Origin of the sequence: Pseudoalteromonas porphyrae (assembly GCF_001298125.1) — a bacterium.
Lineage (GTDB): Bacteria > Pseudomonadota > Gammaproteobacteria > Enterobacterales > Alteromonadaceae > Pseudoalteromonas > Pseudoalteromonas neustonica.
The window spans coordinates 115,343-173,013 of the sequence record NZ_LHPH01000008.1 but is presented as its reverse complement, the minus strand read 5'-3'; the positions used below and the strand labels follow the sequence as shown (position 1 = coordinate 173,013).

The following is a 57,671-nucleotide window of genomic DNA, read 5'->3' as shown; positions in this document are numbered from 1 at the left end:
TTAAATGTAAGAGAGGGTGTATCGCTTTTATCACGAATGAACGATTGCTTTTTTTTATCAGTCGTAACTACGTTAATATCATTAAGCTGCGTTTTTTGTTGCTGTTGTTCTGCTAACTGAGCAGTTAATCGTGTAATCGCTTTTTGTTGCAGAGCTAATTGCTGCTGCAATTGTGCTAACTGTGTTTCAACATCAACATCTGTTGCAAAAACTGATGTTGGTAAAAGTGCGAGGTAAATCGCAGTAGAAATGATTTTTCGTGTCATTACAGCCCCCATAAGTAAAGCGCAATGATAATGGTTGTTATTTTTGATGTAAATAGCATTATTAAATAAATTAACATTAATACACTATTAATTTATTTAATTAGTATTCTTAACAGTTAAGCGTTAACCGTTTAGGGACAAATATCTGTCAGATTCAGCTTTGTGATAAATGGGATTAAGGCATTGTGATTTGGAGAGTTTAAATTACTTATTTTATTGAACTGCTATTGGTTGCTGTGCTTCACTGCCTACACACTATCCTTCAAAGATAATTATATCAATGGCATGATTGTTTGCAGACCATAATGATTTTTGAATAGGGTTATCACTTTGCTTATCAAACTTAGGGGTTGGCACAGCCACCTTACCCGCGAGTAATGCGCTAAATGTCTGTTTCATGAGCATTATGTCATGTGTACCTGGTACGCCACGCGTTGCAAATAATGGGTGTATGTCTTTAGCTAGCTGTTGGCGGCTTGCCTGATTGTGGTAAAAATCATCAATCGATAGGGAAATACTATTAAATGCAGTATTGAAGTTGATCCACGTAACTAAAAAGTCAGCGAGGGTCGTTTTTCCTGAACCTTGGCAACCATTAATTGCCACGACCATTGGTTGCCCTCGTTTTTTAGCCGCAATAATATCCTGCGCTAACGGGGTAAAGAACTGCTCACTCAAATATTGATATTTATGCGGCAGCTGATGCTTTGCTAAAAAAAGAGGCTATATCCACACTATTGACCTCTTGTATATAATGCTCACAATAATACCTATTTTATTTTTAGTAAGTAAAAAATAGCGCATATAAATGCGCCATTTTGAGACAAAATAAACATTCGTTGTTAGCAATTACGTTGCTTCATCGGCCTTTGGTAATACTAAATTCAACACAATACCTAAAATTGCGCATAAACTAACGCCTTGTAAACTAAACTCACTGCCGCCAATGTGCATGCCACCAATTCCGCACACTAAAATTAACGCCACAATACTCAAATTACGCGGCGCAGTGAGGTCTTCACCACATTTTACTAATGAATTTAAACCAACCACGGCAATTGAGCCAAACAATAAAATCATGATCCCACCCATAACAGGCACAGGAATGGTTTGTAACCCAGCGCCCATTTTTGCCACAAAAGCTAAAATAATGGCAATGATTGCAGTCCACATCATAACTTTAGGGTTAAAGTTTCGCGTAAGCATCACTGCACCTGTTACTTCTGAATAGGTGGTATTGGGCGGGCCTCCGAATAAAGATGCCGCAGTTGTAGCCAACCCATCGCCAAACAAAGTTCGATGTAATCCCGGTTTTTTCAAATAATCTTTATTGGTTACTTGGCTAATGGCCATCATATCGCCAATATGTTCAATGGCAGGTGCTATTGCCACTGGTACCATAAATAACACAGCTTGCCATTTAAACTCTGGCCACGTAAAAGCAGGCATGGCTATCCACTGTGCATTCGTCACAGCATCAAACTGCACTATGCCTAAATAAAGCGATAAACTATAGCCTGCAATGACACCCGCTAAAATAGGAATAAGCTTAAATACACCCTTACCCCAAACAGCAAAAACTAACGTCACTAACAACGAGAAAGCGGCAATCCAAATGGCTTGATCATAAGCAATTAACTGCACTGACCCATCACCACTTTTACCCATCGCCATATTTACTGCCACGGGTGCAAGCGCTAAGCCAATCACCATGATCACAGGGCCCACAACAACAGGTGGCAATATTTTATGCAATGTCGCAACACCTTTGAGCTTAACAAGTAAGCTCAGCGCCATATAAGCAAAGCCCGCCGCCATTAAGCCCCCCATAGTTGCAGGCACCCCCCACAGCTGTACACATGCGATTATAGGGGCGATAAAAGCAAAAGATGAGGCTAAAAATATTGGCACTTGGCCTTTAGTCACAACATGAAATAGCAGTGTGCCAATGCCCGCGGTAAATAGTGCGACGTTAGGGTCAAGCCCCGTAAGCAATGGCACTAATACCAAGGCACCAAAGGCTACAAATAGCATTTGCGCCCCGGTTAAAATAGTTTTGATTGAAAAAGTAGCGTTATTCACCATCACACCTACACGGTGCCAAATATTTTATCACCTGCATCACCAAGACCTGGAATGATATAGCCTTTTTCGTTCAGGTGACTATCTAGCGCTGCGGTAAATATTTCTACATCAGGGTGTACTGCAAGTGTTTTTTCTACGCCTTCTGGCGCTGCAACTAGCACAATAACTTTAATTTCTTTACAACCTGCTTTTTTAAGCATATCGATAGTAGCAATCATGGAACCACCCGTTGCTAACATAGGGTCAATCACAAGGCTTAAACGCTCATCAATTTTACCTACGAGCTTTTCAAAATACGGGATTGGCTCAAGGGTTTCTTCATTACGCTGTAAGCCAACAACACTCACTTTAGCGGCTGGCAATAACTGCATTACACCATCCATCATGCCAAGGCCGGCACGTAAAATTGGTACAACCGTTATTTTTTTACCTTTGATATGCTCTACATCGAGTTGATTGCCATCCCAGCTGGTGATTTCTACTTTTTCAAGGGGGAGATTTTTAGTCGCTTCGTAAGTTAATAACGTACCAACTTCAGATGAAAGCTCACGAAAACTCTTGGTACTGATGCCATGCTCTCGCATAAGGCCAAGTTTGTGTTGAACAAGTGGGTGATTAATTACATGGATTGTCATAATAGCGCCTAAAAGGAAAATAAACTGCGATTATTTTAGCTTAAAAAATCTTGAGAGACTTTTAAAAAAGCAAAATCATGCGAAAAAACATACCCAGTATCGAAAAAGCACACTTTATTGCTCTTTATTCATCCAAATTATTGAGTCATTAGAATGTGCTAAATGATTAAACATGCTCAGATTAAATCACAGCAGTTATTCGGGTTATACTTAACTTACAATCTATACCATATAAACTAAGTAAATAGCCTCAACCCATGATATCAACGCACTCAATTAGTACCATTTAACACAATAATAGAGCTTTATGATATTTCATACCCTATACTTACGTAATAATTAAGCGTATCGATATGTTTGCCCAATGCCTAAAGTAATACTGAGCTTACTCACGTTCATCATGATGTTTACGGCCCACGCCAATGCTGCTAAAAATACAACTTTACACATTAAAATTATGACTGATTTTGCACCTCAGCTTGATAATTCTCCCCAAAACATTGCTACGGGTATGATGCTAAAATTAGAACAACAACTAAATGGTGCTGTATCGCTAACATTTATTCCTGCAAGTAGATTACGTGAATGGCAACAGCTGCATAAATTTACTGATGTATGCTTATACAACAAAGTAAAAAACCCAGAACGAGAAAAGAATGCGCTTTTTAACCGTTATCCAATAATGGCATTTCCATCAAACCGCTTAGTTGTACTTAATCACCCTGAGCTACCTAAAGATATCACCCTAAGCGACGCTATCAATAAGCATAAACTTACTATTGGAATAACCAAAGGCCGTTCATACGGGGAAAAGATTGATGCATTTATAGCTGCAAATAGTGATGCGTTTATGCCTTTACCCGGCACTACCAGTGCACTTCGGTTAAGCCATATGCTATTTCAAAACAAAATTGATGCAATCATCGAGTACAGTGCTGTTTTCATTTCGCGGCACAGCAAAGATCCACGAATGAGTAATATTCGTTATTTAACTATAAATAAAGTTGAACAAGCTATTTTTGGTTACATTGCATGCTCACCATCAAAAGAAGGTAAAAAAGCAATCAACTTATTTGATACAGCCTTACAAGAACCGTCAATTTTTAAGGATATTATCGATGTACATAAAGCAGCGTTCCCACATACAGAACAAGCCGTGTTGATCCGTGCACTTGAGAAAGCCTATAAACAGTAAGCTGTACCCTCACTCTTTTATTCGAGTTTTTTTAAGCTAGGGCGTGTTGGCCTTTGTGGATTGAAATTTGTTCAATGTTGGGGCTATTTAATCGCCCCTAGACCAATCACTTCGGGTAGCGTGTGTTTTACTCTGACACGATTGTCTACGTTGGCATTATTATTTGTTCCATAACCCAGCTCGTATGCATAGCGGTTGTACCTGTCGATGGGTGACCTGATTGGGAAAGAAGATCCAGCGCTATGTTCTGTACGTGATATTGATGAATATGTGCCGGATTAGCAATTGTGTATTCCTCTATACCGTTAAGCGTTGTAACTTTGATTACTTGCTCATCAAATACACTGAAAGTTATTTCACCTCTTTGGCCATATAACGTAACGGTGTCGTAACGCGAAAAGCCACCAAAGTTCCAACTACCCGATCCCGTAACGCCACTTTTATGCTGCCAACATGCTGTAATGGCATCAAATGCACCATATAGTTTTTGCTGATTGCTGGCCAATCCTTTAACTTGCTCAAACTCTCCAAATAAATAGCTAAATAGATCTAAACCATGGCTCGCTAAATCATCAAAATAGCCACCAAGAGCAATACTTTTATCTGTACGCCAGTTATATTTCCCAGATAAATCAAGTTGATTTGGTGCTTTATTTAAATGCCAATTAACATGTCGGATGTCACCAATTACATTGCTTTCAATCAAAGCCTTCACTTTATTAAATCGAGGTAATGAACGACGATAATAGGCAACATATAAAGGCAGACCTTGCTGCGCAAATGCATCATGAATAATTTCACATTCGTGATAAGTTGGTGCCAATGGCTTTTCAATGCAACAAGGCTTACCTGCTGCTGCAACTTGCAAAGCAAGTTCCATGTGACTATCTGGTGGTGTCGCTATGTATATCGCATCTATTTCAGGACATGCTATTAATTCACTCGCGCTTGAATAAACATTAGGCACGCCATGACGTGCAGCATAATCTTTGGCTAAAACCAGATCCCTTCGTGTTACACCATGCAATTCAAACTGAGCCGTATTCTGATAAGCAGGTCCACTTTTCACCTCGGTCACTGCACCACAGCCAACCATTCCCCAACGTATAACTTTATTCATCTTTAATCTATTCCTACTGTATTACTTTAGCTATTATATTTTCAATATGTATCTAGCGCTTGATATTGCTCTTGCATATAATTGTTTATTTTTACATGGTTTGGGCTCCATCCTAACAAAAAGCGATAAAAGTCAGCCCATACCACAGGCCATAATGCACGCCACTTATCAACGATTATAGAAGCATCAACTCCACGATGATATTCATGCATTGCCTGCGTAAAATAATCAAAGTACTTTGCTAAATAATCATCACTAGCCTGTTCTAATTCTGTGTTAGTAAGACAACTACCTAAAAAATACATTAAGTCGGTAACGCCAATTCCACCACCTACATATTGGAAATCATACCCAAGCGCCTGCTCTGTAGTTATTCCAACAGCAAAGTTTGCTAATTTAGCATCGCCATGAATGAGTGTTTGATACTCGCAATTGCGTATTTCTCTGTCAAAGCACTGTGCTTTTTGTTTTATTACAGCATCTGAAATTTTTGTATATTCATCTGGCCGAGTATCTAAATGCCAATAATTTCCTTGAGGCCACAATCCCAGTGGACGTTGCTGAAAATTAACAGCATGAAAGTAAGCCAACCATTTAATAATCGCGTTTATATGCGATGGTATTTTTTCAGCTGCAGCAAAGCCATCACACTCAAAATCAGAAAATACAAGTACACGTTGATGCTCATTTTTTAGTGTGTTAAAACAACTAAGCGCGGGTGATTGGGCAGGTAACGATTGCGCATAATGTTGATACCAATAGTATTCAACATCATAAGAGCGGCGCTTGCGATTAATAGCAAACTGCGTTTGTGAGATCCGTGGATGATTTATATGATCGGGCACTGCAATCGCTTTAATTACACAATCAATGCCATCTAAATTGCAGCGTACTATTTCCCCACACCCACTCCATAAGGATGTAATCGTGCTATTAATGTGTATTTCTTTATAATGATTTGCTAATAGCTGTTTATACATCAACAACCTACCTCTTATAAATAATAGGCAGGTAGTATGTCATTAAATACCTTCACGCTTAAACCTAATTTAACTGGTTTTTAATCTATTTCAAAACATTGTTTAGCACGTTCTAAAAAGTCACCGCGGCTTTCTAAACCATGATAACCGCCATTTATTTTGCAAGTAATACTATTTAAATCATCTTTATCCGCCAATTCATTCAGCTTTAGCACTTGCCATAAATAACATGCGCTGCCCACCATAATTTGCGGGTCACGTTGGAGTAGTTCAGGTTCAGATACAATATCTATATCAAGATAGTCTGCACATCCAGCATAGCTATCTTTGCCTGTTAGATGAATAAGCCCACGTCCTCTATAATGCCAACCATCTCCTGAGCGCTCATCCCCGTTCCCCATTTTGTTAGCATAAACAATATTTGCTATGGCTTCTTGTTTTCGTGCATATTGCAGTGCCATTTCATCCGATGTAAAATACTTACCAAACACAGCACGTAGCGCTCTTGCGCTATAGTTCAGATTTTCGACTCTGTATCTAAAGCATCCACTTTCATGCGCGACTTGTGCAATAAAGTGCGCTAACCTCAATGCTGAATTAATATCAAATTTAGTCACTTGAGACTGTAAGGCCGGTATAAATAGTGCTATGTGCTCCGCTTTTGCATCAGGCATAATTTGAATTAAATTTTTTTCGATAAGCAAGCTCTGCATTTTTATTCCTTTGAACAATAAAAAGTCTAAGCAGTGAAAAGTAAATTAAAAACCTCTTCACAGCTTAACTTTAAATCATGTGATTAAGATTTTTTATTTAATTGAGTGGTTATATCTATCGACTTAATATTCGTGTCTAGCTTATGGATATATTTTTGCAAATGCTTGAAATCTAATTCCATCAAATTAATGCTAAATACCTGAGGAGATTGGTACATTCTTACGGAGAAAGTTTTATTTTTCAAATCAGACACCGTTACCCATTGTGTAAAATCGTGAACATTTTCGCCTTCAGAATCCCGACTAGTCCCCAATGGAATGTCAACCGTATTTAATATATGAAAAGCCAACGTAGTTGCATCTACTCGTCCTACTTTAATATCGTTCTGTATCGCTGACCCCCCTGTTGTGAAGCTATGCTCCACACTATTTGCTTTATCTACTTCATACTGACTGGTAAATTGTGAAACTGGGAATGAAAAGTTCGTCATCATTGCAGCTCTCACAAAGCGATCAACGGGTGTTGAACTTCCTGGAACACCAGAAAAACCAGTTCCTTGCGCATAAGAGTTACATTGAAAGTTAGATGCAGCACTTTTATATGCTTCCACACTCGGCATCGTTGGCTCACCACTTTCGTTCTGAAAATTAAATGGCATTACATTTACGTAGTTATAACGAACATTCTCTTGCTGCCAAGCAATCAAAGGATCATTAGTAAGCACACCAATAGGGTTCAGATCTGTAATCGTTAATTTTCCCTGCGTATATTCTAAAACAATGCTATTCCCTTTGGCATCATGCACAGGAAAGTGAAATTTCATTGCATTTGGAACTTTAGAGAAAGGACTAACAACCAAAATCTTTCTTCTGTTATCCGATACAGCCTCTTTTAAATTAGACCCACCTTTATTCAACACGAGATAATCATATTGCAATCCATCAATAACGTCTTGGCAGGTCGCACAGTTTGATAATATCCACGTTGTAATATTAGGGTAATAGACAATGTTATTATGGATAATTTCTTTATTTTCATCAAAAGGAGACTGATACTCACTTTGCGCCAGTACCATAGCCCCCGTAGTTAAGCCTTCAGTATTTAACCCATTGGTCATTATATTTGCAAATGTTTCTGACACACCTAAGGACTTGGCAATATCAAGGTTAAAGCCATTCATTGCAACAAAACTATAGCTCCCAGTCCAAGTCAAGAGGCGTTGATTAATCAATTCAATATCATCACGAAGAACAAATAGTCCTGAATCATCCTGAAAATCTGACTGGGTCAGCTTTTTCAAAGCACTTTGCTTATATTCATGCCCATCAGCCCTGAAAAACAGCTCTGATTTCAAATCTGGGCCCAACTCCATTGAACGGCCTATCACAGGGATACTATTCGAAACACCTGAATTTATAGCTTTAATTGAAAAGTCTGTACACATTATATTTCTCCTTATGCTTATTAACTTAAACGTTTTTTACATTGATAGTTTTAACTAGATTTAAGTTAACAGCTACCGAAGAAAAGGCTCATTACAACTTATTACACCAGTACAAAACATCGCCTTGCTTTAAAATTACAAGCATGCATATTCTCGTTTTGAGCCAATATTTAACGTTTGATTAGAGTGTTAGAACTACGCCAATAGTTTTTTGTATTTGCTAAGGTTGCTGCTTCGATTTCTGTTTAAATCTTCGCAGTAACCAATATAAGGTGAGTATTAACCAATTTTCAGGGGAGATATTTATTCTTTCTAGTGAGATAAATTAGAATTTTCCATATTGTTGTGACTAAAACAAGCTTCAGTCATTGTGGGTGGTAAACTAATTTTTACGCTGCCTATAACAAGAGTGATAGAAAACTTTAGAATGGGTGTCATCTTTGTTCGTGTTCGCGCGCACTAAAGTACGCTGTTTAATGATGTTAGGGGTTAGTATACGACTGGCCATAGCATACGGTATCACCAGTACCAAAAGTAGGCGCTTGGAAGCGAAGGCCCTTGTAGAAGCTCAAAAACAAAAGGAATTAACATTGCGCTAGGCAATGACTACTTAGCGTCACAAGGTTTAGTGTCATTGAGAGATATTTGGATCAATATTCATTACGGGAGATGAACCGCCCATTGCACTTCCTGTTAATAAAAAGCGCATGATGGGTGATGTGGGGGCTCGAGGTTAGAGACCTCCGGCTACCCGATTAGGTGCAGATTACTCCTTTGTTTCGAATTCTATGCCACCAAACCTTTTAGCGACAAGATTATAAGCAAAACAAAAGAAGCGCTGCATAAAATAAAACATTACACCGTAAATCACTGGTGCAAAAACAAATAATAAATAAGGGAAACCTTGACCATTATGACTCTCAAAATCAGGTCCGAAAAAGGATAGCGCTAGCCCTATAAAGCCAAATGGTAAAGTAAGAACAAAAAATGTTAATGCGATAGCTTTACTTGTTTGATGTGACGATATCTTACTTATCTGAATATTCAATTATGCCTCCGATGCACCTAACGTCTTAGTATTTATACGTTACATTGTTTGTATCGTATACATATCTTGTTGAACGAAGCATACACCCCATTCAACATTTTATTGGTATGCTTAATGCTATAGGAATTCTCTTTTTTAGGGAAGTTGTTGATTGCAGTTTATTGGACATCTTTTTACTACTAAACGTGTTAATTACTGTTTATTTATTTCATTTTTACGCTTTTTTATATCGTTTCTTGCCTGCTGTTATCTTTTTTGCTTATTTTAGTCAGCACCACATCTAAGCTGATTCACTGTTACACCAACTTAGTTAACGAGTTATTTTTAACGGTTCGACTTACTATTAACCACTATTCATTGTTATGCCTTGCGTTGTTAAACCGTCGGTTTTTATATCTTTTGCACAGAGGCTTTTCATTATCAACAGCCCTTGCTTACATGATGGGCAAGGCCAATCAACGCTAACCGGCACTGTTGTATCTGACTTTCCTTGATTTACAAACAAACTAGACAGCCACTTTAATTGAGCAAATAAAACTGCGCGACTAAGCTTACTCTTTTGGCTAAAACTTATCTCTTTTTATATCACCATCCGCGCATCGTTCATTAAGTGGGCATCTATCGCGTTAAACCCAAATTACGCGCATGAAAATAACGGCATGATTACAGCTTTCATTTTTAAGAAGTCGTTCAAGCTCTATGCTAGTAGCTTTTGCAGTTACTGATATTCGCTCGTCATTTTCTGTTTTGATTTTCACATTAACTCTCTTGTGAGGTCGCTTGCCTACTACGCCTACGGATTATTATTGGCATAATCATAACAGCATTTCTACACGCACAAAAAAAGCGCCCGAACTGCTGGGCGCTTACATTGTTGAATTAAGTTAACTCAAAATGTTACTGATTTACTACACTTTTTAGTGGATTTATTGGCTTGGCGTTTTCGTCCAATAAGTTCATATCAAAATCAAACTCATCAACGCGGATAGCGCGTTCACGTTTTTTATTGTAATCAATCAGTTTAGCGTACTCTTCTTCAGTGATTACATTTGCAACAAGTGCATTATCAAGTGTTAGCTTTTTAAAAGCGGTATCTAATTGCGCTTGCTTAGATAATTCACGAATTAAATCGTCACTGATTTTTGGCATTTTAGTTGAGTAGTTCATAGTGATAAAACGCATAAACTTACGTGTGCCACTTGCTGGGAAGTTATCTAAAAATTTATGCAGTGCTTCTTCAGCACTTTGTAGTGCAAAACGCGTTGCGTAGTGGAAGTACGGCGCTGCTTGCTCGCGCTCACTGCTCGCTACTTTTTGCTCGTAATACTTAATTGATGCCATTGCTCCATACAAAAAGCTCATTACGTCACCTAAGCGTGCTGAAAGCATTTCAGCTTGTTTAAGTTTACCGCCTAATACTAATAACGAGAAATCAGCGTATACCGCAAGTTTTGCTGATAATTTTTGCGCTGCTTTTTCATATTCGCGTACTTCAGGTAATGGTGAATTGGCACCCGCTGTGAACGGTAAAACACCTAAACGAAACGCACGTAAGCTGTTTGCTACGCTGTAACCCACTGTTTTACGTAAAATGCGGTTAAACTCTTTATCAGCGCCTTTATCTTCACTGTGAATTGATTCAACCATAGACTGTAAATATGGGTGACAACGCATAACACCTTGACCAAATATCATTAGGTTACGCGTAAGAATGTTTGCGCCTTCTACCGTTATTGCAATTGGTTGTGCAACATAACCACTTGCTAAAGTATTTTGCGGGCCATTTTGAATCGCTTTACCAGCTTGAATATCCATTGCTGAATCAAGCACATCACGGCCAATTTCAGTCATGTGGTATTTAGCTATCGCCGTCACGACAGATGGCTTTAAGCCCATGCCTAAGCCTTCGGTGGTTAAAACACGCATTGCTTCTTGTAGGTATGTTTTACCAGCAATATCAGCCAGCTTTTCTTGAATACCTTCAAATTGACCAATTGCTAAGCCAAATTGCTCACGTACTGCAGCGTATTCAGAGGCACCTTTAAATGCTACTTGCGCAGTACTCACGCCTAGTGCTGGTAATGAAATACCACGGCCAGCGCCTAAGCAGCTAACCAGCATTTGCCAACCACGACCGATGTTCTTTTGACCACCGATAATAAAGTCCATTGGTACAAATACTTTGTTACCACGCGTAGTACCGTTGTAAAAACGAATGCCCATTGGATCGTGGCGATTGCCAAGCTCTACACCTGGGTGCTCTTTTGGAATAAGTGCACAGGTAATGCCGAGGTTTTCTTTGCCACCTAGCAAACCATTAGGATCAACCACTTTAAATGCTAAACCAAGTACAGTCGCAATCGGTGCGAGTGTGATATAACGTTTGTCCCACGTGATCTCAAGGCCAAGTACTTCTTCGCCGTTATACATACCTTTAGTGACAGTACCTAAATCTGGAATACCACCTGCATCAGAGCCAGCTTCTGGGCTAGTTAGTGCAAAGCAAGGGATGTCACGGCCATTTGCAAGACGCGGTAAATAATGCGCTTGTTGCTCTTTAGTACCAAAATGCAGTAATAATTCGCCCGGACCTAATGAGTTCGGAACCATTACTGTTACAGCGACTGCGGAGCTTTTAGTTGCAATTGTGCCTACAATGGTAGAGTTTGCATAAGGACTAAATTCTAAACCACCAAATGACTTAGGAATGATCAATGAAAAGAAACGTTCCTTTTTTAGAAAGTCTAAAATGTACTCAGGTAAATGAATACCATTTTGAATTTGTGTGTCGTCGATCATGCCCAGTAACTCTTGTAATGGGCCGTCTATAAATGCTTGTTCGTCAGCGCTTAGCACTGCTGCTGGCACTGCGCGTAATGCGTCGAAATCTGGCTTACCTTGGTAGATAGAGCCTTCTAACCAAACATCACCCGCATCAAGGGCTTCTTGTTCAGTTATTGAAATACTTGGTAATACTTTTTTTAATTTTGTGCGTAAACTCATGATTAACTCATCCGACCAGATAATTTATATCTCTATTACGTCATAAAAATTGCTTTAGATCAATTGCTCTAACCAACTTTTTAACAGTTTTTTCAATTTATTTATCTTTAGATGTGTAAGCTATTGAATAAAAAGGGCTTACACGTGTACGCTGAAATGTATTTATTTTGCGCCGATTTAATCAAAAACAACACTAAATAGAGTTTTTAATTAACCAAGCACAGAGAATAAGGACAAATAAGGTGATCAAAATCATAATCAAGGTATCCCAAGATAAAAAGTTGTGCGTTTCACAGGAGGTAATATTAGGGGTTACTTTGCACAAGTAGCAGCTCTTTTTTGTATAGAGCAACCTAAGGAGAAAGACCGGTGAAGCCTTTAGTCGTTATCACGTAACCCTCAACAATCAGCCTAATTTCATTGTTTTTAACGCCAACTGACATCGAATGGAGGTCGTATCCTCATACTTTTTTATTTGGTTAATTTACGCTAAAAATTGGCATATTGGCCGTTACATAAGTTAAGTAAACAATTAGGAGGCACTGCTATTTCAAGCCCTCGCTTGCCTGCACTCACATAGATTGTCTCGAACTTTTCAGCACTGGCGTGTAAATAGGTTGCTAAACGTTTCTTTTGCCCTAAAGGGCTCACACCACCGAGTATATAACCCGTGCTGTTTTCTACTTTTTGCGGTGCAGCCATATATACTTTTTTAGCATTACAGGCTTTTGCCAGCTGCTTTAAATTAATTTGTTGGCTAACAGGTGTAATCGCGACGATTAACGTTTGCTCAGAAGTTTCAAGCACAAGCGTTTTAAACACCTTCTCAGCAGGCAAATTTAGCTTTTCAACGGCTTCTAAACCAAAGTTTTGGTCTTTGGGATTATGCTCATAACTAAGCAGATCAAAATTTATGCGGTGTTTTTTTAGTAATTTAGTCGCTGGTGTCATTATTTTTTACCAGTTCAGTTATTTTAAAACTAGGCCTACGATTATACGCAACGTTTGCTATAAGTATCCCAATTTGTGACTCTTTAATTAACAACTTTATACTCATTTTCTGTTTATAAACCCAAACTAACTTTGCAGGTTAATTGCCCTTCAAATTGATAATTTGAGAGACTACTGCGCTCAATACAAACTTGTAGCAAGCTTGTAATAAAAATATAAAAATGCACCAAACTATTCCATTAAAGTAAATTCTCTTTTATTTTAAATTAACAAAACAAAATAAAAACATTAATTATTATAGGTTTACAAAAAACAAAATAACGCCCACTAATCATTATAGTTAATCACAAATTAGTATTTTTTAGTAATAATTTATTGAAAAATAAGTTATTACGTATTACATTACGATCAAATACAAATAATTATCATTTAAAAGGATTTGTTACTTTGAAACTCTCTCATCTGTTTGTATGTATTAGTACGGCCACTTGTTCAATGGGCGTATATAGCCAAAATACACACTCTGACTCCCCTGCAAATATTGAAAAAATTGAAGTTTTTGGCCATAAATTAACACTCGATAATCAAGATGTTGCCGCATCAGTTTCTTCACTAAACGCAAAAGAAATTGAACGCCAGCAAGTTGCAGATCTCACACAATTACTTAGAACATTACCGGGGGTTGACGTATCTGGAAGTGTTAATCCTTTATCAGGTCAACCTTCAATTCGTGGTTTATATGGTGAGCGAATTCATGTATCTGTCGATAATGTGAAACGAAAAAGCGAATCTGATGGCAGCCAGAACATCGCTGTAATAAACAGTTTAGGAGTTGATCCTAACCAGTTAAAACAAGTCCAAGTATTAAGAGGTGCTGATTCTTTAACCGTAGGTTCGGGCGCACTTGGTGGAAGTATTCGTTTAGTCACCAAGAATGCAGCTGATTATTTAGCCGCTGAAAAGGGTGTTGGTGTTAATGTTGCTGCAAACTATCAATCTGTTTCTGATGCTGTTTTTTATTCAGCATCGGCTTTTCATCTAACGGATACGCTCGATACCGTAGCGTACATTAGCCAAGTAAATTACAGTGATATAGACATAGTTAAAAAAGATCACGCACAAGAAGATGAAGCTATTGCACAACTCGATAAAATAAAAAATGAGTCTCAAAGAACAAATTTAACTCTAAAAAACACATGGTATTTTATGCCTGAGCATAGCCTCCAAAGTAAACTAGACTTTAGTGAAACAGAGTCACTCGATCAGCCTTACGGGCAAAGACTCGATTTGGGGATCACCTACCCGACACTCAGTGAAGATTACAAAAATGACTACATTGAAGGTATGCTTAATTACACATACCAACCTCAAAATATGTTTATCGACCTTGACGTACAGGCTTTTTATAGCAAAAAAACCTACGATGAGACTACGAATGGCTACATTATGCGAGGTGAAAATAAAATAGACTTTGATAAAGTCAGTAATGGTGAAAACAAACGCTATGGATTGAGAGTTGCCAACCTCGCAACATTCACGGGCTTAATTGACCATAAATTGGCTATCGAGTTTAGTTTTGATCGCGAACTATTTGACCAGCAACAATATGAAAAAAAGACCCTCTCAAGTTACTACGGACAAAGCCAAGGCGATAATGTATCGCTGTCAGTAATCGACCAAAGTGAATTCTTTAATAAACGTATTCTTTTAACTGCGGGGCTTCGTTACGACAATTATGACCGTAGCAGCGACACCTTTATTAGTTTTGCTGATAATAAAAATAATGCATTATCAAAAGAATTAGGAGTAACATTTAAGGCCACTGAGAATATAAATTTTTATATGAAAGCGGCTGAGGCATTCAGAGCCCCTTCGTTACAAGAGCTGTATAAAAAAGATGAATGGCGCTGTCATATCGGCGGTAAGTTATGCTATTCAGAACCCCAGCCTAATTTAAAAGCTGAGAGTGCTTTAAATTATGAAGGAGGTGTCGGCTTCGCATGGCAAGATACTGCATACATTGATCAGCTCAGCATTAAAGCCATATATTTTAAAAGTAACATTGATGATTACATAGATAACGTACCGTATATGTACTACATCGACGCCGACGGTAATAAGCAGCTCGGTTCACCTGGTCCTGATCCTGCCAATGGAATCCCTGTTGCAACACATCGAGATTATAGTGCTAAAAACATTGGTCAGCTAAAAAGTGAAGGCTTTGAAATAGAGGCAAAGTATCAATACAAAAATCTCGATATGTACCTAGGATATGCAAAACTAAACATGGACATTATAGGCCTGCCTAACTTCTTTTTAGGAACAATTGATTACAATAAACAGCCTTATGCTGAAGCCCCAGCAAATAAGTTAACGTGGAATACCAATTATCAATTAAATGATAACTTTAATGTGGGTATACAATTACTCCATTACAGGGCGCAGCAACGCCTTAGTGACACATACAAAAAATATGGCTATGGCACAAGTACATACAGTATTTACAACTTAAATGCACAGTATCAAGGTAGTGATAGCCTCAGTAATCTCAGTGTTCGCTTTGGCGTAAACAACCTAACCAATAAGCGTTATTTACGCGCACCTGCCAGCGAAGCAAACGATCCAAGTGAGTTAGGGAGAAACTACAAGGTGACGCTTAGTTACCAATTTTAATTGTTCAAGCTCAGATTAAGGTATTTATAATTTAGAATTAGTTATACCAAACAACTTTAAATACGTGTTTCAGCTGTAATAAAAAGCGAATGTCATTGCTGCAAATTAACACATTAATTTTAAAGTTGTTTGAGTACATAAGCGTAGATACGCGACACAGTATTGTATCTACGCTGCTCATAAACAACTACATGCGAATAGTTGATAAATATGGCTCCTAGATTAAATAATATTCACCACCGGGATCAAGCGGCTTTTAGCTGCCATGCGTTTTCCATAAATACGCATTGAGCTTACCGCTAACGCAACCACCACAGCACAACCCAACAACCAAAAAGCTGAGAACATAGGTGAGTGTTTAAAATTACCCACTTGATAAACTACTGAGGCGGTAATGTAGGCGAGACCTGTTGACCAAGTCGCTACAAATAGCATCCACTTCATTCCAGCTTCTCTATACATGGCGCCCATAACAGCAACACATGGGGTATATAACAGTACAAACACCAAGTAACTAAATGCGGCTAATTGACTACTAAATAAATTTTCCATAGTCGCGTACGTTGACACATTAACATCTTGATCTACCGCAGCACTCGTTTGGTCACTCACATTCGCGACATTTAGTCCTAACGGATCGAGTAAATTACCAAAAACATCCAGTAAATTGGCAGGCACGCTGGAAAAAGCTTCACCTACTTTATCAAGAACTTTAACCGGTTCATCGCTTGTCGTATTTGCACCTTCTAAGTTTGAATATAAGCTATCTAGCGTACCAACCACCGCTTCTTTAGCAAACACGCCTGTAAATATACCCACTGTAGCAGGCCAATTATCTTGCTCAACACCAATTGGGGAAAATATTGGCGTTGCGAATTTTGATATTTCACTCAGCATTGATTTATCAGTGTTGTCGTTACCAAAGGTGTAATCGGTACCAAATGAACTTAGTATTTTAAGAATAACAAAAACGACGATAATCGTTTTACCAGCGCGCATACAAAAGCTTTTTAAACGCTCCCATGCTTTATAAAGTACCCCTTTTGCCGTAGGCATATGATACGCAGGCAACTCTAAAATAAACGGTGTAAGGGTTGGACTAAATAAGGTATTTTTAAGTACTAACCCTGTCAATACCGCCATTACTATGCCCAGTATATACAGTGCAAACACAAGGTTTTGACCATTGGTTGTAAAAAATGCGGCAACAAATAATGCATAAACACTTAACCGAGCACCACATGACATAAACGGCGACATGGCAATCGTCAATAAACGATCTTTATGAGTTTCTAATGTCCGTGTGGCCATAACCGATGGCACGTTACAGCCAAAACCAACAATTAAGGGTACAAACGCTTTACCAGGTAAACCTATGGCCCGCATTAATCTATCCATAATAAATGCAGCGCGAGCCATGTAGCCTGAATCCTCAATAAAAGCTAAGCAGAAATATAAAAAGCCAATAACAGGAATAAAGGTCGCAACTAACTGAATACCGCCACCGATACCATCGGCTAATAATGCACGTAACCAATCAGGCGCACCGACTGAAGTAAGTATTTGCCCAAAGCCATCAACCAAAATAGCGCCAACGGCAATATCAAAAAAATCTATAAATGCACCGCCAACATTCACCGCAACTGTAAACATTACGTACATAATAGCTAGGAAGATTGGGATCCCTAAAAATCGGTTGATCACTATTGCATCAATTTTATCACTAATCGTATCTGATGCTACACCCTTGGTATTTTGAACTTGATCAGCAAGCTGATGTGCAAATTCATATCGCCCGTTAGCAAATAGCACATCAAGTTCATGATGATCAGCAAATTGTGCAAACTGTGTTTTAGCCAATGCCTGTGTATCTTGATCAGCGTAACTAAAACAGCTTTCATCTTGCTCTAATAAACGCAGTGCAAGCCATTGAGTATCTACATTGTCTATTTTTTTATCACTTGCTTGTAGGCTTTTAACAATTTTGTTTGTCGCATGCATTACTTTTTGATCATAATGCGGCACATGCGACGACACCTGCTTAAGCTCTAAGCCTTTAGCAATGCATAACTTTAATCCTGTAATCCCTTTTTTATTATTGGCACTTAACGCAATTACAGGGCAACCTAACTTTTCTTCTAGGGCTTTAGTATCTATCACTAAGCCATTTCGCTTAGCAACATCAACCATATTTAACACGATAACCAAAGGTACTTTCATTTCAAGTAGCTGTGCGGTCAGGTATAAATTTCGTTCCAGGTTTGATGCATCTAATATATTAATGATCAGCTCAGCCTCGCCACTTAGCGCATAATCTCGTGCTATTTTTTCGTCAAGTGGTGTTTGCGAGTTTACATCAAGTGAGTATGTGCCCGGTAAATCAACCAAATCAACGCGCTGATCAGCAACCTTAAACTGACCAATTTTTTTATCGATCGTCACGCCTGACCAATTTCCAACTTTTTGCTTACTGCCTGTTAGTGCATTAAAAAGCGTGGTTTTACCACAGTTCGGGTTACCAATAACAGCTATGTTTGGATTCATACAGCAAGTTCCAAATTAATCGATTGAGCCTCAGCTTTACGAAGACTTAAAACAGTACCACGCACTTTGATAATCATAGGATCACCAAACGGAGAAAAACGTAGCACATGGACAGGCGCACCAGGGGTAAGCCCCATCGCGAGTAATTTTTGACGCAGCAAACTTGCATTGGGATCAATGCTTACCACAGAGCCATGTTGGCCGATAGTTAATTTATCTAATGTTAACATGCCGTCTTATTCTATTAATTACATCAATGGGCTGATTTTACGCCGATTATCCAATCATGCAAGTGAGACTGATTATCATATCGATAAGTATACAAAATAAAGCAAAAACGAGATGTAATTACCTGTTATAGGTATGTTTTTTAGTAGCTAGAGTTAATGAGTTAACCGTTATTGACTGCTTAGATGAGGTATTCGTTCTTTGCATATTTCATAGATGTTAATTAACTGTTTTTTTTTAAATTTAACTTTTTATCAAGCAAGTTACTTTTAGGTGGGGTAATTTGTAAATTAATAATAAAGTTTTCAAACAAAAAATGGCGCTAATTAGCGCCATTTTATGAGTAATGAGTTATTACTTCGTCAGGTCATCAAAGAACTTTTTTACACCATCAAAAAAGCCTTTTTCTTTTGGACGATTTTTTGAACCATCCTTACCCATACTTTGCTCAAGCTCTTGGAGTAATTCACGTTGGCGCTCATTTAAGTTCACTGGCGTTTCAATTACTACCTTACAAATTAAATCGCCTATAGCGCCGCTGCGTACAGACTTAACACCTTTACCGCGCATGCGGAACATTTTGCCTGTTTGACTTTCTGTTGGGATTTTTAATTTAGCACGACCATCTAAGGTAGGTACTTCAATTTCACCGCCCAATGCCGCTGTTGTAAAGCCAATGGGTACTTCGCAATAAAGGTTATTGCCATCACGTTCAAATATGCGGTGTTCACGCACTGATACTTGAACATATAAGTCCCCAGCTGGTGCACCGTGCACGCCTGCTTCACCTTCACCCGATAAACGGATACGGTCGCCAGTATCAACGCCCGCAGGAATTTTAACTGATAATGTTTTAGTTTTTTCTACACGACCTTGGCCATGGCAGCTGTTACATGGATCAGAAATAATCTGACCAGTCCCCTGACATGTCGGGCATGTTTGCTGTACAGCAAAGAAACCTTGGCGCATTTGCACTTGGCCTGCACCATGACACGTTGTACATGTTTTAGGTTTAGATCCCGCTTTTGCACCACTGCCGTCACATGGCGAGCAGCTTACCCAAGTGGGTACTTTAATTTCAACTTCTTTACCACGAACCGCTTCTTCTAAGCTTAAGTCCATGTTGTAACGTAAATCGGAACCGCGTTGTTGACGTGATTGACGTCGACCACCGCCGCCACCAAAAATATCACCAAATACATCACCGAAGATGTCACCAAAATCACCTTGACCGTGGCCACCATGACCACCGCCGCCGCCACCTTGTTCAAATGCAGCATGACCGTATTGATCATACATTTGACGTTTTTGAGCATCGGTTAAAATCTCGTAGGCTTCTTTAACTTCCTTGAACTTAGTTTCAAGTTCTTTATCGCCTGCGGTACGGTCTGGATGATATTTCATCGCTAAGCGTTTATACGCTTTTTTAACGTCTCTTTCGCTGGCATCTTTTGCCACTCCAAGGACTTCATAATAATCGCGTTTTGACATATCTATCACACTACTCTTTTCTTACTGCAGCTTGGCTGCGGATAAACCGATAAATCACATCGATTTACCATCTAATTTACATGCAAAAGGCGCGTCAAGCTTTTGCCTGCGCGCCTAAGGTGTTCATCCTAACTTAAATCATGACACTATTCATCGTGTTTTTAGTTAGGCGAAGCGCTAACAACAATTACTTGTCGTCTTTTACTTCTTCGAACTCAGCATCAACTACGTCGTCATCTTGTTTAGCTGACTGTTGTTGCTGTTGCTCGCCTGCATCAGCGTTGCCTTGTTGGGCTTTAGCTTGTGCAATTTCCATTAATTTTTGTGACTTTTCAGCTAGAGCTTGAGTTTTTGCTTCAATCTCGTCTTTTTTGTCACTCTTAATAGCGGCTTCTAAATCTACTACAGCGGCTTCGATAGCGTCTTTATCTTCGGCTGGAAGTGCATCGCCCGCTTCTTCAATTTGCTTACGTGTACCGTGAACCATTGCATCAGCTTGGTTACGTGCTGCTACAAGCTCTTCGAATTTTTTATCTTCTTCGGCATTAACTTCAGCATCACGAACCATTTTTTCAACTTCTTCATCACTTAAACCTGAAGACGCTTGAATCGTAATTTTTTGCTCTTTACCTGTATCTTTATCTTTTGCAGATACATGTAAGATACCATCAGCATCTACATCGAATGTTACTTCGATTTGTGGTGTACCACGTTGTGCTGGACGAATACCTTCTAGGTTAAATTGACCTAAAGACTTATTGTCACTTGAACGTTTACGCTCACCTTGTAGTACGTGAATCGTTACCGCTGCTTGGTTATCTTCAGCTGTTGAGAAAGTTTGCGATTTCTTAGTAGGAATCGTCGTGTTTTTCTCAATTAACGCAGTCATTACTGAACCCATTGTCTCGATACCTAGAGACAGTGGAGAAACGTCTAGTAATAGTACATCTTTAACGTCACCAGCTAGCACGCCACCTTGAATCGCTGCGCCTACTGCAACTGCTTCATCAGGGTTAACATCTTTACGTGGCTCTTTACCAAAGAACTCAGTTACTGTTTTTTGTACTAGTGGCATACGTGTTTGGCCACCAACAAGAATAATGTCGTTGATGTCGCTAACAGTTAAATCAGCATCCGCTAGAGCACGCTTAAGTGGTTCAATTGATTTAAGTACTAAGTCTTCAACCAGTGACTCAAGCTTAGCACGTGTTAATTTCACGTTCATATGCTTAGGACCTGATGCATCAGCAGTTACATACGGAAGATTTACTTCTGTAGATTGTGCAGATGAAAGCTCAATTTTTGCTTTTTCAGCAGCTTCTTTAACACGTTGCATTGCAAGTGGGTCAGTCTTTAAGTCTAGACCTTGATCTTTCTTGAATTCAGCTACTAAGTAGTTAATAACACGGTTATCGAAATCTTCACCACCTAAGTGAGTGTCACCATTGGTAGCAAGTACTTCAAATGTGTGCTCGCCTTCAACTTCATCAATCTCAATGATTGATAAATCGAAAGTACCACCACCTAAGTCATATACTGCAACAATGTTTTCGCCTTTATTTTTATCCATACCGTAAGCAAGTGCTGCGGCTGTAGGCTCATTGATAATACGCTTAACTTCAAGACCCGCAATACGGCCAGCATCTTTTGTTGCTTGGCGCTGTGAATCGTTAAAGTATGCAGGAACAGTAATAACGGCTTCTGTTACTTCTTCGCCAAGGAAATCTTCAGCGGTTTTTTTCATTTTTTTCAAAACTTCAGCTGAAATTTGTGGTGCTGCGCGTTTTTCACCGCCTGCTTCAACCCATGCATCACCGTTATCTGCTTTGATGATTTTAAAAGGCATGATGCCGATATCGCGTTGTACTTCTTCGTCTTCAAAACGACGACCGATTAGACGCTTAATCGCAAATAATGTGTTGGTTGGGTTTGTCACTGCTTGGCGTTTTGCAGGTTGACCAACAAGTGTTTCACCATCTTGCGTGTAAGCAATAATTGATGGTGTTGTGCGATCGCCTTCCGCGTTTTCAATTACGCGTGCTTTACCGCCGTCTAGTACTGCAACACAAGAGTTTGTAGTACCTAAATCGATTCCAATAATTTTACCCATGAAACATCTCCAACTTCAAAATTCATTAATACGTTCGATGACTAGTAAATAGGGATGCACAGAACTGAATTCAACTGTAAAAATGAAAAAAAAGTGATTTTTTATCATTTATTTTGCAAATAACCCTGATAATTGTATGGATTGATGTTTTTTGCGTCAATCAACCCACACACAAACTGGTCTGATGAGTTTTTCCGTGCTATAAAATTGCAATAATAAATAATCATTACACAAGGAACTGCTATGCATTTCGATCAACTCCTTCAAAGCGCCGCACATATTGGCCTTATGCCAGCCCACGAACAAGCCAAAGCAACAATGCAATTTCCGGCTAATTGGTGCCAAGGCAGAACAGCGTTTGGGGGGCTTTCAGCGTCTTTACTTTATCAAGCAATGCGCCAACAAGTTGAAGCAAGTCGTCGATTACTATCAATAAGTACGAACTTTGTCGGTCCTTTATTAGCTGATACTGAGTTTTCGTTAATAGTAGAGGTTTTAAGAGAAGGTAAAAGCAGTACGCAAGTATTAGCAAAGGCAGTGCAAAATAATCAAGTGAGTGTAGTAGTACAAGCATGCTTCGCTAAACCCCGTGATTCAGCAATTAATGTGCCTGTTACTAAAACGATGGGCTTGAAACCTGTTGATCCACGTTACACTTTGCCTTTTAAGTCAGGCGCGATGCCGGAATTTTTTCAGCATGTTGATTTGTGCCCACAACAAGGCGCTATGCCGTTTGCTGGTGCAGATACATCGCACTTAGGTGGTTGGATGCGATTAAAAGAATCGCCGAATGAAATAACCGAAGCCCATATTATTGCTTTGACGGATGCATGGCCGCCAACATTACTACAAATGTTTAAGCAACCTGCTCCTGCAAGTAGTATGTCTTGGTATTTGGAGTTTGTACAAATGCCGCAGTTAGGTGCGCAGCAATGGCTTGGCTTTGAGGCAATAACACAGCATTGTAAACATGGTTATGGCTTAGAGGATGGCTGTATCTGGTCACAGTCAGGAGAATTAATCGCGCTTACTCGTCAAACCGTTGCGTTATTTGATTAATTCTGGATTGACTACTTGCGCATAATCACTGCCTTCAAAAGCCATAATTGCACGGTACTCACCATTTTCTTTGATATGGGTAAGCCCCATATCAAAGACTTCTTGTAATACTTGGCTATTGAAGTATGCCGGACGAGGAGCTTCTTTAAAAATAGGATGGATAGTAATCACCTGCGCCAGTGCGTGCTTTTTCTGGTATTGCTGGAAATAATACAAGAAAACCCGTTTTTCAAGCACAATCACATCAACCCATTCTTTTAATAAGTTATCAACCTGCGCAGCCTGATTTACCACTTCATCATAAAATTGTAATCTTGTGGTAATAGTTTTAAATGGAGCTGGTAAAAATGCCGTTGCATTTTGAAATGCTAATACGCTCTTCCCTGTTAAGTCATAAATTGTATTTATTATGTAATCGTTCTTTTTGAGACTAACCGCAACATTTTGATACGCAAGTAAGCTATCACTTGAATAAATCCCCCGCGAGTATCCACCAGCGTAATTTAGAGCAACATCAATTTTTCTTTGCTCAAGCAGCTGCTCTGCACGCTTATTAGACATATAGACGATTTCTAAATTGGTTATACCTTGACTTTTAAAGGCTGATTTAAGAATTTCTAGTTGTAAACCCGTACTATCATCACTAAAAACATATGGAGGCAGTGATGCGCTCGCAGCAATTGTAATTCGATCAGTTAGCTTTGGGGCACTCAAAGCAAGTGAATCAATACTAAATAAAACAAACAATATTGCTAATAAATATTTCATATTAAACCTTATAAAATCAAACACCGACGCTTACAGTGCTAAGAGATATTTGCCAAGTAAATTTATCAGGTAATTGTATTTACAATATAATTGATGCAAACTTGTCTTATATTACTTGTCAGTGGATATTAATTTGCAAACAGCTTGCCCTAACTGTGATTTAATTATCGAAGTTCCTCGGATAGCTGCTAAGCAAGTGGCTGTTTGTCCACACTGCCACACTAAGCTTTGCTCTGCAAACCTAAATAACGATGCACGAATAGTAGCCTTAAGTCTTAGCTCGCTTATCATGCTACTCAGTAGTATGTTCTACCCTTTTATCTCATTTAGCAGTAGTGGTATTACCCAAACTATAACCCTTCCCGACGCCGCTCGCATACTTTTTAACTACGACAGTGATTTACTTGGCATTTTTATTGATCTGAGTATTATCGGGTTGCCTATGGCGTTATTGGTAACATTAATCCCATTGCATTTAGGTTTATTGAAAGTACTTCCTTATGGTTTTGCCAAACGATTGCTTAAATATACATTAGCCATTGAACCTTGGGTCATGTCTGAAATATTTTTAATTGGTGTGTTAGTCAGTATGGTTAAAATTATGTCCATGGCTGATATTAGTTTTGGGGTGAGTTTTTGGGCTTATGTGGCATTTGTTATTTTTTATATTGCTACGCTTACGCAACTCAATCACAGGCGACTGTGGGATCAAGTTCAACCAATAAAAGCGATTAAATACGTTCATCATAGTCACCGAGCAATAGATAATAACGTACGTTCATGCCATGTTTGCCATCAACTGAGTGACTCTCAATACTGTACTCGGTGCAACACAAAAACACATATACGTAATCCCCATAGTGTACAAAAAGCTGCTGCATGGCTTATTACTTCCGTTGCGTGTTATATCCCAGCCAATATTTTCCCTATAATGTACACCACCAGCTTGGGAGATGAATCCCCCTCTACCTTAATTGGTGGCGTAATAGTATTGTGGCAAGCGGGCTCTTATCCTATTGCGCTAATCATTTTTTTAGCCAGTGTAGTCGTGCCTTTAGCAAAAGCATTAATCCTTACGCTTTTATGTTTATTAGTTAGTAAACCGGCAAATAGCCAAACAAAAGGCTATACCAAGGTATACTTATTAACTGAGTTTATAGGACGCTGGTCTATGATTGATGTATTTGTTGTGGCAATTTTAGTAGCCTTAGTCCAACTTGGGAATTTAATGTCGGTAACCCCCGGTATAGGCACAATATTTTTTACAGTTATGGTAATTTGCCAAATGTTGGCAGCGCACGCATTTGATCCTCGACTATTATGGGATTCTCCAAGCAATGATAATAAACACAACCAATTAGAGAAAAAACATGAGTGAAATAGCTAACATCAAAAAAGAGCCAACTATTTCAGGTATTTGGATAATTCCTATTATTGCTTTATTGGTTGGCGCATGGATGCTATATCAGTATCAAGCAAGTAAAGGTGCCACTATCTACATCTCGATGCCTCAAGCTGAGGGTATTGTTGCGGGTAAAACAGAAATAAAAGTACGCAGCGTAAAAATTGGCCATATTGATCATGTTCGTCTCTCTAGTGACAAAAACAGTGTTATTGCACGAGCACAAATAGATAAACATTATGATAGCTTACTTACTGATGACGCCACTATATGGGTTGTCAAGCCGCGTATTGATGAAACGGGGATCAGTGGTATGAGTACATTATTATCCGGTGTTTACTTGGAATTCGCCCCAGGAGAAAGTAAAAACATCACCGACCGTTTTGATTTACAAGATGAACCTGCACTAATAGGTAAAGATGTTAAAGGGGGTCGTTTCACATTACAAAGCTTTAATGCAGAAGTCATGGAGGTCAGCACCGGAATTTTCTTTAAAAACTATAAAATTGGCCAAATTGAAACGGCGACTTTTGATTGGAAAAATCAAGCCATGAAGTATGGTATTTTTATCAATGAACCTTATCAAAATTTGATCACTCTGAATTCTATTTTTTGGGTCAACTCGGGTATTGAAATTGATTTATCAGCTGATGGAATTAACTTCAAAACAGGCTCATTGAGTAAGTTATTAAAAGGGGGAATTTCGGTCGGTTTACCAGAACAACAAGCGCCGGGTGACTTTGCCCAAGACGGCCATGGTTTTTCTTTAAGTAACAGCTATCAAGATGCTCTTGAAGAACGTTTTTATGATTTTGATTATTACTTAATTGAATTTGAACAATCAATACGTGGTCTACGTGCGGGTGCACCTGTTGAATACAGAGGCATGCGTGTTGGCACTGTAGTAGAGGCGCCAGCAAATGTTATTATTGACGGTAAACCCGCTCATTTTAAAACAGATAACACCGCAGTTCCTGCACTTATAAAAATAGAGTACGGCCGTATGTATCACGACAGTGCTTCGGCTAAAGAGTTTTGGAAAAGCAGTGTTGATGGTTGGATTAAAAACGGTCTGCGTGCGTCATTAAAGCCGGGAAATTTACTTACGGGTGCTGTGTATGTTGATTTTGATATTTATCACGATACACCTGAAGCTCAACTCACATCTATTGCTCAATACCAAGTGTTTCCCAGTGTTTCCAGTGGTATTACGGTGCTTGCAGATCAAGTCTCTGATGTACTCAATAAAGTAAACAGTTTAAAAATTGAAGATAGCTTAGCGCAAATGCAGTCTACATTTGCCGATTACCAAGCACTGGCTAATGAAATGCGTGCGTTGTTAAGCAAACAAGATACACAAGATTTACCCGGTGACTTTAACCGCAATTTTGCTGAAATGACTAAAAGCATGCAGCAATTTGATATTACTATGAAACAATTTGAAAAAACCATGGCGAGTTATCAGCAAGGTTCACAATTTCATCATCAGTTACAACAAACACTGTCTGAGTTTAAGCGTTTGAGTGAAGAATTACAGCCATTAACTCGTGGTTTAAACGAACAACCTAACATGTTTATTTTTGACAAATCATTACCCGCAGATCCAACGCCGAGGAAACAATAATGCCATATACTTTCATCGCTAAAGTGCTAATAGCAATAAGTCTGACATTATTAACCGGATGCAGTCAGTCACTTAATTCATCTATTGAATATTATCAATTCGAGCAGGCTATCAAGCCAATTCAACGAAATAGTATTGATACCTCAACACAGTTACGTATTAATACTGTTACTTTACGCGGCGCGTTAAACAATCGTGGAATTGCAATGAAAATAGATAATAATCAAATCAATGCGGCTAATTATCATTTATGGAGTGAAGCACCCGATCAAATGCTTACAGCAAGCAGTCATCAGACTTTGTTTACCGCGCTTGATGATTGGATGGTTGTCAAAGGCTTGCCTGTGATCACTGATAAAGATCAACAAAGCTATTATGAATTAGAATATGAGCTACACCACTTTTATGGTGATAAACAAGGTAATGCAGATATAGCTGGGCTTTGGCGTCTTTACTATACCTCATTTGAGCAAGGTCGTTCTTTACAAGCGGTTCACTATTTTAGTGAGCTAACCCCCTTAGTTGAGAATGACTATGAAGGGCTTGTTGCTAGCCTAGAAAAAACCTGGCATACCATTAATTTACAAGTAGCAGCTCAGTTGCACACCATTAAAAGGTCTTCAAAAATACATTAATAGCGAGTGCATCGGGGCTTATGATCACCTTAGTATAATCACTAAAGTCCAGCTTTTTAAAGACTCGTTTGGAAGCGGTATTGTCTTGTGAAGTAATTGCACTTATTACATCAAACTGTTGACTCGCAGCTTGCAGTAGCGCATTACATCCCTGTGTTTATACCCTTTCCCCACATATTCGGATAATAATGCATAACCGAGATCAGGGCTATTTACCTTTAACTAAAAAAGCCCCGTTGATATTCGGGGCTTCTTCGTTTTTATCTCTCGCGAACAAGGATAGTTAAGTATGGTTAATCTGCACTATTTGCTTACCGGTAAACCCCCCATTAACTTGCATATTGAGTGCATTGGAAATACTTTTTGCATCAAATTTAACTGCCGTAATAGCAGGGATCATGAGTGTGCCTTGCGCCATATTTTCGAGCAATAAATTTCCCATAAAACTCATTCGCTGTTGAGCGCATAAGCTATTAGCCAGCCATGCCCCTCCTAATGAAACAATACCAATATTAGGCGCTCGCCTAAACATCAACTCTTGCTCAAATTTAGGCAGTGGATTTAAACAGGCTATACGACCACAAAATCGCATTAATTCAACATTACGCACTGTTGTTTCACCACCAATTGAATCCAGTACCGCATCAAAACCTTGTGGGCCTAACTCTTTTTTGATTTTTTCACTGAGTTTTTTATCGGTATAATCAAACACAGCATCAGCACCCAGTTTTTTAACAAGTTTATGATTTCGCTTACTTGCCGTTGTAAAAACAGTGGCACCACGTTGCTTGGCAAACTGAATAGCAAATTGACCAACAGCACCTGCGCCGGCTTCAATCAGGATTGAATCGCCCTCTGTCAATTGCAATTTATCAAGCGCAATTAACGCTGACATCCCCGCACAAGGTAACACCGCAGCATCGCTAAATGTGACTTCATCTGGTATTAGTGACACAGCGTAATTAGGGACTTTGGCGTATTCAGACAGCACGCCTTGCTCACCAATATTACCATGCCACATTACCCGTGAGCCTATCTCAGGGAATATCCCCTTACGAGCTTTAACAACCACCCCCACAGCATCTAAGCCAAGAGTGTGGGGGTATTGCCATTTGCAAAAGCCCTGTTTAGCAAAGTATGCATCAACGGGATTTAAGCCAACATACTCAACTTTGATCAGCAGTTCATTGTCTACAATTTCTGGCACAGGCAATTCCAACTCAGATAAATCGATCTGCTCGTTGGGCTCAAGTAGCGCAATCGCGCGCATAGTTGCGGGAATTGGCGATAAAAAATCAGTATGTGGCATCAATAACTCTACATTGGCTAATTAACTAACACATAACTCCAACGACCATTAAATACTTGATAGGTATCTACCTTGGCAAGTAATGATGAAATCGTTGAGTCAATTGCATTTTCTTGCGCTATTAAAACATCCTGTCGCGCATCTAACAACTCTAAGTATGGTATTTGCCCTTCTTGATACATAGCCTGCGCTTGTAAAAAGGCACTATTGGCAAAATCAAAGCGTTGTTTTGCATAGTCTTGCTGCTGACTTTGCTTTACTAATAATTGCAATGATAGTTCACTTTCACTCATTGCATTTAACACAACGTGTTGATATTGACTGTAAGCGGCTTCACTCAAGTATTGTTGTGCATCACGCTGGGCTAATAAAGCCGGGTAACTTAATAATGACCACTTTATTTGTGGTGCAACTTGCCATTGCTGCTGTGTATCTGACAATCGATTATTATCTAAACTCAATACACCTGCAAACGCACTTAAACTAATATCTGGTAACAACGCTTTACTTGCTGCTACGCTTAATGAGTGAGCTTGGCTAAACTCAAATAACGCTTGGCTAATATCAGGACGAAGCGCGATTGCATCACTTGGTTTTGCTAAACTAACCGTAAATCCACGTTCAAGTACACTACGCTCATCTATCAATGTAATATCACTCGGTAATAGCCCTGATAACATTGCAAGTGTTGCTAAGTCGCGAAACTGTGCATATTTAATATCCGGTAATAATGCTTGCTGGCGCTTTAGCTGCGCTAAAGTACGGTTTAAATCAAGCTCATTAGCAATCCCTTCTTCAACCTGAGCACGCAATACACCTATACTTTGTTTAAGCGCCTCAATTTGCAGTTCAATTATATGCTGTTTTTGCTTATTTCCTTGATAACTTACAAACCCTTTAACCACCGACGCAACGACTTCAATATGTAGCGCACGTACTTGCTCTGCTTGACTCATTGCCCCTGCATTACTGGCATTAACTAATGCAGTCACTTTCCCAAATAAATCCAGTTGCCAATCAAAATTGGCATTGGCAGCTGACTGGCGAGTATTTAGTTCGCCCAAACTACTACGCGTTGCTTCAATACCTACACCACCTTGGGGCAAGTATTGTGCTTTTTGTCCCCCTAAGCGGGCAAGTGCACTTTTCAGTTTTAATTGGCTGGTTCGTAAATCGTGATTATTAGCACGCGCATTTGCAACCAAGTTATTAAGCTGTGACGAATCTAATTGTTGCCACCAATTTAGTTCATCTTGACCTACTAACTGAGATGCAATTTGTGTTTGCGCAACAAACTCTTGAAGCTGACTCTGATGTTGCTGTTCATCTATTTTACTAGCACAACCGGCTAACAACCCCGCAACCAATACAGCGGTTATACGCAACTTATTACTGTTCATTTACTTGCTCCACTGTCGCGTGTTCTTTGCTTTTTGTGACCAAAATATAAAATACTGGCGTGAATAACAAACCAAATACCGTCACACCAATCATGCCTGAAAATACTGCATTCCCCATCGCATGACGCATTTCTGCACCGGCCCCTGTTGCTAATACCAGCGGGATTACACCAGCAGTAAAGGCAATCGAAGTCATGAGGATTGGTCTTAATCGCATCCGACACGCTTCTAAAATCGCATCAAAATGACTTAATCCATGGTTATTTTTATCGCGCGCAAACTCCACCATCAATATCGCATTTTTAGACGCGAGTGCGACCAAGACGATTAATGCAATTTGCGTGAAAATATTATTATCAGAGCCCACTAGCCATACACCCATTAATGCTGAGAATATTGTCATAGGCACAATTAAGATAATCGCCAGCGGTAAACGTAAGCTTTCATATTGCGCTGCTAATACCATAAACACTAATAACACCACCAATGGGAAGACATACACCATGGTATTACCCGCCAAAATCTGCTGAAAAGTCACTTCTGTCCACTCATACTCTATGCCACTGGGTAAATTATCAGCCAGAATGAGTTCAATAGCCTGTTGTGCTTGATCTGAGCTATAACCCGGTGCTGGACTGCCGTTAAGCTCTGCACTTGGGTAACCATTATAATGCATAACGCGATCAGGGCCTGTGGTTGGCGTTACTGTTAATACTGAACCAAGCGGTACCATGTTACCTCGGTTATTTCGTACTTTAAGGTTTAAGACCTGTTCTGGATCAAGGCGATAATCTATATCAGCTTGGGCATTAACTTGGTAAGTACGGCCAAACATATTAAAGTCATTAACATACATAGAGCCAAGATATACTTGTAGTGCATTAAATACTTCATCTAATGGGATGCCTTGGATCAGCGCTTGTTCACGGTCGATATCAATATCCATTTGCGGAACCTGAATCCTAAAACTTGAGTACAACCCCATTAAAGCAGGATCTTGTTGTGCCTTTCCAATTACTGTTTGCAAGCTATTAAATAAGGTTTCGAACCCTTTATTACCACGATCTTCAATTTGCAGTTTAAAACCACCTGTAGTGCCTAAACCTTGAATTGGCGGCGGCGGGAAAACAGCAACAAAGGCCTCATCAATAGCACTAAAGCGCTGATTAAGTTGCGCGGCAATAGCCATCGCAGACTGACTTGGATCAGTACGCTCACTAAACGCATCTAATGGAGTAAATACAATGGCGCTGTTAGGACTATTGGTAAAGCCATTAACTGACAAGCCTGGAAACGCAACTGTGTCAGCAACACCGGGCACTTGCAGCGCTATTTCTTGCATTTGTCTTACTACATCTTGCGTACGATCTAAGCTTGCTGCGTCAGGTAATTGAGCAATTGCTACTAGGTACTGTTTATCCTGTGCAGGAATAAAGCCACCCGGGACAGCATCAAAAAGTTTGAACGTACCGCCGAGTAAAGCAACATAAACAACCATTACCACCATACTCATTCGCATCATTTTTTTAACAAGCTTTTGATACCCTTTAGCACCGCGATCGAACACTCGATTGAACGGGGCAAACAACCAGCGGCCAAATAAACGATTAAGTAAACGTGTCAATGCATCTGGCTTTGCGTCGTGACTTTTTAACAATAACGCTGCTAATGCTGGCGACAGTGTTAGTGAGTTAAATGCAGATATAACCGTAGAAATCGTAATTGTTAGCGCAAACTGTTTATAAAATTGACCTGAAAGCCCAGAAATAAATGCCGTTGGAATAAACACTGCACACAGCACTAACGCAATCGCGATAATTGGCCCTGTCACTTCACTCATTGCTACACGGGTAGCCTCTAAAGGGGATAGACCTTGCTCAATGTTTCGCTCAACGTTTTCGACCACAACGATGGCATCATCAACAACAATACCGATTGCTAATACTAAACCAAATAACGATAAGGTATTTATCGAAACACCTAACCATTGCATCACAGCAAACGTACCAATTAAAGATACTGGCACAGCAATTAGAGGTATTATCGAAGCGCGCCATGTTTGTAAAAATAACACCACCACAATAACAACAAGTGCAATTGCCTCTAGTAACGTGGTAATTACAGCATCAATTGATCCACGTACAAATACAGTAGGATCATAAACGATGTCGTACTCAACCCCACTTGGAAAATCGTTTGATAAACGTGCCATCGTTTCACGCACCTGATCTGAAAGCTCTATCGCGTTCGAACCCGGGCGCTGAAATATCGGCATTGCTAAAGCGGGTTGATTATTGAGCTCCGCACGCAACGAGTACGTATTTTGGCCTAAATCAATACGGGCAACATCATTTAAGCGTGTAAGTTGGCCTTGTTCACCGACTTTGATAATCACCTGTTCAAACTCTTCAATGCTGTTTAAACGTCCTTTAACATTAAGTAGCACCTGAAATTGGCTGTCGTTTGAGGTTGGCTGTGCACCTAAACTACCCGCAGCAACTTGTTGATTTTGTGCGCGAAGTGCGCTTACCACATCCATTGCCGTTAATTCGCGTGCTGCAAGTGCATCAGGGTTTAACCATACACGCATAGAGTATTGCCCAGCACCAAAAAGCTGTACATCTCCCACTCCACTTAAACGTGCAATTTGGTCTTTTATATACAAATCCGCATAATTAGATAGGTAAGCGGTGTCGTGGGTTTTTTCAGGTGAATACAAATGTACCACCATGGTTAGATCCGGGGATGACTTTTCAGCCACAACGCCTAAGCGTTGCACTTCTTGCGGTAAACGTGGCAATGCACTGTTAACGCGGTTTTGCACTTGCACTTGAGCACGATCTAAATCAGTACCGAGCGCAAACGTAACAGTTAACGTCATGCGGCCATCACTGGTCGCTTGTGAAAACATATACAGCATGTTTTCAGCGCCATTAATTTCTTGCTCTAATGGCGTGGCAACAGTTTGTGCGATTACCGTTGGATTTGCACCCGGGTAGTTAGCTGTAACAACAACCGTTGGAGGCACAACTTCAGGGTATTCACTCACTGGTAATTGAAATAACGAAATACCACCAGCAATTAAAATAATTAATGACAGCATGGCCGCAAAGATTGGCCGTTGGATAAAAAAGTGTGAAAATTTCATAAATTACCCTACTTCTTAGCCATTAAAATATGCTGCGCTGTTGGCGAGAGCGTAAACGCCACACCTTCGGTATCTAACGTTATTTGATTTGGCGCAATGGGCATACCTGGTCCCACACGTGCAGGCCCATTAACAGCTATCACATCGCCTGTTTTTAAGCCTGATGTGATAGTGCGAAAACGACCGTAGCGCTCACCAACCGTAACAAGCTTATATTCAAGAATATTATTGTCACCAACAGTCAATACAAAACGATTTTTCAAATCGGTACCTATCGCTCTATCTGGCACGATTACCTGCTCTGTGACATCGCTGGCGGCTAATTTAATACGCGCAAATGACCCCGCGCGTAGCGCTTCGTTTTCATCAAAGCGTGCACGTACACGTAATGTACCCGTTGCTGCGTTTATTTGATTATCAATAAAATCAATATACCCAATGTGAGCAAATGCACGTTGACCTACCTTTTGCATTACAACCTGTTGTTTATCATTGGCTGTTACATCATTAAAAGCGCTATTCCATGTACGCTCGTCTACATCAAAGTACGCGTACATCGTTTGATTTGACACAATTGACGTTAAAACCGTTTGCCCAGCCAGTACGTTATTACCTTTGGTAATATTTGCTAAGGAGATAACGCCATCAATCGGTGAGCGTATATCTGTAAATTCTAAATCCAGTTTGGCTGAAACTAGCTGCGCCTTTAATGCTGCTAACTGAGCTTCTCGTTGATGTAACATCGAAGTACGAGATTCAGCTTGCTCGGTAGAAATAGCTTTTCGCTGCGTTAACCTTACCGCTCTTTTCGCTTCGCTTTGCGCTTGAGATAAAGCCGCTTTTGCACTTTGTACTTGTGCTTCAAGGCTGGTAACAACTGCCGCATATGGACGAGCATCTAATTTAAACAGTAAATCGCCTTGTTTAACGTTATCGCCTTCTTTAAACGCAATGTGATCAATAACCCCTGCAACTCGTGGCATAAGAGCAACCTCTTCAGGTGCCTCAAGTCGTGTCGTGAAAGTGTGCCAATTTTGTACTGGTTTGATAATTACTTGTGCAACATCAATTGGCTGTAAGTGCTGTTGTTGACTGGTTTGTTGGCTTGGTTCTTCCGCACATCCGCTCAGAGCAAGTGATGCCCCTAAAATTGCAGTAGCTATTAAGTGTTTGTTCATGACGACGCTCCTTTTAGTATATTTATCCATGGTACGGAACAAACCTGCGGACAAAAACTATAGATTTCAAAACTCATTAATGCCAATATGGCACCAATTAAATTTGAATGAGCAAAATATGGATACTACGAGTCGTTTATTAATGTTGTTAGAAGTGGTTGAGCGTGGCTCTTTTGCTAAAGCAGCTGAAACCCGTAATATTGATCGTTCTGTGATCTCAAAACAAATTAGCCGTCTTGAGGATGACTTAGGTGTTCGTTTATTAAATCGAACCACTCGTTCATTTTCACTTACTGCAGCTGGCGCTGAAATGGTCAAAAAAGCCAGTGAGCTACGCGAACTATTAGGTGAAACCGTACGCCTTGCTGAGAACTATCACCAAGAACCGCGCGGCGTGTTAAAAATCACATCCTCAACCATTATTGGACGGCGTTATTTACAACCCGTGATCAATGATTTTCAAAAACGCTTTCCGCAGGTTGAGGTTGAGTTACGCTTAGATGATAGGCTTGTCGATATTGTCTCTGAAGGGTTTGATTTAGCATTTAGGGTGGGAGAGCCCAAAGATTCATCCTTAATTGCTCGTAAAATTGCCCGTAATCGATTACTACTTTTGGCATCACCAGAGTTTATTAGAACGTATGGATTGCCTGAAAAAATTGAAGATTTAATTGATTTACCCGCAGCCAGCTATTCAAGCACTTCATTGCGCGTTGAGGGCGTGAAGTATGTTGATGAGTTTGGTTTGCCACAAGAGCAAAAAATTAAAAGCGTATTTAGAGCGAATGATGCAGAAGTACTTTTAGATAAAACCCTTTCTGGAACAACTTATGTTCTTGCACCCGCGTTTATTATCGGCAATGAAATTAAGGAAGGACGATTAGTGCCTATGCTTACACATTTAAAACTTGCTGAATACAGTGCAATGTATGCCGTTTATCCACATCGCGATTTACCAGTTCGTACTCGGCTATTTTTTGATGCAATACGTGAGCATTTAGGAAAAGACTTGCCTCTGTGGGAACAAAATATTCCAGAGTTTGAGTTAATGTATCAAGGAAATTAAATAGTCGCGTCATTATGAGGCTTGATTTAGTTGCTTTCCCTGTGGTGGGTCATTAAAAACAACTTGGTTACGTCCGTTATTTTTAGCTTGATAGAGCCTATCATCTGCTGCTTTTATTGTTTGCTTTAAGGTTTCATTGCCACTGTAAGCGATAACGCCAATACTTGCTGTAATTGACACTAATTGCTCTGCAATAATAAGCTTATTATTCTCTATAGTATGTCTAATATTTTCTGCAATGTTTGCCGCCTCAGACGCCGATGAGTGAGCAACAAAGATGGCAAACTCTTCACCACCAATACGAAAAACAGCACCTTCTTTAGTTAACTGAGATTTGATAATTTTAGTTACTTCAATCAGCACACTGTCACCAATTGCATGGCCAAACTCGTCGTTTACTTTCTTAAAAAAATCTAAATCCATTACCATCGTATAAAGATTTTCTTTATCACTAAGTTCAATCTCAAAATATTGATTCATTGCTAAGCGGTTCCCAGCGCCTGTAAGTGGATCTAACATTGCTAAATCTTCCAAACGCTTAGAAAAACTAGCTCGGCTTGTTTCAAATACATGCGCAATAACCCAAATAGTAACATAGCTAAATGCGAGATTTAAACCTAGATTCGATGGGGAATATGGAGCCACACTTTCTTTTGTTATTAATGCGATGGCTTGCAACAGAGCCAGTGACATTGACAAACCAAAGCCCCACAACTTTCCCAATAATAAGTAATACAGAACGGGTAAAACGAGGGTCCAAACAAAAAGTGCGTTATATACACTTGATAAGTAACTACCCAGCACAACTAATAACGACACAAAAGTGCAAATACTGACAGGCTGCCAAAGTTTAAATACATGTTTAGTTATATAAAAATAAATACCAAAACAATACACAGAAAAAACAACTTCCAAAGCGCCTAATATTAAAAAGTCATTTATTAATAGATTAAATACCGCAAATATCCCTGACAGAACACCTAGACACAGGCACATCCACTTAAGAACTCTACTACGTAAAGCAAGCGTGCTATTAAGGGCCGCAATATCCATTTATAAACTTAATTTAAGAAGAGACTGGCTATTATTTTAAACATAAATGGTTATATCTCAAGTGTAGAAGGCCAATCACTGCATTTAACCTCTACTAATAACGCTCAGACGAACTAAAAGTTACTAAAGTGCAACTTCCATTTTATAGTAGGCTACCTCCCCTTTGAAAAAGCGCTCACTGCACACATGCATATCAAACCGTTTATAAAACTCTAAAGCAGACTCTCTGGCATCACACCAAAAGTAATCAACAGTGCCACCTTTTAAAAACGTAATGATAAATGTAAGCAATTGTGATCCTATCCCCTGATTTTGATATTGCGGATCAGTGGCAAACTTGCGTAAACGTGCTTTATTTAATGTTAAATATACGGATGCTACACACACTAATAAATCATCAACGAATACCCCAAAATGTAAACCATCGTCATCCTCTGGTATATGACAATACTCTAAAGGTTTATTTGGCCATAAAACACGGTGGCGAAGAGGGATTGTTTGCTGCCATGAAATTCTACGTATTTTCATCTGGCTGGATCCCTTAAAATATCAATCATTTATCAAATCGTCTATTTCATCAACCATTTGTGTAAACTCCTTACGTGCATGCTTAATCTGTTTATCCGACAAGGTTTGCCTTAAATCAACTAATAATGCCGCATAACGCGCTAAGTTTTGTTGATCGTGCATAATTAACTCTTCACTCATAAATGCGTGCCTGTTTTTAATAATACGGCCAAGCTCTCGCGTAAAATCATCATTATCGAGTTTATCGGAGTTAAATGCACTGCTCAAAGCATCTAACCGCGTTTGTTTATAGCGTTGCCATAATATAAATGTTGATTGAAATTCACTATTAGCCACTGTAATTAGCTGCGTTTGTTCTGCCGATAACTTTCCCAGCCAATCAGCATAAGTTGCTAATTGATCTTTTAAACGCTCTTCAGAACGCTCCTTTGCTGTTTGATCTGCAAATTCTTGCTGCTCTTCATTCATTTTGTCGCTAATTGCAGCTATAAACTGTGCACGTTGTTTACTATCAAGTGTTTTGGCAACTTCAATTAAAGGCATGCTTATATGCTCTACTAAAATTTGCCAGTGTTGTTTAGTATTTTGAAAGTGCGCAACAAGTATTTTCTGCGATGGTGTTCCTGACAGTATCTCTTGTAATGTAATAAGATCTTTTTTGTATAACGGTAGCTGTGTTTTTCGGTGCCAATCTCGCATTTCTTTGATTAACGATTTAACCGTTTTACTTTGCTGCTTGTCTAAATCAACATAATCATCAATCCAAAATGTGGATAACCAACCAATATTGTTATAGGTAAAAGATGCTGAACACCCAGCTAAACTAAGCAGCATTAACCCAATCAATCCAAGCTTATAGTTTAAACGTATATTTTTTATAAACATTTTAGTTTTTATTAGAGTACGAATAACCCTACGGTAATCAACTTATTCGCCGGTGTAAATGGAGCAATTCAAAATAAAACAAATTAAATGTAAATAGTTATCATTTAACCGTTGACTGACACGTTAAACTAAGTAATAATCGTTCGCATCAATACAGAGTAACCCACACATTAATACTTCGCTTAGTGTGAATGGAATGTACCGACCTCAGTGCCCTAGGGAAGAATATCCAGTAAGGATGCTGGACCCCTTTAGTACAACTTTGTTGATGAAGATAGTGACGCTTCAGCAGTATTGCTTACTCGACCCAAGTAATACAACTTTAAGATCACACTTACTTGCTACATTGCTCATATCGGTGACGGTTGATATGAACCCAAAAAGCCCCTAAGGGGCTTTTTTTATTTCTTTAAATTTTCTGTAATATCTGTATCTTATATCTATTCGTTATCATTTTTAGAACCAAGCTAGGCAATTGCTATTGTTAGGACTAAAATTAAAGAGTTATAAACTCAATGGAGATATTGCCATGTGGCAACCTAAGTTTAATGTATTGTTAATGGTCGCTGCACTTGGCTTTAATGGTGTTGCCCATGCAGGACTTGAAGATGGGATACGCGCGGCCAACGAAGGGCAATTTGAAGAAGCGCTAAAAGAGTTTAACTATCTTGCTGATAAAGGCTTTGCACCTGGTATATACGAATTAGGTAAGCTCTACGAAAACGGTCACGGCGTCGTTCGTAACTACCATAAAGCGGCTGCGCTTTATCAAGAAGGAGTCAAAAAGCAACATGTAGATTCAATGTTTGCTCTTGCGGTTCTTTACCAAGAAGGTAAAGGTGTAAAACTTGATAAGCAAATGTCTGTGACTCTTTTTAAACAAGCAGCAGCAAAAAATATGCCTGCAGCTCAATTTAACCTTGGTGTAATGTATGCTAATGGCGAAGGCGTAAGCCAAGATTATAAACAAGCCATGCGATGGTATGAGAAAGCAGCTGGAAACAACTACACACTTGCGCAATTTAATATGGCGCTAATGTATTTTGAAGGCCTAGGCGTACAAAAGAACATTGAAAAATCGTATATTTGGAATACCATTGCTGAGTATAATGGTAATTTAAATGCAAGCCATAGCCGAAAACTTGATGAGCGTAAAATGCTCCCCGCTGAAGTTACCGAGGCAAAAGAGAAAGCCGATGTACTTTACGAGCGAATTCTGGCTGGACTCTATGCTGGCGAAGGACGTATGTTTTAAGTTTTAGCTAGGTGGTTTTAGCCCTTTATTACTGCATCGGGTAAGTAAGTTGCAAGAGTAGAAAACGGTATAGCCCCTAGGGCGTGTTGACCTTTCGTGATTGATTTTGCAGCAGTATGTTTGGTATTTAGGCAAGGCAGCGCCTATGTAGTGTGGTTGTTCCCCATAAATAGGCGATAACGCAGTATAAATGCCAAACATGCGCTGCCCAAAGGGTTCTTTCTAGGGACGATTGACTCTTTGTTGCTCGGTTTTTACTTATTCTCACATGGATGTGAGCTAGTAGAATAACGCAGGAGCAGTTATCGAGCCCGCTAGGTTACAAACCTCGCGCCGCGATTAAATTGCCCCTAGGTTGAACAAATTTCAATCCACAAAGGTCAACACGCCCTAGATTAGCAAGTTTTAATAAAAGATATATTAAATGCCTAATAACTTAGTCATGGTTATATTTACGCTCTTTATGGGCGTAAATACAACCATTTTAGCACTTTAATTAATGCCTTATTTTGAGATAATAATAGACTTAACTTTGGGTTGAAACTACCCGTTTTTAATGTGTTTCGCGCATGGCTAAATGTTAAAAACCCTTCAACACCATGATAGTTACCCATTCCTGAAGGCCCCAAACCACCAAAAGGTGCATCGTCCGCAGTAACTTGCATTAGTGTATCATTAACAGCAAAAGTGCCACTGTGTGTTGAATCCTGAACGAGCTGATTTACCTGCTGATCTTGCCCCATAACATACAATGCCAGTGGATGTGGGTGCTGATTAACATAATCGAGTGCTTGAGGTAAACTTTGATAACTCATAATTGGTAATACTGGACCAAAAAGCTCTTCTTGCATCAATAACATATCATCATTAACGTGTGTCACTATATGCAGACCAAGGCGGTGTTTTTGCTCATCCGATTGATTATCATCAAGCGGCATAACAACTTGCGCACCGCGTTGTTGTGCATCATCGAGCAGGTTAGTTAATCGAGAAAAATGCTGTTCACTGATAATTGACGTTAAATTTTTGCCCTCAACACCTAGCGGAAAATGTTTTTTATATAAAGAACATAAAGTTTTTACCAGCTGCTCCTCAAGTTTTTCAGGAACTAAAATGTAGTCTGGAGCAACACAGATCTGCCCAGCATTGGCCATTTTACCAAATAAAATAGCTTTCGCAGCTTTTAAAATATCAACATTTTCGGTAATGATAACAGGCGATTTTCCACCCAACTCTAACGTAACGGGCGTGAGGTTTTTACTCGCCGCAGTCATAACATGACGACCAACGGCTGTTGATCCAGTAAAAAATAAATGTGCGAATGGTAGCCCCGAAAATTGCTGGCTAAGAGTTGCATCCCCCTCTATAACAGCACAATGCTCTGCAAGTTCATCAGTAAAAATTTGTTTGAGTACTTGGTTTGTATGCGGGGTAAATTCACTCACTTTTAACAGCACACGATTACCCGCAGCAATCGCAGTGATCACCGGCACGATTGCAAGTTGAATCGGGTAATTCCATGGCGATATTATTCCTACAACTCCTTTGGCCTGATAGCTTACTGCAATTTTTGAAGGTGCTAAGCTCAGCCCAGCTTTACGAGGGGAGTCTTTCGCCCACTTTGGTAAATGCGAGATAGTGTGCGAGATGGTTTTAACAGTAGGTAAAATATCCCCCAACACGGTATCAAACTCAGTTCGATAACCAAAATCTTTTGACGTAGCCGCTATCAATTCATTTTCGCAGGTAATTAACACTCGTTTTAACTGCTTAAGTAACACGATTCTTTTGGCAATTGGTAAATAAGGGGTAGCGTTAAAACGTTGCTGCATATCATTAAGTTGGGCTGATAGTACAACATCAATACAAGGAATTTGGGTATTAGCAGACAAAAGCGTACTCTGAGTATGTGATAAAAGTATAACCAATATATACCTATACCCAAGCAACCTCAAGATACGTGTTTCGCACTAGAATTATATGGCTTAATGTTTTACCACGTAAAAAGAGTGCTATTAAAATTTTAACAGCACTCTTGAGTTGGGTAACTCGTTTAGTTATTAAAAGTTAAAGACGGAGGCCGCAATAGTCATCGTCACTAAAGTGATCAAGATAATAGCAATAAGGTTTAGTACAAAACCGGCTTTAATCATATCCCCTATTTGTATTTGCCCTGAGCCAAACACTATCGCGTTTGGCGGTGTTGCAACCGGCATCATAAATGCGCAACTGCACGCAATTGCTGCAGGGATCACCCATACTAAAGGTGTGCCTGTAACTGATTCAGCAACAGGACCAAGTAAAGGTAAGAATCCAGCGGCTGTTGCTGTATTACTAGTGATCTCAGTTAAAAAGGTAATTAATGTCGCAATTGCTAAGACGCTCAATACAAGTGGGATTGCACTTGCGCCTTCAATCATGTGTGCTATGTATTCAGCTAAACCTGATGACTTTATTTGCGCCGCAAGGGTTAATCCACCCCCGAACAATAATAACACTCCCCATGGAACGCCTGCGGCACTTGGCCAATCTAAAATGCGCTCGTTACTGCCTTTATTTGCAGGTAATACAAACAACAATAAAGCAGCTGCAATTGCGATGCCTGTGTCAGATATTTTTAAGCCAGAAAAATCCGCAATTAACGGTCTAAATATCCAGCATATCGCCGCAAAAGCAAATACACATAACACGCCTTTTTCAGCTCGTTGCATAAGACCTAAATCTTTCAACTGCGCACTAAAGAGTGACTTAGTATCAACTTTTATCTTTTTCTCATCTGTTTTATCTACTTTATATGCAAATTTAGTTAACCATACCCAACAAATGATCAGCATAGTTAACGATAAAGGCACGCCCACTATCATCCATTGTGCAAAGCCAATTTCAATTTGGTAACTATCAGATAAATAAGCGGCCATTAATGCGTTCGGTGGTGTACCAATTAGTGTTGCAATCCCGCCGATACTTGCGCCGTAAGCAATTGCTAAAAGCAGTGCTTTACCAAAGCCATTATTATTTGGGTTCGATTTTTGAACTAAATGTGTAATGGAAAGTGCAATTGGTAACATCATCACTGCTGTTGCGGTATTAGACATCCACATTGATAAAAAAGCAGTTACTAGCATCATAGCCAAGATCTGTAAACTGGGTTTTGAGCCAGCATACAACATTGTACGCAGAGCAATGCGCTTATGTAGACCCCAACGTTCCATCGCAATTGAGATTAAAAATCCCCCTAAGAATAAAAATATCAATGGGTGCGCATAAGGTGCTGCCACAGTTTTTATTGCGGCAATGTCCGCAAGCGGTGAAAAAACCAGCGGCAATAACGCTGTAGCAGGAATTGGCACAACCTCACTCACCCACCACGATGCCATCCAAAATGCTAGTCCTGCTGTACGAAAAGCCGCTGTGCTCATGCCTGATGGCGGATCCATTAAACAGGTAAATAACATAACCGCAGGGCCTAATAAAAGCATCACCATCTGTAGCATCGGGCTTTTTTCAGATTTACTCTCAATAATTTGTGTACTCATAAATGACCCCTTTAAAATTTATACTTTAAGCCAAGGGCTAAGCTATTGTCTGTTTGCTGCTGTAAATCCAGATCGGTATACAATAAATAAGCCGTGGTCTGTTTATCAAATAAATAGTCAACCCCAGCGGTCCACTGTGTGCCCTTTGTACTATGACGAATGGTTGAGTCATCACTGGCAAATTGCACTTTGGGTTGCCATTTATCTAATTTATAACTCGCACTTAAAACGTAACCATTGCCCGATTTAGTACCATCAACAGATTCACTTCGCTGATAAATAGCACCAAGTTGCAAATCGCTTTGTTGCCACGCAGCCACTAGCCGGCTCGCATTTATGTTATTTAATGAGTCAACATGACTGATTGCTACATAATAGTTTTTATTTTTTAAACCTCGATCACCGTAAATCAATGTCGCTGCAAAGCCAGCTTCGTTGTTTGAACTGTCATCTTGTGGTGCATAAGTCAGTGATAATTGCGCACCTGCAAATGATTTTGAGCTGTAAGTGATTGTATCGCCTAATCGATCTTGGCCTGGTAATAACTGTGCAATATCAGCTTGTGTTTCATTAAAGTTATCAACTTTACCTTCAGAGTACTTAAACCGAGTGTCATTACGTCCAATGACTATCTCACCAAAGTCCCCTGCAAGGCCTAAGTAAGTATTACGAGCTGTAAATGGATCACTTGTATCGTCATGCTCAAAACCTTTAACTTGTACTTCATACTTAAATATAACTTTAAGAGAATCTGTTAAGCCATGTTCACCTTTGACACCAATACGCGAAAACGGGGCATCAATATGTGTCCCTTCCTTTGCATAACGCATTGTACCTTTGTCTGTGTTAGCAATTTGCACTTCAGCTTTGCCATAAATAGAGTACTGCGCAGCATTTACAGATTGTCCACAGCAAGCTAAAACAAGCCCTGTGGCTGCAAATACAGGGATTGATTTTTTATCTATTATTATCATTATGTGCCCTTATTGTTAGGATCATTTGTTGTTCCTAACAATAAAGGCAAGTTTACTGCCAATCAGTCTAAATTTTAAATAAATAAACATAATCAAAAACTTAAAGTAAAAAGCGAATTTTAAAATCAATTATTAGTGTGGAAAACCGCACACTCCAAAAACATATTTGTCACTATTTCCACACATTAATCAGTAAACATATCTCGATTAAGTGCATATTTGTTCATTTTGTCGTATAAGGTTTTACGCGCAATTTGCAAAGTCTGCATGGTCTCTTTTATGCTTCCTTGATGACGTTCAAGGGCTTCTTCTATTAATGATTGCTCATAAAAACTGACTTTCTCAGCTAAACTCAAATCTTGAGATAATTGCTCTGGGTTATTATTATTTGTATTTGCAAAGGCAAGCTCTACCCCAAGTAGCACAGCACGTTCAGCTTGGTTTCTCAGCTCTCGTACATTTCCAGGCCATGGGTAATTCATTAGCTTTTGCTGCATATCGCTACTTAGCGGCGCAGGTGGCTTATGAAAGCGCGTAGCGGCAATAGAGCTAAAATGTTTAAATAACAAGGGAATATCGGCTTTTCTATCACGCAGCGCTGGGATGCTCACTTTTACTAAATTAAGGCGGTAGTATAAATCAGCGCGAAACTCCCCTTTATCTACCAGTGACAATAAATCAACCTTCGTCGCTGCCACAATACGTACATCTAAATCAATAGCGCTATTACTGCCAACAGGTGTTACTTTTCGCTCTTCGAGCACGCGTAGTAATTTTATTTGCAGTGACGTTGGCGTACTTTCAATTTCATCTAAAAAAACAGTACCACCTTGTGCAAACTCGAATTTTCCTTGGCGGCTTTGCGTTGCGCCAGTGTAAGCACCACTGGCCGCGCCAAATAATTCGCTTTCAATAAGTTGCTCTGGTACTGCACCGCAATTTATAGCAACAAAATTACAGCGAGAACGGTTGCTTTGATCGTGTAAATATCGCGCTACTAACTCTTTCCCCGTACCCGTTTCGCCTTCAATCATCACATCCGCTGGCGTATCAATAACGGTATTGAGTAAATGCATCATTTGCTGCATCTGCACGGTTTCACCCAAAATACGTACACCCGGAGCAGATGTTTTTTCTACTGCTAATTTTAATGCACGGTTTTCCATTACCAGCGCACGTTTATCACTTGCTCTTGCGATACAGTCTAACAATTGCTCTGTCAGTGGTTTTTCAAATAAATCGTAAGCCCCCAACTGCATTGCTTTAACAGCTACAGACACATCAGCAAATCCTGTTAGAAATATAACGGGCAGTTCGCTATCGAATGCCTTAACTTGCTCTAAAAAAGCCAAGCCATCCATTTTTGGCATATTAATATCACTGAGCACAATGCCATTAAAACGACGGCTTAATTTTGATAATGCACTCACAGGTTCACTAAAACATTGTACCTGATACCCTTCGAGTGTTAGCAGTTGATTTAATGAGTCACGGATCATCGCTTCATCATCTATTACAATGATTTGCTTGCAGTCAATAGCTAAAGTATTCATTGCTCTCCTTGGGTACTTGTTAATGTAATTATAAATTGGGCACCGCCGGTAGGACGATTGTGCGCACTTAAACAGCCATTAAATGAATTAATGATCTGCTTAGAAATAGATAAACCTAAACCCAAGCCGTTTGTCGATTTAGTGCTATAAAACGGTTCAAAAATAGTGCCTAACGCATGTAACTCTATGCCCGGACCCGTATCTAAAATTGATAACTTAACGCGATCGTCAAATTGTTCAACCTCAAAGCTTAACTCACGCTTTAGACTTTGTAGCATTGCTTGGCTTGCATTAGTGATAACATTAACTAATACTTGCTCAAATTTAATTTCATCAACCCATACTTTAATGTCATCAGTTATAACGATTTCTTGAACCGTTACATCATCGTGTTTTAACTGTGCGGAAGCAATAACCATCGCATTTCGGAGTAATTGATTTAAGCTTTGTGCTCGTAACTGGGTTTGGGCTGGCTTACTAAAATGCTTTAATTGGCCTACTATTTTATGCACGCGATCTATCAAAGATTGTACGATGACAATATTCTTTGCCGCTTGCTCTATATCCCCCTTGGCAATTAAACGTTTAGCACTAACAAGGTATGTGCTCATAGCACTCAATGGTTGATTAATTTCATGGTTAATACCCGCGCTAAGCTGGCCAATCGTGGCAAGCTTAGCCGCTTGCAGTAACGCTGTTTGAGCATTTTCTAAAGCATGTGTACGCTCTATCACTTCTTGCTCAAGACTGTGTCGCGAATAAAGTAACTTTTTATAACCGGCAAACCTCGCCATTAGACTATAAAAAATAAGCAAGGTACTGATGTAAATAACCGCCAGCCAAAATAACCGCGGGAGTTGATCAAGATTGACCGATGAAACATCCACTAACACCGTTATATCTGCTTTGATCCGATCGATTGAGGCACTTGCTGGTACAAACTGACGACGTGTTTGGCGCTGCCCAATAGACAATAATGTGATGCCTTGGCTTGTTGTTTGCGCTAAATCAATGACTGTGGGAGTGTGAGCCAAATAACGTCTACTTGTCTGTAACTGTTGCAGCTGTATATTAGATAAAGAATCAAAGGTATTAAGTCGCCATGATTGTTTATCCGACATAGCGATAATTTTATCATCCAGTGTTAAATAAAAATGACTCGCATGCGATGTATTGAGTAATTGACGATCAGTCTCAAATTTAGAGACGTTTACCTTAAGTGTTACAACACCAATAACTTGCTGATTAAGGTAAATAGGCTCTGAAAAATATATACCCCGCTCATTTGAACGTAAGCCCAAAGCAAAATAGGCAATTTTATCACCCGCTAACGCTCGATAAAAGTAAGGCCTGAACGCAAAATTATTACCTATATACGTGTAATCAAGTTGCCAATTACTTGATGCGATCACATCTCCTTCACGATTGAGTACATACACATCAGATGCGCCACTGGCTTGTTGTATATCTGCTAAATAGTTATTAACCTGTTGTGCGGATTGATTTTCATTACTAATAAACGTGGTTAATAATTGATTGTCTGTGGCTAGATAAGGAATTGTTGCAAACCGAGACAGCTCAGTATCAAGGTAGTGACTGAGTTGCCCAACTTGCACTTCGGCTTGGCGCTTCGCATTGCCTAAATCATATTGACGCCCAAATAAAAAACTTAGTAATAACACTATAATGAGCACAACAATAGCAAGCGTAATCTTTCTGGAAAAGTACAACATGAGCAACCATAATGCGCAGCTTAGCGCCTCAAAAACTTAAAATTTGACTTGATAGTGTAACGAGTATTCACTGCCGACACCAGCAACTGCACCATTACTCACTCGCGGATCATATACATAGTAGTGTTTATCTAAGAGATTATGCACTTTTAAGCTGATTTGAGTTTTTGCACTAAGCTGCCAACTTACAGCCCCACCAATGAGAAAATACGCTGATTGATCAAAGATATGATCTGTAGTGTGTGCCTGAACTTGGTCACGCCAAACACTATTTAAACTTAACATCCATTGATCATATTGGTAATTCGCAATCACACTTGCAAAGCGTTTAAATGTTGGTCTCATTGGTACATCAAAATAATGGGTATAAGTAGCTTCAACAGAAAAATCACTGTTTATCTGCACACGGCTATCAAGTTCTATGCCTCGGTTAATGTCATCTAATTGGTTTTCAAAAGTAAACATGTTGTCGTGAATTGTATGCGGCACTATATTAATAAAATCATGTAACTGGTTATAAAACAGTACTGAGTTTAAATGCCAATCCCGATGTTTATAACGCCATACTAACTCTGTCGTTTTAACATACTCAGACTGTAAGTTTGGATTACCCATAGTAACGTCATCATTCGAATATAGCTCATTAGTCACAGGAGTACGAAATGACTCGCCGTATTGCAACTTTAAAGTATGCGCTAATGCCGGTTGATAAATAACCGATATACGCGGTGATAATTTACTGTCTAAATCTTTAACATCATCATACCTAGTACCTACAAACAAGGTTAGTTGTTCTGAATAAGGAATTTTAAGCTGCCCATAAACGCTTTTTGTCTCAAAGCTGGATTTGAGATCAGTAAAAGGAGCAAAGTCATTGACTGTTATTATTCCACCTTGATAGAACGGATCTTCGACAATAATTTCACCACGGCTTGAATCAAAATAATTTGTACGCACATCAGCTTTAAGCTGCTCTGCATGGCTATATTCAACACCTGAATTCAATGACCAGCCGTTATAAAATGTATGGCTTGCGTCTATATTTATTTTCAAATCAGTTGTGTGCCAATCAGGGCCAATAAAAAAATCATGATTAGCATTAAGTAACGCGTTGGCTGATGCTATTAACCCTGCACTTTGAATTTCGTGATGAGTATACGACACCTTTGAAGATACAGAGCTCGAATCAGAATCTAGCCAATCATACCCTAAAGATAGAAAGTGATTTTCGCTACGGTGTTGATTATCGTTAGAATAGCCACCTAAATTAAGAAACTTATTTAATTCAGTAAAATTATAACGTCCACTTAGTGACAACTTATCGATGTTTATACCTACCTCAAGATAGGCAGACTCAAGAGGGTCTTTAACACCTTGCTCATAACGCTCGCCTTCTTTATGGTAGTAAGCCATATTTGCATAAACATGGGTATTGGCATTAAATTGATGATTAAGCGACGAAGTAGCACCTACTTGCCCCGCATTACCTATAGCGATAGACATTTCATTGTGATGCGTTTTAGTAACAATATTCATCACACCCAAAAATGCATTACTGCCATATAATGCAGATCCAGGTCCTCGGATAAATTCAACTTTATCAATGATTTCAACAGGAATATAGGGCATATAAACTGAAGCTTTACCAAACGATGACTCATTCAAGCGCTCGCCATTGATCATTACCAATATATTACCACTATCTAAATATACACCACGGGCATGATCTTTAGGCACAGCTCCAACCCAATCTCCACGAGTCGATTGCATACCCGGTACAAAATTCATCAGCTCAAAAGCATTATGTATGCCTAATAAAGCGATTTTTTGACGATTAAAAACGGTAATAGTTGATGGGGCTGAGGTAAGTGTTTCGGAAGTTTTTGAGGCAATATCGACTTGAACTTCAAGTAGATCTTCAAAGCTAAGTGCAAATAAATCGTCTGACTCAGTTGCTGATAATGGAATTGTGTAAATACACAAAAAAATACATGCTGATTGCTTTAAAGTCATTACGCCGCTTTACACCTATATTTCATAATAAATTAACTACACTGTAAAAATGTAGTATTTACAATATTAATACAAATGCGCGACGGCGCGATAATTATTTCTATAAATTTTCGTAGATTTAAGCTGTTGCAGTATTACGTTTCGCTTTTAAATATTTATATAAACCGATTAATGATGCTGCAATCCAAAATATTTCTATCACAAAACTTGCTAAATTAAAGTTATAACAAAGACTTATCAATAATAATATAGCCCCCGTTAAATTCATCATATTGTACAACAAGCCTGTTGGCACCGCTTTACCTAGTTGCAACATAAAAAATGCACCAACTACTAAAAAAGTCCCAGTCATACCTACAATATCAAATAAAAGTGCAATCACGTGCGTGTTCCCTTATCCATTCAAATTACCCACACTACTGGCCCAATCCATGGGGAGGGTTGTTTTCAATCATTGAAACAGCAAACCGAGTAAGTCTAGCAGGGTTAAAATATTGGCACAGGATAAATGTCCTGCTTTAGCCCATGCATAGATACAAAGACAAATCACAACATATGCCCAAAGCAATAATTAAAAAGTAAATAAGAAATTGCGACCTTGGTGGTCACCTGTTATCACATTATTTCGCCGAAAAAGTCATGAAAATCATAAGGCCGACACAATTAGGATTATTGATACCTTACCCTAAAATACACGCTACCTAAGAAATATAACGTATGAAGTCACAATTCTAATTCATCTATTAACAATTATTTTTTAACTTTCCTATAATTACACTTACTTTATGGTTTATGTGAGCATCCATGAAAAAGCAACAAACCTTAGAAATGGAACGTGTTGAGCAACACTTTATCCGTTATCTACCAGACATCTCATACTTATATCTCGATAAAAATGGCCGAGCTTATATAGGCATGGGTTTTCATATCAGCTCAAAATCTGACTATATTAGGCTTCCCCTTAAAGACAAACGCACTAAAAAAGCAGTAAGCAATATCGATAAGGCCACCGAGTTTGCACGTATAATTCGTTTACCAAAGGGCTATGCCGTGAATTTTTACGAGCCCTTCGGCGAATGTTATTTATCCCATAATGAATCAATCATCTTGTTAAAAAATAAAATCAAGCAACTTACCATTGAATTTAAAGAACAACATGCTGAATTAAATTTTGCACAACTGCCTGCAAAAGTGCAATTGGCAGTGCTCGATGTGGCGTACGATTTAACCGAACAACCAATAAAACACGCTTACCCTGATTTTTATCAAGCTATTTGCATTAAAAATTGGCCTGTTGCCGCACAAACGTGCACGCGTTCAGGAATCTGTAAAGTCCGTAATAATGCCGTACAGGCACTTTTTAAAAACCTAGAGACGCCAGATAAAAGCGTCTTTGAGACCTTTAAAAACTGGTTTTTATAAAGTGGATGGTTTTATATTCTCAATTGCAAATATTTATTATATAAAGGATTTCGATTAAAAACTATTTTCATAAAGCAAAGTATTAAGCATCAATAATACTTAATTAAACCGCCCAAATTAATATTATTTTTTTATTAAAGCCATGGAGTATATTCACACCAATCGACGTCATAACTAGATGCGAAGTCATATTTAAAGTGAGTTTAAAAATAACAACACTTTGTTTTTTAATAAAAAGATCAAGAAAAAACAGCTATCTGCTTAACCGGGAATTTATAATGGGTGACCCCTGTTATTTCTTAGGTGGTGGAATTGGAAATAAAGGCAGCTCACGCTGGTATTTATAATCTCCATTAGTTGAGGCCTTTAACTGGTCCACCTTATGAATACAACCTAAGTATTCAATCCTCCAACGAGTGTTTGGTGGTTTATCTTTTATGCAACCACTATCAAAGATGCCTTTAACTGTATAATATACTCCATCTATATCATTGAGTGTTATTTCTTTGGGTAAATTGAAGAGAAGAATAGTTTCTTCTGCTCGGCCTGAGCGAGCTGCATCTTCACCATACTTTAAAAAAACTGGATTTTCTCTATGACTACGTAAAAGTAAACCCGTTATTTTTATTTTTTTTTTGTCATACATTTCAGGGAAAACAACTAATTTCATAAAAGGCACATGCGGTACATCCTCTTGTATTTCCGATTCATTGACCAAACTGTTAGTTTCTCCTGGTTTGGAGAAAAGGAGTAACCCTATAAAGATCGTCAAATTTAGTTTATTCGTTACCAATTGCATGAACCACCTCCTTCAATTATTGTTATGTTGATGCATAAAGTACTTTGATTATGTTTTTCTGGGCTGTTAAATGCTCCCCCATTCATTTTCCATAATGTTCTTCCTTCACTATTAACTTAAAACTTAAGTTGACACCCATCTTAATTATTTATTGAAAAAAAACAACAAACACACCGCTTGACATCATTAGTAAGTAAACATTTTCGACATAATCACGATTTAAACACAGTTTCAAAACTTAAGTTCTGAATTTGGCTAAATTCAAAAGTTTAGGCTCCCACATTACAGGCACATACGCTTTTCTCTTGAAGAGCAATTTTAAGATTTAAAAGTGTGTGAACACAACGCTAGTAACTTTTCGCAATTGCTGATGTTCGTTCGCCGTTTTCTGTTTAAATTTTCGCAGTAACGTGTGTGCGATGACACTCTACCTACTGCGCCATGACATACGCGCGAAAATTGCGTGGTCAGTTTTAACCAGTTTTCTGGGGAGATATTTACTCTTTCTAGTAAAGGTAAAAAAATATCTTAAGATGACACCCATCCTAAAGTTTGATACTTGAATTCAAGAAGAGATAAGTTTTTAGCCCAAAAGAGTAAACTTAGTAGCGCAGTTTTATTTGCTCAATTAAAGTGGCTGTCTAGTTTATTCTGTATTATTCTGTATTGAATTAGAATATAAAACCTTTAAGAACATTGAATTTAATATCCTTATTAAAAATAAATCTCATCACCTAAAGACAAAAAAAGAGCTGACTCTATTTATTTCCAAAAAGAAAGAGCTGCTCCCATTTACTTTATTTCTTGATGTCTGAAGTCAATATTTGACCCCAGTTACTTAATGACGATTAAGATCTTGACGTTTTCACTCACCTTCCGCTCCTCCAAATACTCCATGGGTGACATATGAACAAGTAAAGAAGCAACCTCGAACATCTATGAGAGTGGTACCCGCGGGTGTCCCTTGAAACCTCCATAAAAAGGCAAGATGAAAGACCGGACCCAATTCACTTAGTTCATTGCCCACTGTCGCCAATTTTCGGGAATTTTTGATTCTGCGAAATACTGTTCCAGCTCTTCATTTGATAAAGATTTAACATATTTGTACCAATTAACAGCGACATCCTCGGCTTCTCCTTGAGACCAAAAAAAGTCATATGGTTCAGCGTCTGAATTAAAGGTCCAAGGGGCAATCACATCAACACATGAAGTTTTTCGAATATCCTCCCTAGCCTCCATCAGTATCCTACCTAGGTAATTCTTACCACTTCCATCAGCTCCTTCCCCCCAAAAATAATCATATGGTGAAGCTTCTACAATTTTTTCACTGCCTGTTGAAAGAAGGAGTTCTTTCAAATTCTCATTTTGAGTAAATTTTGCAAGAATCACTTCTTTCATCACTTCCAGCTTAATTGTATCCCAATCTTCTCTGATTGGATAACTCCTGTCTCTACCAATATTTGCAGCTTCCATTGGAGTTGGAGCATCCATAACTTTGATTACGAGGCTTGAATCTTGAAACTTTCGAGCCTGAAAGTAATGTTCTGATGTTTTCCAGACCATTCCTAAAACAACAACCTCGTACGGTGAAAAGTTTGAAAATTCACCGTATTTCTCACTAACTTTATAAAATCGAATCATTATTATTTACCATCATGTATTAGCGTCATAGCTTCTTGAGGAATATGACCTTTAATCAAAACCTCCCGCGCCCAGACAGATCTATGGTACGCAAGCTTTTCATAAAAACTCAAGTCACTAGCCCAAACTTTTCCGATTGTATGGTATGAAACTATTTCATTAGGAACTTTTGAAAGATCAATCCAAACAATACCTGGTGAAGTCTTATAACCATCAACAACCATTTCTTGGGTAGTAGTACTTATCCACGGGCTACCAGATGCCACTTTTGAGCCTTTCCCTACGTGCTCTTCAGCCGTAACTGTATCTTAAGATGACACCCATCCTAAAGTTTGATACTTGAATTCAAGAAGAGATAAGTTTTTAGCCCAAAAGAGTAAACTTAGTAGCGCAGTTTTATTTGCTCAATTAAAGTGGCTGTCTAGTTTATTCAATATTAAGAACTAAGGTATGTTTGATCATTAACAGAGTTCAACTTCAAGTTTCTTAAGATCCAACCTATGAGTAACTTTTCGCAGTTGCTGATGTTCGCTCGCCGTTTCCTGTTTAAATTTTCGCAGTAACGTGTGTGTGATGACACTCTACCTACTGCGCCATGAAATACGCGGTAAAGTGTGGTGAGTTTTAACCAATTTTCAGGGAAGGTATTGATGTGCATCAGGCCATCCATACTCGGCCGCTAGTGCAATGCTCAGGCACTTCGTTAGCATTAATACGCACAAGTAACCCTGCGCTAATACTAGTAATATTCGTGATTTTTCCACTAACATGGTCTTTGCCAATAGCTGCAATTGCATTAGCAGAAAATAAAAAAATAAGTATAAAAACTCTTAATAACATTTTATTTAATATCCTTATTAAAAATAAGCCTCATAACCAAAAAGCAAAAAGAAAGACCCTATTTACTTTCTACTTTCTGCTGCATATAAATATGAAGAAAACAAAGTTGTAAAAAAAAGCAACGATTTAAAAATAATACTAGTTTGTTTCAACATCATTAATACTCTCAATAAAATAAATACCAAATTTAAAAATCATTTAAGAAAGATTAAAATAATAAAAATGAAAAAGAAAAACCTGACCCCAGTCACTCATTTCACTGAATTATCTCCAATAACTTATCCTCACATTCGTTATATGACGCTTGAAATAAGCTGATTTGAGCTAGAATATTTAATTCATATTCTTCAATTGACGAAAAAGTAGAATAAGAAGGAAGGAAATAGGGAATTATAGCACCAGTTCGAATAACCAAAAATTTACTAGCCCCCCTCAATTCAACATGAGGACTTAATTCAATCTTAGAGCTTTTGTAATCTTTAGTTCTTAGGTGAAATATTAGCTCTACAGCTCCAGATTCGGGCTGAATCAACAAGTCATCATAATTCTTGATTCCACAGCATAAGTAAATATCTTCATTAATCCTTTTACTGTAAATCGGATATTTCTTTGATGAAAACTTCTTTTCGTAAGACATTCCCAATGAAGCAAGGCAATCTGCCAACACATTAACTAAGGTTTCAAACTTTTCTCCATAAGAAAAATGAATATAGGAGCTATAGTCTTTTTTCACTACATTGCTCAACTCCTTTTTCTTCTCCGCAGTAAATTTTTCATCGAATTCACCTTTAGACCGGTAAAACCTAGTTGGATTAGTTAGTTGATTTCTCAACCTTTCACTGCGGGATTTGTCCAACTCCAATAACCAAGGAGAAGGGTTTGTTTTTCGAAAGTCATTTGCATCCATACCATTTCGTTCATTCCGCTCTATTGCCAACTTGCGTAAGTACGGCGACTGATAACCTGTACTACTTTCGCCTACGAAAGAAGCGATTCCCCCATCATAGGATCCTACGGTTTCCTTACCTAATTCCTGCATAAATTTATAGTGTGAATCCACATCAGCGAAAGCTCCTTCATACTCCTGAAGCAGCCCAAATACGAAAAACCCCTTATTATTCAATAACTTTTCGAAACTCTCGCTTCGCCCACATAGCTCAACAAATTGCTCAAGCACTTTGAGTTTTATACTGTTTGAAAATTCTTTTGTCATAAATAAACCAATTTTAATAAGATGGACTTAAAGTCGGAGAGTTACTTGGTTGTGGCCGCCTAATCTTAAAGAGTCTGGTAGCAGGTAAAAAGTCAAGAACCCAATTCCGATGAAAAGAGTGGTCATATACAATGAGACCAGGCTGATAACCAGCATCATAGTACGTGAACTTATACTGATTCAACCCAGATGTCCCAAATAGAGTTATATGTGTAATACCACCCATTACTAGTTCATTAATACCTGGTGTTAATCCAGAGTTTGAAGACAAATAATCCTCTAACTGAGCAATACCTGAGCTAACGCCCGCTAGGTTGTTAGGTTTTAGTTCGAAAGCACCATTTGTACTTAAGTGTTTAAAGTCCAATCGTCCTTTGCCACTTGGATTTAACTTGCTATTCACTAGTACCTCGTCATCCCATTGTCCTGGCTCTCGCCTTTTTAAGTGTTCTTGAAGGAGTTTGTGCGCAAGCTTTCCTCGTCTAAAATGCTCTGCTTCAGCATTTAACAATTGGGCCATTGCAGCTGTAGTAGCGCCATTTGCAAACTTACCGCCGGAAATAACAGAAGATGTCCCTCCTATAACAGCAGCGATTGTAACTCTCCCTGCTACTGCTTCTGCTGACTGATTTCTATAATCAAATCCAGCATTTCCCATTGCGAACTTAGTAAAACCAGCAGAAAAAAAGCCATGTTGTGATTCAATGAAACCGGACACAAATTTAGGTGGTATTATTACCACTCAAACAGAGGTGTTCTATGACAAAACAACGTCGCTCTTTTTCTCAAGAGTTTAAACTTGATTCAGCAAAATTAGTCCTTGATGAAGGATACTCACTCCCAGAAGCTGCTCACTCACTAGAAGTCGGTGAAACAGCTCTTCGTCGTTGGGTTAAGCAATGGAACTAAGATGACACCCATCCTAATTATTTATTGGCAGCAAAACAACAAATGTATCGCATGAAATCAGCTGGGAATAAATATTTTTAGGGAGGGCACCATTGAGCCAACACTTGTGAGTGTGCTTCGTGATACGCAGCATCAACCCAAGTCACCGTGTTTATTTGCCCAAATTAATGTGTAATCACTTATTTGGCTAAATGTGATTATTGGCACTGAATATCTGTTGGAGTTAGGTGCTTATTAACGGCTATTGAATGCGGAAAGCTTAGTGAATAATGGCTAGAGTTCACTATGAAAATCAATTAGTACTCTCCCATTAACTGAAACAGACAAGCAAGTACTTACTGTTATTTAAATGTGACTTTGCCACCAATCATTTTATACGCGGGCGCGCCGCGGACCATGGTTTCTCTTGCGAAGGATTTGTCACACTGGGGGCACACACAGGGTTTGGTGGTGTGATCTTGGATTATACGTTCAATAAAGCATTTAATTAATGCTCCCTTCCCTCCTTTGCGATATTTAAAGAGGGGTGTTTTGCAATTAGCACAATAAATATCGACTGTTTTTGTTGGGCCTTTTTTATTCGGTTTAGCCATTTAGGAATTACTTTACATAAAATAGTGCGTGTACTTTAACAGTTTAAGGCCACATCCCCAACACTAAGCCCATTAAAGTAAATTGCAAAACATGATAGCCGCTGTTTACTAAAAATAACTTAAGTGGTCGCTGTTCGAAAATATAGCTCATCCCGAACGAACTACTCACCCAACAAATGCCTATTGCAAAACCAGCGCCAACGGCCACTCCAAGTGTGGGGTGCGGTCCAATAAATAACGATAAACTAAACGCCATAAATAAAGATAAAACAAAACTGCCGCCAAAAATCCATTTTGGATCAGAGTCTTTCAAATCTAACTCTGTTAACCCGCAACCTTCCATCCAAGTTCGTTGAAAGAGTAAAGGTGAATACCAAATGCCACCAAGCATAAAGGCTGATAATGCCGCTAGTAGGATTGCTAAAATATTTAATTGAGAAAAATCCATAAATACAACTCATGTTAACTGCACAAAAAGTGATTATTATTTCACTGTAGTTAATAATAGCCGAAGCAGCAACCAGTAGCGGCGCTTATAAAGAAGAAATATTCAGGGTTTTCTCATTTGACAGCACTTTTATTTTTGAACGGGCTTTTTTTGTAACTTACGTTGTAGTGTACGCCTATGCATATTAAGTTGGCGCGCAG

General features: G+C 39.0%; 49 protein-coding genes and 3 pseudogenes (2 of these 52 running past the window's edge). 10 read left to right on the top strand and 42 right to left on the bottom strand.

Annotation, left to right across the window (positions count from 1 at the left end; all coding sequences use genetic code 11):
- The 4 genes and pseudogenes from ADS77_RS09490 to upp form a co-directional block, all read right to left on the bottom strand.
- Positions 1–266 carry the 5' end (the start) of a hypothetical protein gene (locus ADS77_RS09490; protein WP_099458978.1) on the bottom strand. 1,141 nt of this gene lie to the left of the window's left edge, so the window shows 266 of its 1,407 coding nt (coding positions 1–266); it begins with the start codon at positions 264–266; its stop codon lies off the left edge, out of view.
- A gap of 258 nt (positions 267–524) precedes the next feature.
- A pseudogene (locus ADS77_RS09485) lies at positions 525–1,017 on the bottom strand (haloacid dehalogenase); the annotation flags it as partial.
- A 98-nt stretch (positions 1,018–1,115) separates the two neighbouring features.
- A complete protein-coding gene (locus ADS77_RS09480; protein ID WP_054203880.1) occupies positions 1,116–2,351 on the bottom strand; it encodes a uracil-xanthine permease family protein in 1,236 nt (411 codons plus the stop codon).
- A 5-nt stretch (positions 2,352–2,356) separates the two neighbouring features.
- Positions 2,357–2,986: a uracil phosphoribosyltransferase gene (gene upp, locus ADS77_RS09475; protein WP_054203881.1), complete on the bottom strand. Its 630-nt coding sequence runs from the start codon at positions 2,984–2,986 to the stop codon at positions 2,357–2,359.
- 364 nt (positions 2,987–3,350) lie between these two features.
- Here upp and ADS77_RS09470 point away from each other — a divergent pair, with 364 nt between their 5' ends.
- A complete protein-coding gene (locus ADS77_RS09470; protein WP_054203882.1) occupies positions 3,351–4,181 on the top strand; it encodes a hypothetical protein in 831 nt (276 codons plus the stop codon).
- 145 nt (positions 4,182–4,326) lie between these two features.
- Here the strand turns inward: ADS77_RS09470 and ADS77_RS09465 are convergent, their stop codons facing one another.
- From ADS77_RS09465 to ybaK, 9 genes are all read right to left on the bottom strand, one after another.
- Complete coding sequence (locus ADS77_RS09465) at positions 4,327–5,301, bottom strand: Gfo/Idh/MocA family protein (RefSeq protein ID WP_054203883.1); 975 nt, start codon at positions 5,299–5,301, stop codon at positions 4,327–4,329.
- Between the two features lie 41 nt (positions 5,302–5,342).
- Positions 5,343–6,287 carry a phosphotransferase gene (locus tag ADS77_RS09460; protein WP_410054813.1) on the bottom strand — a complete coding sequence of 315 codons (945 nt, stop codon included), beginning with the start codon at positions 6,285–6,287 and terminating at the stop codon, positions 5,343–5,345.
- Positions 6,288–6,361: 74 nt separating this feature from the next.
- Positions 6,362–6,994, bottom strand: a complete 633-nt coding sequence (locus ADS77_RS09455) for a glycoside hydrolase family 19 protein (RefSeq protein ID WP_054203885.1) — start codon at positions 6,992–6,994, stop codon at positions 6,362–6,364.
- A gap of 83 nt (positions 6,995–7,077) precedes the next feature.
- Positions 7,078–8,439: a linear amide C-N hydrolase gene (locus ADS77_RS09450; protein WP_054454074.1), complete on the bottom strand. Its 1,362-nt coding sequence runs from the start codon at positions 8,437–8,439 to the stop codon at positions 7,078–7,080.
- Positions 8,440–9,205: 766 nt separating this feature from the next.
- On the bottom strand, positions 9,206–9,487 hold the full coding sequence (locus ADS77_RS09445) for a hypothetical protein (RefSeq protein WP_054454072.1): 282 nt from the start codon (positions 9,485–9,487) through the stop codon (positions 9,206–9,208).
- 343 nt (positions 9,488–9,830) lie between these two features.
- On the bottom strand, positions 9,831–9,992 hold the full coding sequence (locus ADS77_RS22360) for a hypothetical protein (RefSeq protein WP_161803880.1): 162 nt from the start codon (positions 9,990–9,992) through the stop codon (positions 9,831–9,833).
- A 121-nt stretch (positions 9,993–10,113) separates the two neighbouring features.
- Complete coding sequence (locus ADS77_RS22880) at positions 10,114–10,245, bottom strand: hypothetical protein (protein ID WP_268794867.1); 132 nt, start codon at positions 10,243–10,245, stop codon at positions 10,114–10,116.
- Between the two features lie 139 nt (positions 10,246–10,384).
- Positions 10,385–12,490, bottom strand: coding sequence for an acyl-CoA dehydrogenase (locus ADS77_RS09440; RefSeq protein WP_054454070.1), 2,106 nt, complete (start codon positions 12,488–12,490; stop codon positions 10,385–10,387).
- A 489-nt stretch (positions 12,491–12,979) separates the two neighbouring features.
- Positions 12,980–13,441, bottom strand: a complete 462-nt coding sequence (gene ybaK / locus ADS77_RS09435; protein ID WP_054454069.1) for a Cys-tRNA(Pro) deacylase — start codon at positions 13,439–13,441, stop codon at positions 12,980–12,982.
- 447 nt (positions 13,442–13,888) lie between these two features.
- On the opposite strand from ybaK, the gene ADS77_RS09430 reads away from it, so the two are divergent.
- The gene (locus ADS77_RS09430) at positions 13,889–16,114 is read left to right on the top strand and encodes a TonB-dependent receptor domain-containing protein (RefSeq protein WP_054454068.1); all 2,226 of its coding nucleotides are present in this window, start codon (positions 13,889–13,891) and stop codon (positions 16,112–16,114) included.
- A gap of 222 nt (positions 16,115–16,336) precedes the next feature.
- On the opposite strand, the gene feoB is transcribed toward ADS77_RS09430, so the two are convergent.
- The 4 genes from feoB to dnaK all read right to left on the bottom strand — a co-directional run bounded on the left by feoB (position 16,337) and on the right by dnaK (position 22,487).
- On the bottom strand, positions 16,337–18,658 hold the full coding sequence (gene feoB, locus ADS77_RS09425) for a Fe(2+) transporter permease subunit FeoB (protein WP_054454066.1): 2,322 nt from the start codon (positions 18,656–18,658) through the stop codon (positions 16,337–16,339).
- Positions 18,655–18,888 carry a ferrous iron transport protein A gene (locus ADS77_RS09420; protein WP_054204957.1) on the bottom strand — a complete coding sequence of 78 codons (234 nt, stop codon included), beginning with the start codon at positions 18,886–18,888 and terminating at the stop codon, positions 18,655–18,657. The genes feoB and ADS77_RS09420 overlap by 4 nt, the downstream gene beginning before the upstream one ends.
- Before the next feature lie 352 nt (positions 18,889–19,240).
- On the bottom strand, positions 19,241–20,377 hold the full coding sequence (dnaJ, locus tag ADS77_RS09415) for a molecular chaperone DnaJ (protein WP_054204958.1): 1,137 nt from the start codon (positions 20,375–20,377) through the stop codon (positions 19,241–19,243).
- Positions 20,378–20,564: 187 nt separating this feature from the next.
- The gene (gene dnaK / locus ADS77_RS09410) at positions 20,565–22,487 is read right to left on the bottom strand and encodes a molecular chaperone DnaK (RefSeq protein WP_054204959.1); all 1,923 of its coding nucleotides are present in this window, start codon (positions 22,485–22,487) and stop codon (positions 20,565–20,567) included.
- A gap of 243 nt (positions 22,488–22,730) precedes the next feature.
- On the opposite strand from dnaK, the gene ADS77_RS09405 reads away from it, so the two are divergent.
- Entirely contained in the window at positions 22,731–23,546 is an 816-nt protein-coding gene (locus tag ADS77_RS09405; RefSeq protein WP_054454064.1) for an acyl-CoA thioesterase, read from the top strand.
- Here ADS77_RS09405 and ADS77_RS09400 read toward each other — a convergent pair.
- Entirely contained in the window at positions 23,535–24,314 is a 780-nt protein-coding gene (locus ADS77_RS09400; protein ID WP_082355649.1) for a substrate-binding periplasmic protein, read from the bottom strand. The genes ADS77_RS09405 and ADS77_RS09400 overlap by 12 nt on opposite strands.
- A gap of 133 nt (positions 24,315–24,447) precedes the next feature.
- Here ADS77_RS09400 and ADS77_RS09395 point away from each other — a divergent pair, with 133 nt between their 5' ends.
- Genes ADS77_RS09395 through ADS77_RS09385 form a run of 3 tightly spaced genes read left to right on the top strand, consistent with a single transcriptional unit; the run spans position 24,448 to position 27,975 of the window.
- Complete coding sequence (locus ADS77_RS09395) at positions 24,448–25,692, top strand: paraquat-inducible protein A (protein WP_054205063.1); 1,245 nt, start codon at positions 24,448–24,450, stop codon at positions 25,690–25,692.
- Positions 25,685–27,340, top strand: coding sequence for an intermembrane transport protein PqiB (gene pqiB, locus ADS77_RS09390; protein WP_054454062.1), 1,656 nt, complete (start codon positions 25,685–25,687; stop codon positions 27,338–27,340). The genes ADS77_RS09395 and pqiB overlap by 8 nt, the downstream gene beginning before the upstream one ends.
- Positions 27,340–27,975 carry a PqiC family protein gene (locus ADS77_RS09385; RefSeq protein WP_054204962.1) on the top strand — a complete coding sequence of 212 codons (636 nt, stop codon included), beginning with the start codon at positions 27,340–27,342 and terminating at the stop codon, positions 27,973–27,975. The genes pqiB and ADS77_RS09385 overlap by 1 nt, the downstream gene beginning before the upstream one ends.
- 283 nt (positions 27,976–28,258) lie before the next feature.
- On the opposite strand, the gene ADS77_RS09380 is transcribed toward ADS77_RS09385, so the two are convergent.
- Genes ADS77_RS09380 through ADS77_RS09365 form a run of 4 tightly spaced genes read right to left on the bottom strand, consistent with a single transcriptional unit; the run spans position 28,259 to position 35,010 of the window.
- Positions 28,259–29,284, bottom strand: a complete 1,026-nt coding sequence (locus ADS77_RS09380; protein WP_054454060.1) for a zinc-binding dehydrogenase — start codon at positions 29,282–29,284, stop codon at positions 28,259–28,261.
- A 17-nt stretch (positions 29,285–29,301) separates the two neighbouring features.
- Positions 29,302–30,684: a TolC family protein gene (locus ADS77_RS09375; RefSeq protein ID WP_054454058.1), complete on the bottom strand. Its 1,383-nt coding sequence runs from the start codon at positions 30,682–30,684 to the stop codon at positions 29,302–29,304.
- Complete coding sequence (locus ADS77_RS09370) at positions 30,674–33,832, bottom strand: efflux RND transporter permease subunit (RefSeq protein ID WP_054204965.1); 3,159 nt, start codon at positions 33,830–33,832, stop codon at positions 30,674–30,676. The genes ADS77_RS09375 and ADS77_RS09370 overlap by 11 nt, the downstream gene beginning before the upstream one ends.
- Before the next feature lie 8 nt (positions 33,833–33,840).
- Positions 33,841–35,010, bottom strand: a complete 1,170-nt coding sequence (locus ADS77_RS09365; protein WP_054454056.1) for an efflux RND transporter periplasmic adaptor subunit — start codon at positions 35,008–35,010, stop codon at positions 33,841–33,843.
- Positions 35,011–35,128: 118 nt separating this feature from the next.
- Here ADS77_RS09365 and ADS77_RS09360 point away from each other — a divergent pair, with 118 nt between their 5' ends.
- Positions 35,129–36,076: a LysR family transcriptional regulator gene (locus tag ADS77_RS09360; protein ID WP_054205064.1), complete on the top strand. Its 948-nt coding sequence runs from the start codon at positions 35,129–35,131 to the stop codon at positions 36,074–36,076.
- Between the two features lie 12 nt (positions 36,077–36,088).
- On the opposite strand, the gene ADS77_RS09355 is transcribed toward ADS77_RS09360, so the two are convergent.
- The 3 genes from ADS77_RS09355 to ADS77_RS09345 all read right to left on the bottom strand — a co-directional run bounded on the left by ADS77_RS09355 (position 36,089) and on the right by ADS77_RS09345 (position 38,491).
- Positions 36,089–37,129, bottom strand: coding sequence for a GGDEF domain-containing protein (locus ADS77_RS09355; protein ID WP_054204967.1), 1,041 nt, complete (start codon positions 37,127–37,129; stop codon positions 36,089–36,091).
- Between the two features lie 123 nt (positions 37,130–37,252).
- Positions 37,253–37,657 (bottom strand): GNAT family N-acetyltransferase, encoded by a 405-nt coding sequence (locus tag ADS77_RS09350; protein WP_054204968.1) that lies wholly within the window; start codon positions 37,655–37,657, stop codon positions 37,253–37,255.
- Between the two features lie 21 nt (positions 37,658–37,678).
- Positions 37,679–38,491, bottom strand: coding sequence for a DUF6279 family lipoprotein (locus tag ADS77_RS09345; RefSeq protein WP_235575748.1), 813 nt, complete (start codon positions 38,489–38,491; stop codon positions 37,679–37,681).
- Positions 38,492–39,071: 580 nt separating this feature from the next.
- On the opposite strand from ADS77_RS09345, the gene ADS77_RS09340 reads away from it, so the two are divergent.
- Complete coding sequence (locus ADS77_RS09340; RefSeq protein ID WP_054454052.1) at positions 39,072–39,797, top strand: tetratricopeptide repeat protein; 726 nt, start codon at positions 39,072–39,074, stop codon at positions 39,795–39,797.
- 461 nt (positions 39,798–40,258) lie between these two features.
- Here ADS77_RS09340 and ADS77_RS09335 read toward each other — a convergent pair whose 3' ends face one another.
- From ADS77_RS09335 to ADS77_RS09305, 7 genes are all read right to left on the bottom strand, one after another.
- Entirely contained in the window at positions 40,259–41,629 is a 1,371-nt protein-coding gene (locus ADS77_RS09335; RefSeq protein ID WP_054205065.1) for a coniferyl aldehyde dehydrogenase, read from the bottom strand.
- 228 nt (positions 41,630–41,857) lie between these two features.
- Entirely contained in the window at positions 41,858–43,333 is a 1,476-nt protein-coding gene (locus tag ADS77_RS09330) for an SLC13 family permease (protein ID WP_054454049.1), read from the bottom strand.
- Positions 43,334–43,344: 11 nt separating this feature from the next.
- Entirely contained in the window at positions 43,345–44,307 is a 963-nt protein-coding gene (locus tag ADS77_RS09325) for a porin (RefSeq protein WP_082355648.1), read from the bottom strand.
- 185 nt (positions 44,308–44,492) lie between these two features.
- Positions 44,493–45,860 (bottom strand): sigma-54-dependent transcriptional regulator, encoded by a 1,368-nt coding sequence (locus tag ADS77_RS09320; RefSeq protein WP_054204972.1) that lies wholly within the window; start codon positions 45,858–45,860, stop codon positions 44,493–44,495.
- Positions 45,857–47,593, bottom strand: a complete 1,737-nt coding sequence (locus tag ADS77_RS09315) for an ATP-binding protein (RefSeq protein ID WP_054454047.1) — start codon at positions 47,591–47,593, stop codon at positions 45,857–45,859. The genes ADS77_RS09320 and ADS77_RS09315 overlap by 4 nt, the downstream gene beginning before the upstream one ends.
- A 36-nt stretch (positions 47,594–47,629) precedes the next feature.
- Positions 47,630–49,606, bottom strand: a complete 1,977-nt coding sequence (locus ADS77_RS09310) for a TonB-dependent receptor (protein ID WP_054454045.1) — start codon at positions 49,604–49,606, stop codon at positions 47,630–47,632.
- 118 nt (positions 49,607–49,724) lie between these two features.
- Positions 49,725–49,988, bottom strand: coding sequence for a CBU_0592 family membrane protein (locus ADS77_RS09305; protein ID WP_054204975.1), 264 nt, complete (start codon positions 49,986–49,988; stop codon positions 49,725–49,727).
- 422 nt (positions 49,989–50,410) lie between these two features.
- Here ADS77_RS09305 and ADS77_RS09300 point away from each other — a divergent pair, with 422 nt between their 5' ends.
- Entirely contained in the window at positions 50,411–51,028 is a 618-nt protein-coding gene (locus ADS77_RS09300) for a hypothetical protein (protein WP_054454043.1), read from the top strand.
- Between the two features lie 292 nt (positions 51,029–51,320).
- On the opposite strand, the gene ADS77_RS09295 is transcribed toward ADS77_RS09300, so the two are convergent.
- The 7 genes and pseudogenes from ADS77_RS09295 to ADS77_RS09270 form a co-directional block, all read right to left on the bottom strand.
- Positions 51,321–51,827 carry a hypothetical protein gene (locus ADS77_RS09295; RefSeq protein ID WP_054454042.1) on the bottom strand — a complete coding sequence of 169 codons (507 nt, stop codon included), beginning with the start codon at positions 51,825–51,827 and terminating at the stop codon, positions 51,321–51,323.
- 318 nt (positions 51,828–52,145) lie between these two features.
- Positions 52,146–52,346, bottom strand: a pseudogene (locus tag ADS77_RS22705) (hypothetical protein); the annotation flags it as partial.
- A 492-nt stretch (positions 52,347–52,838) separates the two neighbouring features.
- Entirely contained in the window at positions 52,839–53,468 is a 630-nt protein-coding gene (locus ADS77_RS09290; protein ID WP_082355647.1) for an NADAR family protein, read from the bottom strand.
- Positions 53,469–53,470: 2 nt separating this feature from the next.
- Positions 53,471–53,734 (bottom strand): hypothetical protein, encoded by a 264-nt coding sequence (locus ADS77_RS09285; protein WP_054204979.1) that lies wholly within the window; start codon positions 53,732–53,734, stop codon positions 53,471–53,473.
- 391 nt (positions 53,735–54,125) lie between these two features.
- The gene (locus ADS77_RS09280; protein ID WP_054454040.1) at positions 54,126–54,308 is read right to left on the bottom strand and encodes a hypothetical protein; all 183 of its coding nucleotides are present in this window, start codon (positions 54,306–54,308) and stop codon (positions 54,126–54,128) included.
- Positions 54,309–54,564: 256 nt separating this feature from the next.
- Positions 54,565–55,521 carry a hypothetical protein gene (locus tag ADS77_RS09275; RefSeq protein WP_054454038.1) on the bottom strand — a complete coding sequence of 319 codons (957 nt, stop codon included), beginning with the start codon at positions 55,519–55,521 and terminating at the stop codon, positions 54,565–54,567.
- A gap of 13 nt (positions 55,522–55,534) precedes the next feature.
- Entirely contained in the window at positions 55,535–56,179 is a 645-nt protein-coding gene (locus tag ADS77_RS09270) for a hypothetical protein (protein WP_152960602.1), read from the bottom strand.
- A 101-nt stretch (positions 56,180–56,280) separates the two neighbouring features.
- Here ADS77_RS09270 and ADS77_RS09265 point away from each other — a divergent pair.
- A pseudogene (locus tag ADS77_RS09265) lies at positions 56,281–56,421 on the top strand (transposase); the annotation flags it as partial.
- A 350-nt stretch (positions 56,422–56,771) separates the two neighbouring features.
- Here the strand turns inward: ADS77_RS09265 and ADS77_RS22700 are convergent.
- From ADS77_RS22700 to ADS77_RS09250, 3 genes are all read right to left on the bottom strand, one after another.
- On the bottom strand, positions 56,772–57,023 hold the full coding sequence (locus ADS77_RS22700; protein ID WP_054454035.1) for a hypothetical protein: 252 nt from the start codon (positions 57,021–57,023) through the stop codon (positions 56,772–56,774).
- Between the two features lie 43 nt (positions 57,024–57,066).
- Positions 57,067–57,471 carry a DUF1761 domain-containing protein gene (locus tag ADS77_RS09255; protein WP_054454033.1) on the bottom strand — a complete coding sequence of 135 codons (405 nt, stop codon included), beginning with the start codon at positions 57,469–57,471 and terminating at the stop codon, positions 57,067–57,069.
- Between the two features lie 129 nt (positions 57,472–57,600).
- Positions 57,601–57,671, bottom strand: partial view of a response regulator transcription factor gene (locus tag ADS77_RS09250; protein ID WP_054454031.1) — the 3' end only. It continues 463 nt past the right edge of the window; 71 of the gene's 534 nt are visible here — the last part of the coding sequence; its start codon lies beyond the right edge, outside the window — the gene reads right to left on this strand; its stop codon occupies positions 57,601–57,603.

Bases quoted from the DNA above. Each gene is read 5' to 3' on its own strand.
- ADS77_RS09330 (WP_054454049.1), bottom strand. From the start codon at position 43,333: ATGAGTACACAAATTATTGAGAGTAAATCTGAAAAAAGCCCGATGCTA.
- ADS77_RS09345 (WP_235575748.1), bottom strand. From the start codon at position 38,491: ATGCTGCTTAGTTTAGCTGGGTGTTCAGCATCTTTTACCTATAACAAT.
- ADS77_RS09480 (WP_054203880.1), bottom strand. From the start codon at position 2,351: ATGGTGAATAACGCTACTTTTTCAATCAAAACTATTTTAACCGGGGCG.
- ADS77_RS09300 (WP_054454043.1), top strand. From the start codon at position 50,411: ATGAAAAAGCAACAAACCTTAGAAATGGAACGTGTTGAGCAACACTTT.
- dnaK (WP_054204959.1), bottom strand. From the start codon at position 22,487: ATGGGTAAAATTATTGGAATCGATTTAGGTACTACAAACTCTTGTGTT.
- ADS77_RS09440 (WP_054454070.1), bottom strand. From the start codon at position 12,490: ATGAGTTTACGCACAAAATTAAAAAAAGTATTACCAAGTATTTCAATA.
- ADS77_RS09385 (WP_054204962.1), top strand. From the start codon at position 27,340: ATGCCATATACTTTCATCGCTAAAGTGCTAATAGCAATAAGTCTGACA.
- ADS77_RS09280 (WP_054454040.1), bottom strand. From the start codon at position 54,308: ATGTTATTAAGAGTTTTTATACTTATTTTTTTATTTTCTGCTAATGCA.
- ADS77_RS09270 (WP_152960602.1), bottom strand. From the start codon at position 56,179: ATGGGAAATGCTGGATTTGATTATAGAAATCAGTCAGCAGAAGCAGTA.
- ADS77_RS09370 (WP_054204965.1), bottom strand. From the start codon at position 33,832: ATGAAATTTTCACACTTTTTTATCCAACGGCCAATCTTTGCGGCCATG.
- ADS77_RS09275 (WP_054454038.1), bottom strand. From the start codon at position 55,521: ATGACAAAAGAATTTTCAAACAGTATAAAACTCAAAGTGCTTGAGCAA.
- ADS77_RS09455 (WP_054203885.1), bottom strand. From the start codon at position 6,994: ATGCAGAGCTTGCTTATCGAAAAAAATTTAATTCAAATTATGCCTGAT.
- ybaK (WP_054454069.1), bottom strand. From the start codon at position 13,441: ATGACACCAGCGACTAAATTACTAAAAAAACACCGCATAAATTTTGAT.
- ADS77_RS09400 (WP_082355649.1), bottom strand. From the start codon at position 24,314: ATGAAATATTTATTAGCAATATTGTTTGTTTTATTTAGTATTGATTCA.
- ADS77_RS09340 (WP_054454052.1), top strand. From the start codon at position 39,072: ATGTGGCAACCTAAGTTTAATGTATTGTTAATGGTCGCTGCACTTGGC.
- ADS77_RS09255 (WP_054454033.1), bottom strand. From the start codon at position 57,471: ATGGATTTTTCTCAATTAAATATTTTAGCAATCCTACTAGCGGCATTA.
- ADS77_RS09350 (WP_054204968.1), bottom strand. From the start codon at position 37,657: ATGAAAATACGTAGAATTTCATGGCAGCAAACAATCCCTCTTCGCCAC.
- ADS77_RS09290 (WP_082355647.1), bottom strand. From the start codon at position 53,468: ATGATTCGATTTTATAAAGTTAGTGAGAAATACGGTGAATTTTCAAAC.
- ADS77_RS09365 (WP_054454056.1), bottom strand. From the start codon at position 35,010: ATGAACAAACACTTAATAGCTACTGCAATTTTAGGGGCATCACTTGCT.
- ADS77_RS09325 (WP_082355648.1), bottom strand. From the start codon at position 44,307: ATGATAATAATAGATAAAAAATCAATCCCTGTATTTGCAGCCACAGGG.
- ADS77_RS09470 (WP_054203882.1), top strand. From the start codon at position 3,351: ATGCCTAAAGTAATACTGAGCTTACTCACGTTCATCATGATGTTTACG.
- ADS77_RS09360 (WP_054205064.1), top strand. From the start codon at position 35,129: ATGGATACTACGAGTCGTTTATTAATGTTGTTAGAAGTGGTTGAGCGT.
- ADS77_RS09335 (WP_054205065.1), bottom strand. From the start codon at position 41,629: ATGCAGCAACGTTTTAACGCTACCCCTTATTTACCAATTGCCAAAAGA.
- ADS77_RS09320 (WP_054204972.1), bottom strand. From the start codon at position 45,860: ATGAATACTTTAGCTATTGACTGCAAGCAAATCATTGTAATAGATGAT.
- ADS77_RS09375 (WP_054454058.1), bottom strand. From the start codon at position 30,684: ATGAACAGTAATAAGTTGCGTATAACCGCTGTATTGGTTGCGGGGTTG.
- ADS77_RS09465 (WP_054203883.1), bottom strand. From the start codon at position 5,301: ATGAATAAAGTTATACGTTGGGGAATGGTTGGCTGTGGTGCAGTGACC.
- ADS77_RS09310 (WP_054454045.1), bottom strand. From the start codon at position 49,606: ATGACTTTAAAGCAATCAGCATGTATTTTTTTGTGTATTTACACAATT.
- ADS77_RS22700 (WP_054454035.1), bottom strand. From the start codon at position 57,023: ATGGCTAAACCGAATAAAAAAGGCCCAACAAAAACAGTCGATATTTAT.
- dnaJ (WP_054204958.1), bottom strand. From the start codon at position 20,377: ATGTCAAAACGCGATTATTATGAAGTCCTTGGAGTGGCAAAAGATGCC.
- ADS77_RS09295 (WP_054454042.1), bottom strand. From the start codon at position 51,827: ATGCAATTGGTAACGAATAAACTAAATTTGACGATCTTTATAGGGTTA.
- pqiB (WP_054454062.1), top strand. From the start codon at position 25,685: ATGAGTGAAATAGCTAACATCAAAAAAGAGCCAACTATTTCAGGTATT.
- ADS77_RS09380 (WP_054454060.1), bottom strand. From the start codon at position 29,284: ATGCCACATACTGATTTTTTATCGCCAATTCCCGCAACTATGCGCGCG.
- ADS77_RS09420 (WP_054204957.1), bottom strand. From the start codon at position 18,888: ATGTTAACATTAGATAAATTAACTATCGGCCAACATGGCTCTGTGGTA.
- ADS77_RS09355 (WP_054204967.1), bottom strand. From the start codon at position 37,129: ATGGATATTGCGGCCCTTAATAGCACGCTTGCTTTACGTAGTAGAGTT.
- feoB (WP_054454066.1), bottom strand. From the start codon at position 18,658: ATGAATCCAAACATAGCTGTTATTGGTAACCCGAACTGTGGTAAAACC.
- ADS77_RS09450 (WP_054454074.1), bottom strand. From the start codon at position 8,439: ATGTGTACAGACTTTTCAATTAAAGCTATAAATTCAGGTGTTTCGAAT.
- ADS77_RS09405 (WP_054454064.1), top strand. From the start codon at position 22,731: ATGCATTTCGATCAACTCCTTCAAAGCGCCGCACATATTGGCCTTATG.
- upp (WP_054203881.1), bottom strand. From the start codon at position 2,986: ATGACAATCCATGTAATTAATCACCCACTTGTTCAACACAAACTTGGC.
- ADS77_RS09315 (WP_054454047.1), bottom strand. From the start codon at position 47,593: ATGTTGTACTTTTCCAGAAAGATTACGCTTGCTATTGTTGTGCTCATT.